At 69.7% G+C, this 53,772-nt stretch carries 50 protein-coding genes (1 of these 50 cut by a window edge); 32 read left to right on the plus strand and 18 right to left on the minus strand.

Translation table 11 applies throughout. The annotated features are described in order from the left end of the window. The 4 genes from ABGB08_RS30505 to ABGB08_RS30520 all read left to right on the plus strand — a co-directional run. Positions 1-209: the end of a hypothetical protein gene (locus tag ABGB08_RS30505; protein WP_347596918.1), read on the plus strand. The gene continues 1,453 nt to the left of window position 1, outside the view; only the last 209 of its 1,662 coding nucleotides appear in the window; its start codon lies off the left edge, out of view; the stop codon is at positions 207-209. A 204-nt stretch (positions 210-413) separates the two neighbouring features. Then, entirely contained in the window at positions 414-656 is a 243-nt protein-coding gene (locus tag ABGB08_RS30510) for a WhiB family transcriptional regulator (protein WP_155339096.1), read from the plus strand. A 229-nt stretch (positions 657-885) separates the two neighbouring features. Beyond that, the gene (locus tag ABGB08_RS30515; protein ID WP_347596921.1) at positions 886-3,678 is read left to right on the plus strand and encodes a glycosyltransferase family 2 protein; all 2,793 of its coding nucleotides are present in this window, start codon (positions 886-888) and stop codon (positions 3,676-3,678) included. Further along, positions 3,675-5,087: a DUF5719 family protein gene (locus tag ABGB08_RS30520; RefSeq protein ID WP_347596924.1), complete on the plus strand. Its 1,413-nt coding sequence runs from the start codon at positions 3,675-3,677 to the stop codon at positions 5,085-5,087. The genes ABGB08_RS30515 and ABGB08_RS30520 overlap by 4 nt, the downstream gene beginning before the upstream one ends. Here ABGB08_RS30520 and ABGB08_RS30525 read toward each other — a convergent pair whose 3' ends face one another. After that, complete coding sequence (locus tag ABGB08_RS30525; RefSeq protein ID WP_347596927.1) at positions 5,088-5,516, minus strand: metallopeptidase family protein; 429 nt, start codon at positions 5,514-5,516, stop codon at positions 5,088-5,090. Between the two features lie 127 nt (positions 5,517-5,643). Between ABGB08_RS30525 and ABGB08_RS30530 the strand changes: the two genes are divergently transcribed. Genes ABGB08_RS30530 through ABGB08_RS30550 form a run of 5 tightly spaced genes read left to right on the plus strand, consistent with a single transcriptional unit; the run spans position 5,644 to position 9,640 of the window. After that, entirely contained in the window at positions 5,644-6,009 is a 366-nt protein-coding gene (locus ABGB08_RS30530; protein WP_155339014.1) for a DUF3499 domain-containing protein, read from the plus strand. Between the two features lie 57 nt (positions 6,010-6,066). Continuing rightward, positions 6,067-7,419, plus strand: coding sequence for a phosphomannomutase/phosphoglucomutase (locus ABGB08_RS30535; protein ID WP_347596931.1), 1,353 nt, complete (start codon positions 6,067-6,069; stop codon positions 7,417-7,419). Then, complete coding sequence (locus ABGB08_RS30540) at positions 7,416-7,589, plus strand: Trm112 family protein (protein ID WP_155348309.1); 174 nt, start codon at positions 7,416-7,418, stop codon at positions 7,587-7,589. Before ABGB08_RS30535 ends, ABGB08_RS30540 begins: the two co-directional genes overlap by 4 nt. Next, entirely contained in the window at positions 7,586-8,671 is a 1,086-nt protein-coding gene (locus tag ABGB08_RS30545) for an SIS domain-containing protein (protein ID WP_347596935.1), read from the plus strand. Before ABGB08_RS30540 ends, ABGB08_RS30545 begins: the two co-directional genes overlap by 4 nt. Positions 8,672-8,704: 33 nt before the next feature. Continuing rightward, the gene (locus tag ABGB08_RS30550) at positions 8,705-9,640 is read left to right on the plus strand and encodes a cation diffusion facilitator family transporter (protein ID WP_347596938.1); all 936 of its coding nucleotides are present in this window, start codon (positions 8,705-8,707) and stop codon (positions 9,638-9,640) included. Here ABGB08_RS30550 and ABGB08_RS30555 read toward each other — a convergent pair. Beyond that, positions 9,623-9,955, minus strand: coding sequence for a MerR family transcriptional regulator (locus tag ABGB08_RS30555; protein WP_155348306.1), 333 nt, complete (start codon positions 9,953-9,955; stop codon positions 9,623-9,625). The two genes, ABGB08_RS30550 and ABGB08_RS30555, sit on opposite strands and share 18 nt — an antisense overlap. 105 nt (positions 9,956-10,060) lie before the next feature. On the opposite strand from ABGB08_RS30555, the gene ahcY reads away from it, so the two are divergent. Next, positions 10,061-11,488 (plus strand): adenosylhomocysteinase, encoded by a 1,428-nt coding sequence (gene ahcY / locus ABGB08_RS30560; protein ID WP_347596943.1) that lies wholly within the window; start codon positions 10,061-10,063, stop codon positions 11,486-11,488. 44 nt (positions 11,489-11,532) lie between these two features. Next, positions 11,533-12,765: an adenosylhomocysteinase gene (locus tag ABGB08_RS30565; RefSeq protein WP_347596946.1), complete on the plus strand. Its 1,233-nt coding sequence runs from the start codon at positions 11,533-11,535 to the stop codon at positions 12,763-12,765. Here the strand turns inward: ABGB08_RS30565 and ABGB08_RS30570 are convergent. After that, positions 12,762-13,412, minus strand: a complete 651-nt coding sequence (locus ABGB08_RS30570) for a response regulator transcription factor (RefSeq protein ID WP_155354855.1) — start codon at positions 13,410-13,412, stop codon at positions 12,762-12,764. The genes ABGB08_RS30565 and ABGB08_RS30570 overlap by 4 nt on opposite strands. Then, positions 13,409-14,383 (minus strand): histidine kinase, encoded by a 975-nt coding sequence (locus ABGB08_RS30575; protein WP_347596950.1) that lies wholly within the window; start codon positions 14,381-14,383, stop codon positions 13,409-13,411. Before ABGB08_RS30575 ends, ABGB08_RS30570 begins: the two co-directional genes overlap by 4 nt. A 196-nt stretch (positions 14,384-14,579) precedes the next feature. On the opposite strand from ABGB08_RS30575, the gene ABGB08_RS30580 reads away from it, so the two are divergent. Next, positions 14,580-15,092 (plus strand): CBS domain-containing protein, encoded by a 513-nt coding sequence (locus ABGB08_RS30580; protein ID WP_347596953.1) that lies wholly within the window; start codon positions 14,580-14,582, stop codon positions 15,090-15,092. A gap of 172 nt (positions 15,093-15,264) precedes the next feature. Further along, positions 15,265-16,551 (plus strand): ArsB/NhaD family transporter, encoded by a 1,287-nt coding sequence (locus ABGB08_RS30585; protein WP_347596956.1) that lies wholly within the window; start codon positions 15,265-15,267, stop codon positions 16,549-16,551. A 50-nt stretch (positions 16,552-16,601) separates the two neighbouring features. Here the strand turns inward: ABGB08_RS30585 and ABGB08_RS30590 are convergent, their stop codons facing one another. Beyond that, entirely contained in the window at positions 16,602-16,979 is a 378-nt protein-coding gene (locus ABGB08_RS30590) for a helix-turn-helix domain-containing protein (protein WP_347596959.1), read from the minus strand. 98 nt (positions 16,980-17,077) lie between these two features. Here ABGB08_RS30590 and ABGB08_RS30595 point away from each other — a divergent pair, with 98 nt between their 5' ends. Continuing rightward, positions 17,078-17,716: an NAD(P)-binding domain-containing protein gene (locus ABGB08_RS30595; RefSeq protein WP_347596962.1), complete on the plus strand. Its 639-nt coding sequence runs from the start codon at positions 17,078-17,080 to the stop codon at positions 17,714-17,716. Positions 17,717-17,729: 13 nt separating this feature from the next. Here the strand turns inward: ABGB08_RS30595 and ABGB08_RS30600 are convergent, their stop codons facing one another. Further along, positions 17,730-18,350 (minus strand): DUF305 domain-containing protein, encoded by a 621-nt coding sequence (locus tag ABGB08_RS30600; RefSeq protein ID WP_347596965.1) that lies wholly within the window; start codon positions 18,348-18,350, stop codon positions 17,730-17,732. A 276-nt stretch (positions 18,351-18,626) separates the two neighbouring features. Between ABGB08_RS30600 and ABGB08_RS30605 the strand changes: the two genes are divergently transcribed. Next, positions 18,627-20,039 (plus strand): hypothetical protein, encoded by a 1,413-nt coding sequence (locus tag ABGB08_RS30605; protein ID WP_347596968.1) that lies wholly within the window; start codon positions 18,627-18,629, stop codon positions 20,037-20,039. Between the two features lie 256 nt (positions 20,040-20,295). Here the strand turns inward: ABGB08_RS30605 and ABGB08_RS30610 are convergent, their stop codons facing one another. Next, the gene (locus tag ABGB08_RS30610; protein WP_347596971.1) at positions 20,296-21,288 is read right to left on the minus strand and encodes an RDD family protein; all 993 of its coding nucleotides are present in this window, start codon (positions 21,286-21,288) and stop codon (positions 20,296-20,298) included. Between the two features lie 27 nt (positions 21,289-21,315). Here ABGB08_RS30610 and ABGB08_RS30615 point away from each other — a divergent pair, with 27 nt between their 5' ends. Continuing rightward, complete coding sequence (locus tag ABGB08_RS30615; RefSeq protein WP_155354848.1) at positions 21,316-22,308, plus strand: stage II sporulation protein M; 993 nt, start codon at positions 21,316-21,318, stop codon at positions 22,306-22,308. A gap of 1 nt (position 22,309) precedes the next feature. Here ABGB08_RS30615 and ABGB08_RS30620 read toward each other — a convergent pair whose 3' ends face one another. From ABGB08_RS30620 to ABGB08_RS30640, 5 genes are read right to left on the minus strand one after another with little or no spacing between them, the layout of a single operon-like run. Further along, on the minus strand, positions 22,310-23,632 hold the full coding sequence (locus ABGB08_RS30620) for a DUF58 domain-containing protein (protein WP_347596974.1): 1,323 nt from the start codon (positions 23,630-23,632) through the stop codon (positions 22,310-22,312). Positions 23,633-23,639: 7 nt separating this feature from the next. Then, positions 23,640-24,593: a MoxR family ATPase gene (locus ABGB08_RS30625; RefSeq protein ID WP_347596977.1), complete on the minus strand. Its 954-nt coding sequence runs from the start codon at positions 24,591-24,593 to the stop codon at positions 23,640-23,642. Then, positions 24,590-25,714, minus strand: a complete 1,125-nt coding sequence (locus ABGB08_RS30630; RefSeq protein ID WP_347596980.1) for a DUF4350 domain-containing protein — start codon at positions 25,712-25,714, stop codon at positions 24,590-24,592. The genes ABGB08_RS30625 and ABGB08_RS30630 overlap by 4 nt, the downstream gene beginning before the upstream one ends. Continuing rightward, positions 25,711-26,331 carry a DUF4129 domain-containing protein gene (locus ABGB08_RS30635; protein WP_347596983.1) on the minus strand — a complete coding sequence of 207 codons (621 nt, stop codon included), beginning with the start codon at positions 26,329-26,331 and terminating at the stop codon, positions 25,711-25,713. The genes ABGB08_RS30630 and ABGB08_RS30635 overlap by 4 nt, the downstream gene beginning before the upstream one ends. Then, positions 26,328-27,548 (minus strand): hypothetical protein, encoded by a 1,221-nt coding sequence (locus tag ABGB08_RS30640; protein ID WP_347596986.1) that lies wholly within the window; start codon positions 27,546-27,548, stop codon positions 26,328-26,330. Before ABGB08_RS30640 ends, ABGB08_RS30635 begins: the two co-directional genes overlap by 4 nt. Positions 27,549-27,855: 307 nt before the next feature. On the opposite strand from ABGB08_RS30640, the gene mtrA reads away from it, so the two are divergent. The 6 genes from mtrA to ABGB08_RS30670 all read left to right on the plus strand — a co-directional run bounded on the left by mtrA (position 27,856) and on the right by ABGB08_RS30670 (position 34,974). Beyond that, a complete protein-coding gene (gene mtrA / locus ABGB08_RS30645; protein ID WP_061299380.1) occupies positions 27,856-28,533 on the plus strand; it encodes an MtrAB system response regulator MtrA in 678 nt (225 codons plus the stop codon). Between the two features lie 115 nt (positions 28,534-28,648). Beyond that, entirely contained in the window at positions 28,649-30,313 is a 1,665-nt protein-coding gene (mtrB, locus tag ABGB08_RS30650; RefSeq protein ID WP_347596991.1) for an MtrAB system histidine kinase MtrB, read from the plus strand. After that, complete coding sequence (locus ABGB08_RS30655; protein WP_347596995.1) at positions 30,303-32,063, plus strand: LpqB family beta-propeller domain-containing protein; 1,761 nt, start codon at positions 30,303-30,305, stop codon at positions 32,061-32,063. The genes mtrB and ABGB08_RS30655 overlap by 11 nt, the downstream gene beginning before the upstream one ends. Positions 32,064-32,096: 33 nt before the next feature. After that, a complete protein-coding gene (locus ABGB08_RS30660) occupies positions 32,097-32,807 on the plus strand; it encodes a ComF family protein (protein WP_347596998.1) in 711 nt (236 codons plus the stop codon). A 521-nt stretch (positions 32,808-33,328) separates the two neighbouring features. After that, on the plus strand, positions 33,329-33,997 hold the full coding sequence (gene raiA, locus ABGB08_RS30665) for a ribosome-associated translation inhibitor RaiA (RefSeq protein ID WP_155354839.1): 669 nt from the start codon (positions 33,329-33,331) through the stop codon (positions 33,995-33,997). Between the two features lie 263 nt (positions 33,998-34,260). Beyond that, on the plus strand, positions 34,261-34,974 hold the full coding sequence (locus tag ABGB08_RS30670) for a response regulator transcription factor (RefSeq protein WP_155348287.1): 714 nt from the start codon (positions 34,261-34,263) through the stop codon (positions 34,972-34,974). A 283-nt stretch (positions 34,975-35,257) separates the two neighbouring features. Here the strand turns inward: ABGB08_RS30670 and ABGB08_RS30675 are convergent, their stop codons facing one another. Further along, a complete protein-coding gene (locus tag ABGB08_RS30675; protein WP_347597002.1) occupies positions 35,258-36,439 on the minus strand; it encodes a crosslink repair DNA glycosylase YcaQ family protein in 1,182 nt (393 codons plus the stop codon). 238 nt (positions 36,440-36,677) lie between these two features. Then, the gene (locus ABGB08_RS30680; RefSeq protein ID WP_155354837.1) at positions 36,678-36,995 is read right to left on the minus strand and encodes a hypothetical protein; all 318 of its coding nucleotides are present in this window, start codon (positions 36,993-36,995) and stop codon (positions 36,678-36,680) included. Between the two features lie 250 nt (positions 36,996-37,245). Between ABGB08_RS30680 and secA the strand changes: the two genes are divergently transcribed. Continuing rightward, the gene (gene secA, locus ABGB08_RS30685; RefSeq protein ID WP_347597006.1) at positions 37,246-40,047 is read left to right on the plus strand and encodes a preprotein translocase subunit SecA; all 2,802 of its coding nucleotides are present in this window, start codon (positions 37,246-37,248) and stop codon (positions 40,045-40,047) included. 46 nt (positions 40,048-40,093) lie between these two features. Here secA and ABGB08_RS30690 read toward each other — a convergent pair whose 3' ends face one another. The 4 genes from ABGB08_RS30690 to ABGB08_RS30705 all read right to left on the minus strand — a co-directional run bounded on the left by ABGB08_RS30690 (position 40,094) and on the right by ABGB08_RS30705 (position 44,655). Beyond that, entirely contained in the window at positions 40,094-40,549 is a 456-nt protein-coding gene (locus ABGB08_RS30690) for an Rv3235 family protein (RefSeq protein ID WP_347597009.1), read from the minus strand. A 193-nt stretch (positions 40,550-40,742) separates the two neighbouring features. Beyond that, complete coding sequence (locus ABGB08_RS30695; RefSeq protein WP_347597012.1) at positions 40,743-42,536, minus strand: tetratricopeptide repeat protein; 1,794 nt, start codon at positions 42,534-42,536, stop codon at positions 40,743-40,745. Positions 42,537-42,571: 35 nt separating this feature from the next. After that, on the minus strand, positions 42,572-43,894 hold the full coding sequence (locus tag ABGB08_RS30700) for a PTS transporter subunit EIIC (RefSeq protein ID WP_347597015.1): 1,323 nt from the start codon (positions 43,892-43,894) through the stop codon (positions 42,572-42,574). Positions 43,895-43,920: 26 nt separating this feature from the next. Next, positions 43,921-44,655 (minus strand): GntR family transcriptional regulator, encoded by a 735-nt coding sequence (locus ABGB08_RS30705; RefSeq protein WP_347597018.1) that lies wholly within the window; start codon positions 44,653-44,655, stop codon positions 43,921-43,923. 109 nt (positions 44,656-44,764) lie between these two features. Here ABGB08_RS30705 and ABGB08_RS30710 point away from each other — a divergent pair, with 109 nt between their 5' ends. The 9 genes from ABGB08_RS30710 (at position 44,765) to ABGB08_RS30750 (ending at position 52,562) form a co-directional block, all read left to right on the plus strand. Beyond that, a complete protein-coding gene (locus ABGB08_RS30710; RefSeq protein ID WP_155354831.1) occupies positions 44,765-45,799 on the plus strand; it encodes an SIS domain-containing protein in 1,035 nt (344 codons plus the stop codon). Positions 45,800-45,922: 123 nt separating this feature from the next. Then, positions 45,923-46,159: a PTS glucose/sucrose transporter subunit IIB gene (locus ABGB08_RS30715; protein ID WP_155354830.1), complete on the plus strand. Its 237-nt coding sequence runs from the start codon at positions 45,923-45,925 to the stop codon at positions 46,157-46,159. An 11-nt stretch (positions 46,160-46,170) separates the two neighbouring features. Further along, the gene (locus ABGB08_RS30720; RefSeq protein ID WP_155354886.1) at positions 46,171-46,617 is read left to right on the plus strand and encodes a PTS glucose transporter subunit IIA; all 447 of its coding nucleotides are present in this window, start codon (positions 46,171-46,173) and stop codon (positions 46,615-46,617) included. Further along, positions 46,608-47,258 carry an HAD-IA family hydrolase gene (locus ABGB08_RS30725; protein WP_347597023.1) on the plus strand — a complete coding sequence of 217 codons (651 nt, stop codon included), beginning with the start codon at positions 46,608-46,610 and terminating at the stop codon, positions 47,256-47,258. Before ABGB08_RS30720 ends, ABGB08_RS30725 begins: the two co-directional genes overlap by 10 nt. Positions 47,259-47,271: 13 nt before the next feature. Further along, positions 47,272-47,535 (plus strand): HPr family phosphocarrier protein, encoded by a 264-nt coding sequence (locus ABGB08_RS30730; protein ID WP_155354829.1) that lies wholly within the window; start codon positions 47,272-47,274, stop codon positions 47,533-47,535. A gap of 1 nt (position 47,536) precedes the next feature. Beyond that, complete coding sequence (gene ptsP, locus ABGB08_RS30735) at positions 47,537-49,228, plus strand: phosphoenolpyruvate--protein phosphotransferase (protein WP_347597026.1); 1,692 nt, start codon at positions 47,537-47,539, stop codon at positions 49,226-49,228. Positions 49,229-49,507: 279 nt separating this feature from the next. Beyond that, positions 49,508-50,779, plus strand: coding sequence for a beta-N-acetylhexosaminidase (gene nagZ, locus ABGB08_RS30740; protein ID WP_347597029.1), 1,272 nt, complete (start codon positions 49,508-49,510; stop codon positions 50,777-50,779). Between the two features lie 207 nt (positions 50,780-50,986). Beyond that, positions 50,987-51,682: an HAD family phosphatase gene (locus ABGB08_RS30745; RefSeq protein WP_347597039.1), complete on the plus strand. Its 696-nt coding sequence runs from the start codon at positions 50,987-50,989 to the stop codon at positions 51,680-51,682. A gap of 373 nt (positions 51,683-52,055) precedes the next feature. Beyond that, positions 52,056-52,562, plus strand: a complete 507-nt coding sequence (locus ABGB08_RS30750) for a hypothetical protein (protein WP_347597032.1) — start codon at positions 52,056-52,058, stop codon at positions 52,560-52,562. Positions 52,563-53,772: the final 1,210 nt, after the last annotated feature.

Here is a 53,772-nt window from a genome sequence, read left to right on the forward strand (position 1 = left end):
GCGATCCGCTCAGCGGGCCCGAGCGAGCGCGTTACCAGGGCGATCCGCTGAACGATCCGCTGCCCGGCAACGAATTGCTGGACCCCACCGCGATCTACAAGCCGGAGCGCCAGCAGGCAAAGCCCGAGGAAGGTGTGAGTAGAGAACAAGCAGCTCAGGGGGCCGATGGCAACCCGCATTGGTACGGTTCCGACCGCCGAGACCACTGATCGAGACCGCCAGATACCGGGGCAAGCATGTCTTTCCCCGGGTATCGGTATGCCGCTTGACGCCACACCTGAGACACGCGTGTAATTACAGCTGTGTTGTTACGCCTTCCTCAAGGTGGGTATGAGGACGGCGTCCATAGGGGGGCACCAGGTGCTGTTGGTGACGGGCGGGCGACAGGGAGGTGTGCAGTGACCGAACCGGTCATGGCACAGGCGCTCGACGGTGAAGATCTGGGTTGGCAGGAGCGCGCGCTGTGCGCTCAGACCGATCCGGAGGCGTTCTTTCCAGAGAAGGGCGGCTCCACCCGAGAGGCTAAGAAGGTGTGCCGAGCGTGCGAAGTGCGCGCGGAGTGCCTTGAATACGCATTGGAACACGACGAGCGATTCGGTATCTGGGGCGGGCTGTCGGAGCGGGAGCGACGGCGCATCAAGCGTCAGGCCGTCTGATTGAACATGATCGAAGTCTGATCGAAGCACGAAGCGATGCACGACGCGGGGGTCACGAACCAGTGGCCCCCGCGGGCTTCCTGGACTCCACGGGTTCCAGGGCCTTTCGGGTTCTTCGGGCCACGGGCCGAACCAGGGTTGGCATAAGGTAGGCCCGCAAAGCAGGACAAACCCCCGAACATTTCCGGAAATTTCCGGATAAATCGCCCGAAAGATCCCAAGGACCCCCGTGCAAACCCCGGTGCATTCGGTCACCGCCATCGTCGTCGCGCATGACGGCGCACGCTGGCTCAGAGAGACGCTCTCGGCGGTGCTGGGCCAGACCTATCGACCGGACCGGGTGGTCGGCGTCGACAACGGCAGCCGCGACGACAGCGCCAAGCTTCTCACCCAGGCGTTCGGCCCCAACGCGGTCGTCAGCATGCCCCGCTCGACCGGCTTCGCCGAAGCCGTCCACGACGTCATGCGCCGCCTCCCGCCCGCCGTGCAGGGCACCGAGTGGATCTGGCTCATCCACGACGACTGCGCCCCCGACCCGCGCGCCCTGGAGACCCTGCTCTGGGCGGCCGACCAGGACCAGAAAGCCGTCATCCTCGGTCCGAAACTCCGCGACTGGCTGGACCGCAAGCTCCTCCTGGAGATCGGTGTCACGGTCGCCAGGTCGGGCCGCAGGGAGACCGGCCTCGAACCGCGCGAGTACGACCAGGGCCAGCACGACCACGACACCAGCGGCATCAGGGACGTGCTCTCGGTGTCCACCGCCGGGATGCTCATCCGCCGCGACGTCTGGGATGAACTGTCCGGCCTGGACCCGAAGCTGCCGCTGTTCCGCGACGACCTGGACTTCTGCTGGCGGGCCCGCGCGGCCGGGCACCGGGTGCTGGCGGTGACCAGCGCCATGGCGTACCACGCGGAGGCGTCCAGCCGCCGCCGTCGCCGGATCGCGGCCAGCGACGACCATCCGCGCCGCCTGGCCCGCCGCTACGCCCTGTTCGTGATCATGATCAACCTGCCGTTCCTGGCGATGCTCTGGTCGATGCTCAGGAACACCTTCGGCTCCCTGCTCAGAACCGTGCTGTTCCTGCTGGCCAAGCAGCCCGCGCACGCGCTGGACGAGATCGTCGCGCTCGGCTCGGTGCTCTTCCATCCCGGCAAGCTGCGGCGCGCCCGCAAGGCCCGCAAACGGAACCGCAAGCAGGGCTACGCCCTCGTCAAACCCCTGTTCACCCCGCCGAGCGCGGCCATTCGCCGGATCTTCGACATGATCCGCGGCCAGCTCGCGGGCGCGGGCCCGATGGACTCCGCCGGACGCCACCACGCGGTCTCCGCCTCCCCGGAGGAGGAGGGCGAGGAGCTGCTCAACGACGACGGCAGCGTGCTGCGCAGGGTGTTCGGCAATCCAGGGGTACGGCTCTGCCTGCTCCTGACCGCCGTCACGGTGGCCGCGCACTGGCGGATGGCCACCGGCGGCCTGCTCGGCGGGGGCGCCCTGGTTCCGGTGGTGGGCGGCGCGTCCGATCTGTGGGATCTCTACCTGGAAGGGGAGCAAGCTCCCTATGTGGCGGTCCTCGCGGCCCTGTCCACGCTGTTCTTCGGGAAGATCTGGCTGGCCGTCGCGGTGCTGCTGCTCGGCTGCGTCCCACTGGCGGGATTTTCCGCTTATGCGGCGACGCGTCGCATCATTCCGTACGTCCCGGCGAGAGTCTGGCTGGCCGCCACCTATGCGCTGCTCCCGGTGGCGACCGGAGTCGTGGCCGAAGGGCGGCTCGGCTCGGCCGTGGTGATCGTGCTGCTGCCCGCCTACGCGTCCCTGGCCACCCGGGTGCTGTCCGACGAGGGCCGCCCGGCCCGCAGAGCGGCCTGGGGGCTCGGCCTGCTGCTGGCGGTTGGAACAGCCTTCGTCCCGCTCTTGTATGGCTTTGTGTTCGTTCTGGGCGCGCTGGCGGCCCTCTCCTTCGGCGGCGTCCGGCGCGGCGTCGGCGTCTCGCTGGCGATCAGCCTGGCGGTCCCCATCCTGCTGCTGTTCCCGTGGCTGGCCACATTCGCCGCGAATCCGACCAGAATCCTCCAGGAAGCCGGGCTCCCCCTGCCAGCGGACCCCCGCCTGCCCCCGGAAGCCCTCCTCACCCTCAACCCGGGCGGGCCGGGCACTCCACCGCTGTGGACCACAGCCGGACTGCTCGCGGTCGCCCTGGGCGCGCTGCTGCTCCGCCGCCACCAGCTGATCGTCGCCGTCGGCTGGGGCGTGGCGATCTTCGGCGTGCTGGTGGCCACCGTGGTCAGCCGCTTGTCGGCGTGGCCGGGCGTGCCGCTGGCGTTCGCCGCCACCGGCCTGCTGGTGTGCACCGCGCTGGCCGCGCACCGGGTCGCCGAGTTCCGCAAGGCCGGCGGCTGGCGCAGGTTCGGCGCGCTGCTGATCTCGCTGGTGGCGTTCGCGACCCCGCTGGCCGCCGCCGGGCTGTGGATCTACGTGGGCGCGCGCGGCCCGCTGACCTGGAACATCCGGGACCCGCTGCCGTCCCTGGCCGCCGTCAAGTCCGCTGACGGCGAGGGCACGCTGGTGCTGCGATCCTCGGGCGGCGCGTTGTCGTACACGCTGCTGCGCGGCCGCAGCCTGCTCATCGGCGAATCCGACGCCGCGGCCGCCGACCGGGAGGTCACGGCCGCCGTCGCCGGGCTGGCCTCCGGCCGGGGCGGGCAGGACGCGACGGCGCTCGCCGCCCGGGGCGTGCTGTTCGTGACCGTTCCCGCGCCGATCGACCCGCTGCTGCGCCGCGCCCTCGACTCGGAACCGGCGCTGACCCGGGTCATCCTGTCCAAATCATTGGGACTGTGGCGGATGGTGATCCCGGTGGCGCCGCCTGCGCCGCCTCCGCCGCTGGACTCCTTCCAGCGCGGCTGGCTGTGGGCGCAGGGCGGTCTGGTGGTGCTGGTGCTCATCCTGGCCGCGCCGGGCGCCCGCCCCGCCGAGCCGGAGGTCCAGTTCGAGGAGCAGGTCGCCGGAGAGCGGGTGCTGGTGTGAGACGCCTGATCGAGAACCGCTTCGGCCTGCTGGCCCTGGTCCTGATCGCGCTGGCCGCCGTGTACGGCGGCGCGTTCGTCAGCCGCCCCGCCCCCGCCAGGATCGCGCCCGTCCAGCCGGTCAAGGCCGCGATCGAGTCGGTCTCCACCGTCTGCCCCGACCCGGGCGGCGCGACCATCAGCGCGGTGACCCCGCCGGGCCCGCGCGGCTCCGGCAAGGCCGAGGTCCTGGACGGCGACAAGCCCGTCACCCTCTCCGAGGCCGGGCGGCTCTGGCAGAAGACCGCCGCCAAGGACGCCGACCCGATCAGGGTGGTCGCCACCGGCGCGATGGCCTCGGGCCTGGAGGCGGCCCGGATCAGCAGGACGCTGACCGGCGACGCCCGCGGCCTGTCCGGCGTGCGCTGCGTCGAGCCGGGCGCCAGCGCCTGGTTCGTCGGCCCTGGCCCGGCCGCCGCTGACCTCACCCTGCACGTGTCCAACGTGGAGGCCGCCCCCGCCGACGTCTCCTTCGTCGTGTACGCGGGCGAGGGCCTGGTCGTCACCGAGCAGTCCACCGGCATGGTCCTGAAACCGGGCGAGCACCGGACGGTCAAGCTCCGCGACGTGACCACCTCACCCCTGGTCATGGGCCTGCACGTGATCGCGACCCGGGGCCGGGTGACCGCCGCCGTGGAAGTCCTGCTCGGCCGCGGCAAGGGCGCCGACTGGCTGCCCCTGGCCGGTGAGCCCGCGACCCGCGTGGTCGTCCCCGGCATGCCCGGCAGCGCGGGCCAGCGCAAGCTGTACCTCACCGCCCCCGGCGAGCAGGACACCGTCGTCCAGGTCAAGGCCGTGCTCAAGGACGGCTCGTACGCCCTGAAGAACCGCGAGGACGTCAGCGTCCCCGCCGGCTCGACCACCACCATGGACCTGTCCACGGGCATCGGCGGCCAGCCGGCCGCGCTCGTGCTCACCTCGCAGGTCCCGATCGTGGCCGGACTGGAGATCACCGGCACCGGCGACCTGCGAGACGTCGCGTTCACCGCCGGGGCGCCCGCCATCGACCTCGGCAGCGTCGTCGCCGACGGCAGGGCGGGCAAGACCCAGACCTCGCGCCTGATCCTGTCCGCGCCCTTCGAAGCCGCCAACGTCCAGGTCCAGCTCCTCCCGAAGGAGGGCGCGCCCCCGGCCCCCACCGAGGTCGCGATCCCGGCCGGGCGCACCCGCGAGATCAAACTGGCCGGCGACGAGAAGGGCTTCAGCGTCGTGATCACCCCGCAGCCGGGCTCGGGGCCGGTCTACGGCGGCCGGGTGATCGAGGAGAAGACCTCCTCAGGCCAGCTCGTCACCGCCCAGCCGCTCCAGATGGCCAGAACCTGGGCCTTGGTCCCGCCGACCACCGATTCACCGCGAACCGTGCTGCCGTGATCAGTTGTCGTCGTACCCCGGATCCACCACCTCCGGGGTGAGGCCCAGCAGGTCGGCGACCTGCTCCACGACCACCGAGTGCACCAGACCGGCCAGATGTTCGCGATCCCGGGCGCGCGCCTCCATCGGCCGCCGGTAGACCACGATCATGGCCGGTTCGCCGCGCGCCGCCGGTTCGGCCCGCCCGAACGGGATCGGATCCGAGGCCAGCCGCCCGGGGCCGTCGATCAGCTCGCTCGCCCGGGGCACCTCCTCCACCCCGAACTCCACCGCGGACAGCTCCCGGGACCAGCGCACCCGCAACCGGTCCACCGCGTCCAGCACGAGGTCGTCGAAACGCTCGCCGCGTGACTTGGCGATCGGCACGTGTGAGGGGGCCAGCGGGCCGCGCATGCCCCGGCCGTGGCGGTCGCGTCGTCGAGGACTCATCCGGCCAGCTTATTTGAGCCACGGAAAGGTCACGGACGGCCTCCTTAGGTGTCCGGATTGTGGCGACACGCTCGTTAAGAGGCGCGGGGTGGTGGCAATGTGCACGCGGACCGGATACGGTCCCTCCGTGAGCCCCGTCCGCAGCTGTTCCCGTACCGCCTGCAGGCAGCCTGCCGTCTTCACGCTCACGTACGTGTACGCCGACTCGACCGCAGTTCTGGGCCCGCTGGCGACGTACGTCGAGCCGCACTGCTATGACCTGTGCGCGGAACACGCCGAGCGGCTCACCGCGCCCCGAGGCTGGGAGGTGGTGCGGCTGCCGTACGAGCCGGGCGCCCCCAGTGGAGACGACCTGGAAGCCCTCGCCAACGCCGTGCGCGAGGCGGCGCGACCCGCGCCCGCCGCCGGGGAGCCGACCGGGCAGGCGGTCGAGGTGGGCCGCCGCGGTCACCTCCGCGTGCTCAAGTCCGCCCAACCTAACCGCGAACGCTGACCGGTTCGGCCCGATAGGCTCGAACCCGTAGTACTCGCGAATTTCTTAGGGGCTTGAGTGGGCGACCTCGCCACGATCTTCAAGGCGTACGATGTGCGCGGCGTGGTTCCCGGCGAACTGGACGAGGAGATCGCCGAAGCCGTGGGGGCCGCTTTCACCGAGATCACCGGGGCGACGTCGCTGGTGATCGCCCATGACATGCGGGATTCCTCCCGGCCGCTGGCCGCCGCCTTCGCGCGCGGCGCGACCGCCAGGGGCGCGGATGTGATCAACGCCGGGCTCGGCTCCACCGATCTGCTCTACTACGCCAGCGGCAGCCTGGATCTGCCCGGCGTGATGTTCACCGCCAGCCACAACCCGGCCCGCTACAACGGCATGAAGATGTGCCGCGCGGGCGCGGTGCCGATCGGCGGCGACACCGGCCTCACCGAGATCAGGGACCGGGCCGCCGAGCTGCTGGGCCGCCCGCTCGGCGACCCGACCGGCAGCGTCACGGAGAAGAACCTGCTGGCCGGTTACGCCGGCTATCTCAGATCCCTGGTGGACCTGGCCGGCATCCGGCCGCTCCGGGTGGTGGCGGACGCGGGCAACGGCATGGGCGGGCTGACCGTCCCCGAGGTGTTCGCCGGGCTGCCGATCGCGCTCAGCCCGCTCTACTTCGAGCTCGACGGCGACTTCCCCAACCACGAGGCCAACCCGCTGCAGCCGGAGAACCTGCGCGACCTGCAGCAGGCCGTGATCGACCAGGGCGCCGACATCGGGCTCGCCTTCGACGGCGACGCCGACCGCTGCTGGGTGATCGACGAGCGCGGCGAATCGGTCTCACCGTCCACGATCACCGCCCTGGTCGCCGCCCGCGAGCTGGCCAAGCACCCGGGTTCGGCGATCATCCACAACCTGATCACCTCGACCGGGGTGCCGGAGATCGTGCGCGAGCACGGCGGGATTCCGGTCCGCACCCGGGTCGGGCACTCCTTCATCAAGGCCGAGATGGCCAGGACCGGCGCGGTCTTCGGCGGCGAGCACTCGGCCCACTACTACTTCCGGGACTTCTGGTTCGCCGACTCGGGCCTGCTGGCCGCGCTGCACGTGCTGGCCGCGCTCGGCGAGCAGGACCGCCCGCTGTCGGAGGTGCTCGCCGGCTATGCCCGGTACGCGGCCTCCGGCGAGATCAACAGCACGGTGGCGGACCAGGCCGCCGCGATCGCCCAGGTGCGCGCGGTATTCCAGGTCCGCGACGGTGTTACGTTCGATGAGCTGGACGGTCTCACCGTGACCGGCCCCGACTGGTGGTTCAACTTGCGCGCGTCCAACACCGAGCCGCTGCTCCGGCTGAACGCCGAAGGCGCGGACGCGGCCTCGATGGCTGCGGTGCGCGACGAGGTTCTGAGAGAGGTACAAGGGATTTGAAGATCGACGACTGGCTGCTGGACATCCTGGCCTGCCCCTCGTGCAAGTCCCCGCTCCGGGCGTCCGCCGACAGCGACGAGCTGGCGTGCACCTCCGAATCCTGCGGGCTGGTCTATCCGGTGCGTGACGACATTCCGGTGCTCCTCGTGGACGAGGCCCGCAAGGCATGAACTGGCAGCCTGAGCAGCTCGACGACCAGGCATACCTGGCCGGAGGGGATAGCGCGGGCATGCTGGTCTCGGTCGCCTCCTCGGCCGCCCAGATCCGTACCGCGCACCGGGCCGCCGTGGAGTCCAATGTGGACACGATCGCGTCCGAGGGGCGGCCACGGGCGATCGTGGTGGCCGGGATGGGCGTCGCCGGGCTCGCCGGGGATGTGCTGGACGCGGTCTGCGGGTATGGCTCGTCGGTGCCGATCACGACCGTCCGGGGTTACCGGCTGCCCGGGTGGGTGGGCGCGGCCGACCTGGTGATGGCGGCCGGCGACGACGAGGAGACCCTGGCGGTCGCCGCCGAGGCCGCGCGGCGTGGTTGCCGCCTGCTGGCCGTCGGAAGTAAAGCCTCGTCCCTGCAGGCATTGGTTACCCGCCGGAACGCGCCTTTCGTGCCGACATCCCCCGGGCAGGGCCTGTGGGGTTATGCCGTCCCCCTGCTCACCGCCGCGGCCTCGCTCGGCCTGGTGGACGCGGGTGTCGATCTGTTCGAGTCGGTGGCCAAACGGCTGGAGGATGTGGCGCACCGGTGCCGCCCCTCCAGTGAGTCGTTCATCAACCCCGGCAAGACGCTCGCCGACGAGATCGCCGAGACGATTCCGATGATCTGGGGCTCGTCCCGGCTGATGGCCGTCGCCGCGCACCGGCTGGCCACCCGGCTCAACGAGACCGCGCGCTATCCCGCCCTCTGGGGGGAACTCCCCGAGGCCGGGCACAACCAGGTCGCCGCCTTCGACGGCCCGATCGCCCAGCGTGACATCTTCGCCGACGAGCCCTCTCGCTCGCTGCGCCTGCTCGTCCTCCGCGACGCGGAGGAGCATCCGCAGGCCGCCAAGGCCCGCCAGCTGGCCGTACGGCTCGCGCAGGACCGCGGCGTGCACGTCTCCGAAATCGCCGCGGAACCCGGCCATGCGCTGGAACGCCTGGCTACGGTGATCGCCCTGGGCGACTACGCCGCCGTCTATCTGTCGCTCGGTTACGGCATCGATCCGGCCCTTGTCTCGGCGATCGCCGAACTGAGGGCAAGAATTGGCCAATAGGATCGCCTTGGTCGAGTTCTTGAGGAGTGTTGCGTGAGCGCGGGTAGCGGTACCAAGGCGATCATCGCGGCGTTGGCCGCCAATCTGGCCATCGCGGTGGGGAAATTCGTGGCGTTCCTGTTCACGGGTTCGTCGTCCATGCTCGCGGAATCGGTGCACTCGGTCGCCGACTCGGGCAACCAGGCGCTGCTCCTGGTGGGCGGGAGGCGCGCGGCCCGTGACCGCACCCCGGCACACCCCTTCGGCTACGGCCGGGAGCGCTACTTCTACGCCTTCGTGGTCGCGGTGGTGCTGTTCACCATCGGCGCGGTCTTCTCGCTGTACGAGGGCTATCACAAGATCTCGCACCCGGAGGAGATCACCTCGCCGCAGTGGGCGTTCGGGGTGCTGATCTTCGCGATCATCGCGGAGACGTTCTCGTTCCGCACCGCCATCGTGGAGTCCAACCACGTGCGCGGCACGCAGTCGTGGGTGTCGTTCATCCGCAGGTCCAAGTCGCCCGAGCTGCCGGTGGTGCTGCTGGAGGACCTGGGCGCGCTGCTCGGCCTGATCTTCGCGCTGTTCGGCGTGGCGATGGCGGTCATCACCGGGGACGGGATCTGGGACGGCATCGGCACCCTCATGATCGGCGTGCTGCTGGCCATCATCGCGGTGATTCTGGCCCTGGAGACCAAATCGCTGCTGATCGGCGAGGGCGCAGGCCCCGAGATGGAGCAGCAGATCCGCACCGCGCTGGAGAGCGCGCCCGAGGTGACCAGGATCATCCACATGCGGACGCTGCACCTCGGCCCCGAGGAGCTACTGGTGGCCGCCAAGATCGCCGTGGATCACGACGACACGGCGGCCGAGGTGGCGCGCGGCATCGACGAGGCCGAGCAGCGCATCCGCGCCCAGGTCCCGATCGCCCGGGTGATCTACCTGGAGCCCGACCTCGACCGCGCCAACGGCAAGCTACCGGCCGCGGAGTAGCCGCAGCGCCTTCTCCTTCTCGAAGTCCAGGGCCCGGCGCGGCGCCTGGATCCGCCCGATCCGCAGGCCCAGGTCCCGTACGGCCTGGGCCACCGCCGGCTCCGACAGCGCCCGGAGCGCGAAGGCCAGCTCCGCGGGGGACACGTCGAAGCGCCGTTCCAGCTCGACCGCCTGGGTGACGGCCGCCAGCTCCTCCTCGCCGAACCGCCGGTGTGACCCCTTCTCGCGGACCGGCGGCAGCAGTCCGAGCGCTTCTCGGTAGCGGAGCATGCGCGGGGACATCCCCAGCCGCGCCGCCGCTTCGGTTATCCGCATCCGCCTATTCTTACATTCTTGTGTGAGGTTTGGCCCTCCGAGTAGGCGAGAGGGTCGATCGGCCCCTTAAACTCGCAGATGTCGTTACGAGAGGGGACACCCCAGATGGACTTCAAGGTCGCCGACCTTTCGCTTGCCGGCTTCGGCCGCAAGGAGATCCGACTCGCTGAGCACGAGATGCCGGGCCTGATGGCGACCCGCAGCGAGTTCGCCGCCAGCCAGCCCCTGCGCGGCGCGAAGATCATGGGCTCGCTGCACATGACCATCCAGACCGCCGTCCTGATCGAGACGCTGGTCGCGCTCGGCGCCGACGTGCGCTGGGTCTCGTGCAACATCTTCTCCACCCAGGACCACGCCGCCGCCGCCGTCGTGGTCGGCCCCGAGGGCACCCCCGAGGAGCCCAAGGGCGTGCCCGTCTTCGCCTGGAAGGGCGAGACGCTGGAAGAGTACTGGTGGTGCACCGAGCAGGCGCTCGCCTGGCCGGACGGCACCGGCCCCAACATGATCCTGGACGACGGCGGCGACGCCACCCTGCTCGTGCACAAGGGCGCCGAGTTCGAGAAGGCCGGCGCCGTGCCGACCGCGAGCGAGGACGATCCCGAGGAGTGGGGCATCATCCTCGACCTGCTCCGCCGCACCGTGACCGACGCCAAGCGCTGGACGGCCATCGCCGCCGAGATCAAGGGCGTCACCGAGGAGACCACCACCGGCGTGCACCGGCTGTACGAGATGTTCAACAACGGCCAGCTGCTCTTCCCGGCCATCAACGTCAACGACTCGGTGACCAAGTCCAAGTTCGACAACAAGTACGGCACCCGCCACTCGGTGCTGGACGGCCTCAACCGGGCCACGGACGTGCTCATCGGCGGCAAGGTGGCCGTGATCTGCGGTTACGGCGACGTCGGCAAGGGCTGCGCGGAGGCCCTGCACGGCCAGGGCGCCCGGGTCATCGTCACCGAGATCGACCCCATCTGCGCCCTCCAGGCGGCGATGGACGGCTACCAGGTCACCACCCTGGAGGACGTGGTCGGCAGCGCCGACATCTTCGTCACCACGACCGGCAACTTCGGCATCATCACCGCCGACCACATGGCCGAGATGAAGCACAACGCGATCGTCTCCAACATCGGCCACTTCGACAACGAGATCGACATGGCCGGTCTGGCCCGCATCCCGGGCATCGTGAAGGAGGAGGTCAAGCCCCAGGTGCACACCTGGACCTTCCCCGACGGCCACCAGATCATCGTGCTCGCCGAGGGCCGCCTGATGAACCTGGGCTGCGCGACCGGCCACCCGTCGTTCGTGATGTCCAACTCCTTCACCAACCAGGTGATCGCCCAGATCGAGCTGTTCACCAAGACCGAGCAGTACCCGATCGGGGTCTACGTGCTGCCCAAGCACCTGGACGAGAAGGTCGCCCGGCTGCACCTGGACGCGCTCGGGGTGAAGCTGACCACGCTCACCAAGAAGCAGGCCGAGTACATCGGGGTGGATGTCGAGGGTCCGTACAAGCCGGATCACTACCGGTACTAGAACGTTGAGGGGCCCCTTCGCGGGGCCCCTCGAACGGGGGAGTCGTGGACGGATCGCTGGCCGAGGCCGGGGAACGGCGGATCGGCTGGGCCTCGCGGTCGATGCCGGTGCTGACGGCGGTCGGGGCGCGGTTCGCCGGGGAGCGGCCTTTCGAGGGCGTACGGATCGCGGCCTGCCTGCACGTGACGGCGGAGACCGCGGTGCTGATGGGCGCGCTCCGGGCGGGGGGCGCGGAGATCGCGCTCGCCGCCTCCAACCCGCTGTCTACGCAGGATGACGTGGCGGTCGCGCTCGGCGACTACGGGATCGCCGTGCACGCCCGTGCCGGGGTGGATCGGGATACCTACTACCGGCATATCCATCGCGCGCTGGATATTTCGCCGGATCTGGTGCTCGATGACGGGTGCGATCTGGTCAATATCCTGCACACCGAGCGGACCGAGATCCCGGTGCTCGGCGGTTGCGAGGAGACCACGACGGGGATCATCCGGCTCCGCCAGATGGCCGCGGAGAACGCGCTGAAGTTCCCGATGGTGGCTGTCAACGACACCCGTACCAAGCGCATGTTCGACAACCGCTATGGCACCGGGCAGTCGACGTTCGACGGCATCATGCGGGCGACAAATGCGCTCTTGGCGGGGCGTACGGTGGTGGTCGCCGGGTTCGGCTACTGCGGTCGGGGTGTCGCGGAGCGCGCCAAGGGCCTGGGCGCCCGCGTGATCGTCACCGAGATCGACCCGGTGAAGGCCCTGGACGCCTCCATGCAGGGCTACGAGGTGCGATCCATGGCCGAGGCCGCCTCGATCGGCGACGTCTTCATCACCGTCACCGGCAATCGGGACGTGATTCGCGCCGAACACCTCGTCGAGATGAAGGACGGCACGATCCTGGCCAACGCCGGCCACTTCGACGTCGAGATCGACGTCCGCGCCCTCGCCGACCTCGCGTCGGAGGTGCACCCTGGAATCCGTCCCAACATGGACGAATACCTCCTGAACGGCCGCCGCCTCCTCCTGCTCGCCGAAGGCCGCCTCGTCAACCTGGCCGCCGCCGAAGGCCACCCCGCCGCCGTCATGGACATGTCGTTCTCCGCCCAGGCACTCGCCGTCGCCTGGCTGACGGGCGAACACTCCCGCCTCGCACCCGGCGTTTACGACGTCCCCACCGAGATCGACACCCAGGTGGCCGGCCTGAAACTCGCCGCCACCGGGATCACCATCGACACCCTCACCCCCGACCAGGAGTCCTACCTGCACTCCTGGCGACTCGGCAGCTAGGGCTCGACGAGGCCGGAGCGGATGGCGTAGCGGGTCAGTTCGAGCCGGTCCCGCATGCCGAGCTTCTGCAGGATGTTCGCGCGGTGCCGGTCGACCGTCTTGACGCTGATGACGAGGGTCTGGGCGATCTCCTTGGCCGAATTGCCTTCGGCGATCAGCTTGACGATCTCCTCTTCCCTGGGGGTCAGGATGCTCTCCGGCAGGCGGTCGCCCTGCCGGGCGCGCTGCAGGTAGTCGCGGATGAGCGCGGTGATCGCGCCGGGGTAGAGGAAGGGCTCGCCCCGGATCGCCGCCCGGCAGGCCTCCAGAAGGTCCCGGTCGGCGACCGACTTGAGCACGTAGCCCGAGGCTCCCGCCTTGAGCGACTCGAAGAAGTACTGCTCGTTGTCGTACATGGAAAGCATCAGGATGCGGATGCCGGGCGCGCGGCGGGAGATCTCGCGGGCCGCCTGGATGCCGGTCATGCGCGGCATGGCGATGTCCAGGATGGCCAGGTCGACCTGGTCGGGGGCGGCGGCTTCGACGGCTTCCGCGCCGTCGGCCGCCTCGGCGACCACCATCAGATCGGGTTCGGCGTCGATGATCAGCCGCAGCCCGTGGCGCACCAGGGCGTGGTCGTCGGCCAGCAGGATCCGTGTCTTGTTCACAGGCCTCGCTCCGCAGTGCAGGGGATGACCAGGCGCACCTCGGTGCCGCCGCCGGGTGGGGAGTCGATCGTCAGGCGGGCGTGGATGAGCAGGGCGCGTTCGCGCATGCCCCGGATCCCGGCGCCGTCCTGGCGTACGTTTCCGCGTCCGTTGTCGCGGATGCGCAGCGTCACCGCGCCGGGATCCGCGGTGAGCGACAGCTCGACCCGGGTGGCGTGGGCGTGTCTGGCCACATTCGTGAGGCTTTCCTGGGCGATTCGGTAGAGGACGAGTTCGGCGTCCGCCCCGAGATTGGGCAGGTCGCCATCCACTTCGCGGATGACCGAGATCCCGCTGACCTGTGAGAAGTCGCTGCTCAGGGAGCTCATCGCGCTGTGCAGTCCGAGGTCTTCCAGGACGCCGGGGCGGAGGCGGCGGGCGACCTGCCGCACCTCGTCGAGGCTGGCGCGGACCGTCTCCTGGGCGGCGTGCAGCTCCTCGCGGAGGCTGTCGGGCGCGCGGTCGACCGCTCGCTTCAGGCCCAGCAGCACCACGGTCAGGCTCTGGCCGATCTCGTCGTGCAGCTCGCGGGCGATGCGCTGCCGCTCCCCCTCCTGCGCGGCCAGGGCGTGCGCGCTGCTCGCGCTGCGTTCGGCCTCCAGCCGGTCGAGCATGGCGTTGAAGGTATGGATGAGGTGGTTCAGGTCGCTGTTGCCGCTGTCGGCCATCCTGTCCCCGGTTCGCAGCAGGTCCACCCGCTGCATCAGCGTGGCGAGCGCGTCCAGCGGGGCCAGGCTGGTACGCAGCAGCAGCGCGTTGGCGGCCAGGATCAGCGCCAGCCCGACCGTCAGGACCGGCACCTCGGTCAGCAGGATCGGCGAGGACACGGTGGCCGGGGACAGGGCGAGCACGAGCGTTCCCGCCGCGAACACCAGCCCGTTGATCACGAACAGCCGCCAGAACAGCGCTTGGGCAGGGGTCCGGTCGCTCATATCACCAGCCTTTCGCCGCGGCGGCCCGCTGTCCATGCGGGTTGCCTCCCATCTCCGCAGGTCCTCTGCATGTCATACCCCGCAGAGATGGGTGCTGGGACCGATGGTGGCGGGCCCCTGACGTCACGAAGACTGAAGACGGATCGGGGCCCTGATTCACCATCGCTTCAGGAACGGAGGCGTCCTCGACGTGGATATGACCTGTACGACCCTGCCCGGCGACGACGCCGCGACCGCACTGGATGATGCCATGCAAGCACGCGATATCGCGGTGAGCCTCCCGACGGTGACCGCCGGCGACCCGGTCGTGAAAGCCATCCGGGTGATGGCGCTGGGCCGGCTGCCGGGGCTGATCGTCGTGGATGACAAGGCCAGGCCCCGGGCCGTGCTGCCGGGGACCCAGGTGTTGCGCCTGGCGGTTCCCGTGCCGTACCAGGAGGATCCGGGGCTGGCCCGGACGATCGACGAGGCTCATGCCGACGAGTTCTGGCGGGAGCTGGCCGAGCTGACGGTGGGTGACTGCCTGCCGCGCCAGCCGGCCCGGCTGGTGATCGTGCCCGCGGACGCGAACCTGCTTGAGGTGGCCGCCCTCATGGCGCGGCTGCACAGCCCGCTGGTGGCGGTCGTCGACCGGGACGGCGCGCTGGCCGGGGCGATCACCTTGGAGCTGCTGCTCACCAACCTGGCGCTGTCCGGCCTCGAAGACTGACCGGCTCCCCCTTCCTGTTCTCCTCGGCCTTTGAGTTCTCCTCGGCCATTGACGCGACCGTATGCCCTCGACCGGAGGAGATTTCCGTGCACCGCTCCCGCATGCCCATTTCCCGCACGCCCAGGCCGCCGCTCTCGGGCACCGGACGGGCCGGACCGCCGGGGCGTGGCCGATGAGTGCCGTCATCGCCCTCGGGATCTTCTGTGTGGCGTTCTTCTTCATCGCCACCGAGAAGGCGGACAAGGTCAAGACAGCCCTTGTCGCCGCGGGCGCGATGGCCGTGCTGGGGCTGATCCCGGGGAAGGAGGTGTTCTTCTCCGAGCATGAGGGCATCGACTGGAACGTCATCTTTCTGCTGTTCGGCATGATGATCATTGTTGGGATCATCAAGCAGACGGGGGTGTTCGACTACCTCGCCATCTGGGCGGCCAAGAAGTCCAAGGGCAGGCCGTACCGGCTGATGGTCATGTTGATGGGGATCACGGCGATCGCTTCGCCGATTCTCGACAATGTCACCACGATCATGCTTGTCGCGCCGGTCACGGTGGTGGTCTGCAATCGGCTGCGCATTCCGGCTCAGCCGTACCTGATCGCTGAGGTTCTGGCCTCCAACATCGGTGGCGCGGCGACGCTCATCGGCGATCCGCCCAACATCATCATCGGCAGCCGGGCTGGGTTGACGTTCAACGACTTCCTCATCCACATGGCGCCCATCGTGGTCGTCGTGTTCGTGGTGTTCGTCCTGTTCACCCGGGTGCTGTTCCGCAACTCGTTCCAGTACAACCCCGAGCATGTGGCGTCGGTGATGGCACTGCAGGAACGCCGGGCCATCACCGACCCGCGCCTGCTGGCACGATGCCTGGTCGTGCTCGGCGGTGTCGTCGTCGGGTTCGGGCTGCACGCCGTCCTGCACCTGGAACCCTCGATCGTCGCCCTGGTGGGCGCCGGGGTGATGCTGCTGGTGTCCCGCGTGGACACCTCGGATGTCCTGAGCGAGGTCGAATGGCCCACCCTGGTCTTCTTCATGGGCCTGTTCGTGATGGTCGCGGCGCTGGTGCACACCGGCGTCATCGCCACGATCGGCACCTGGGCCATCGACGCGCTCGGCGACAACTACTTCGTCGCGGCCACGAGCCTGCTGTTCGGCTCCAGCGTGCTGGGCGCCTTCTTCGACAACATTCCGTACGTCGCGACGATGGCGCCCATCGTCGAAGGAATGGTCGCGCAAACCCCCGACCCGCAGACCGGCCAGGCCCTGTGGTGGGCCTTCGCCCTCGGCGCCGACTTCGGCGGCAACGGCACCGCGGTCGCGGCCAGCGCCAACGTCGTCGCCCTCGGCATCGCCGCCCGAGCCGGCCACCGCATCAGCTTCTGGCAATTCACCAAGTACGGCATCCTGGTGACCGTCCTGAGCACGCTGATGGCCTGGTTGTACGTCTGGTTGCGCTATTTCAGCTAGTCGTCGTCAGGTGCCGAGCGTCACGCCGCCGATCCGGCTGATCCAGATGGTCAGCCGTGAGCGGATCTCGTTCGTGCCGCGCTTTCCTGGGCGTCGAGGAGTTCGTCGCCGTGTTCGGTCGTCCAGCGTGCGAGTGCCCGCATCGGGCCGTCGACCAGGCTTTGGCCCAAGCTGGTCAGGGCGTACTCGACGCGAGGTGGGGCCTCGGCGTGGGCGTGGCGGTTGATCAGGCCGTTGGCGAGAAGGCGGTGCAGGGCCTCGGTCAGGACCTTGTCGCTGATGCCGCCGATCGCGGCGCGTAGCTCGCGGCGGCGGCGTGGTCCCGGGCGGAGAGCCGCGAGGACGACGGGGTCCCAGGTGTGGGCGAAGAGGTCGGTGGCCGCGCGCAGGCGGCAGTCGGCGACCAGTTCGTAGCAGTGATCACTCATCTTGTCGGCCATTGTCGCGCGGTTGACATGCACCGATTGGTGCGTAATGCCTTCTCTACCGTAGCGGCCAGGCGAGTGCCGCAACGAGAGGGAAGACCATGAGAATCGGGATCCTGGGCACGGGAACGCTGGCGGCGGGGCTGGGTGCGGGCTGGGTACGGGCGGGGCATGAGCTGGTGGTCGCCGGGCGGTCGCAGGCTAAGGCGCAGGAGCTCGCTGAGCGGCTGGGGGGAGGGGTGCGTGCTGTCCCGCCCCGTGAGGCGGTCACCGGGCGCGATGCGGTGCTGCTCGCCGTGTTGTGGGAAGGCGTCGAGGACATGCTGCGAAGCGCGGGCGCGGGCGAAGGCCTGCTGGCGGGGACGCCGTTGATCGATCCCACGAATGCCGTCGAGCATGGGGTCGGCGTGCTGGTCACCGGCCCCGGGGAGGCGATGGCGGAGCGGATCGCCAGGCTGTCTCCAGGAGCCCATGTCGTCAAGGCGTTCCACCTCTTTGCCGCGGAGCAGTGGACAAGATCTCCAGGCGAAGCCGTGACGGTGGCGATCTGCGGCGACGATCCGGCGGCGCTGGACGTCGTCAGCGGGCTCGTGCGTGATGTCGGCGGGGTGCCGGCCGTGCTGGGGTCGCTGGCTCGTGCCCGCCAGCTGGAGGAGGTCGCGGGTTTCGTGATCGGGCTGGCCTTCGGCGGCGCCGACCCCAACTCCGCCATCCCTCGCGTCCCGTCAGCGGTGTCGTGACTCACCAGCGGGGCTAGCCGAGTAGGCGTTGGAGGCGGGTGATTTCGGCGCTTTGTTCGGCGACGACGTCCTGGGCCCAGGTGAGGACGCGGTCGTGGGAGCCGTTGATCAATTGGGTTTCGGCCATGGTGATGGCGCCCTTGTGGTGGGCGATCATCAGGGTGACGAAGAGGGTGTCGAAGGATTCGCCCTTGGCGTTGCGGAGGTCGGTGAGCTGGGCGGGGGTGGCCATGCCGGGCATCGTGGAATGGTCGGCGTGGTGGTCGGGTTCGCGGAGGCCCTCTTCTTCGAGCCAGGTGGTCATGGTCTGGATTTCCGGGCCCTGGGCGTCGTAGATGCGGTCGGCCAGGGACTTCAGGCGGGGGGACTGGGCGCGGTCGGGGGCCAGCGCGGCCATCTCCAGGGCCTGGCGGTGGTGGACGATCATGTCTTGGACGTAGCGCACGTCGGTGGCGTTGATCGTGGGGGAGGGGACGGGGGCGAAGGTCTGGCCGGGGGTGAGGGTGGCCGCGACCTCGCCGGGCTTGCCGGGGACGATGACCGGGGCGTCGGTGATGACGTTGGGCGGGTCGGCCGGAGCCGAGCAGGCGGTGAGCAGGGCGGCCGCCAAGGTGATCAGTAGAGCTCTGGCCATGCGCACGGAGGGTACAGCGGTCGTGATGACGACGGGAGCTCTGCGCATTTCGGTCCTTACGGCTATGGTCGCGGAGCGAATGTGCCTGGTCATGACGAGGAGAGTTGTGCGCACTCGTCCCCCTCTCGCGTGTTTCCTGGAACCTATGGCCCGGGGGTTGTGACAGTAAAGGCGACAGATCGTCAGTTATTTGTGACATCCTGACGGCTTGCCTGACAGCTCCGGTAAAGAAACGATCAGGGGTGTTTGGCATCCTTTTACCCGGAGGTTCCCTCAATGTCCCCCCTCCGCAGGGCGGGGCGTCTGCTCGCCGTGCTTGGTGCCGCTGGAGCGTTAGTGCTCTCTACGACACCGGCCCAGGCCGCTGACATCCTGCCCCCCGGCGCTATCGCCATGAGCGATAACGTCGAACACGTCGCCAACCTGCCGCGACCCGACTCCCTGCTCACCACGATCAACTCCGACATCGCCTTCCAGGGTGACTACGCTTACGTCGGAAACTATGGCGGATTTACCATCTACGACATCAAGCACCCGAAGAAGCCGAAGCTGGTCAGTTCGGTGCTGTGTCCCGGGTCGCAGATGGACGTCTCCGTCTACGGCAACCTCCTGTTCGGTTCCGTCGACTCCTCCCGCAGCGACGACTCCTGCACCAGCGTGGCCCAGTCGGCCGCGATCAAGGAGTCGTGGGAGGGCATCCGGGTCTTCGACATCAGCGACAAGCGCAACCCGCGCTACGTCAAGTCGATCGAGACCAACTGCGGTTCGCACACCCACACGCTCGTTCCGGGCAAGGACCGGAGAAACGTCTACCTGTACATCTCCTCCTACAGCCCGTCGGCGTCGTTCCCGGACTGCCAGCCGCCGCATGACCTGATCTCGATCATCAAGGTCCCGCTGCGTGACCCGCGGAACGCGAGCGTCGTCGCCACGCCCAACCTGTTCCCCGACGGCGGTAACCCCGGCGAGACCCTGCCGTACCCGGAGCGGACCTCGGCGACCACCGGCTGTCACGACATCACCGCGTTCCCGGACAAGGGTCTCGCGGCGGGCGCGTGCATGGGTGAGGGCATCCTGATGGACATCCGCAACCCCGAAGCCCCGCGCGTCCTGGACGTCGTACGCGATGACGAGAACTTCGCGTTCTGGCACTCGGCGACGTTCAACAACCGGGGCGACAAGGTCATCTTCACCGACGAGCTCGGCGGTGGCGGCGCCGCGACCTGCAATGAGGCCATCGGGCCGAACCGTGGGGCGGACGCCATCTTCGATGTCTCCCGGGACAACAAGATGACCTTCAAGAGCTACTTCAAGATCTCGCGCTACCAGGCGGACACCGAGAACTGCGTGGCTCACAACGGCTCGCTCATCCCGGTCGACGGACGCGACATCATGGTCCAGGCCTGGTACCAGGGCGGCATCTCGATCTGGGACTTCAGCGACTCGAGCAACCCGCACGAGATCGGCTACTTCGAGCGCGGTCCCGGCGCCAACCTGGGCGACGGTTACTGGTCGGCCTACTACTACAACGGTTACATCTACGGATCCGAGTTCACCCGCGGCTTCGACGTTCTGAAGATCAACGACCGTCGTACCAAGGGTGCGAAGGACGTGAAGTTCGACATCTTCAACGTCCAGACGCAGGACACCTACAAGGAGCGCGGCGGCCACGGCCACGGGCACTGGTAGATCAGCTATGGGGACGGCCCTCGCCCGGAAGGGCGGGGGCCGTTCCGCGCGCGGGATCCGCGGGTACGACACGAGTCAAGGACTCGCGCCTCGCTCATTTTCGGCCAGTCACCTGGGCGCGGCGTGAAACGGGCGGGTACGGCCGGCGTGTCTCTCCCTCTCGCGCCAGCCGTACCCGCCCAACCCCACTGCAGGCGTGCCCCGTTGCCTGCAATCGTCACAGGTACCCAGTGATATGTGGCTAAACATCCTGTTCTCAGACAGGCGGCGCGAATCCCCCCGGGGTCGGTCCGGGCGTGACCTCGTCTGGTGGCCGTAGCGGAACCGGCGGTCCCGATGGAGGCGGAGGCATTCCGGGGGGCGGGGGCTGATAGCCCGGATAACCGGGATAGCCCTGGTGGGCCGGATAAGTCGGATAAGGGGCCTGGGAAGGCTCGGTGAACGGCGTCGGATATGGCGTCTGGTACATCGGGGGAGGCATCGGGGTGACCGCCTGTCTGGCCTGCGCGAGCCGTACCGACTCGCGGCGGCGGCGCTCGGCCAGGACGGCGGCCAGGTAGGCGTGCGGCGGCACGCCCGGCGGAGGCGGTGGTGAGACCACGGCCGCGACCTGGGCCGCGATGCGCATCCCCATGTCGTACTGCGCGAACGCGGTGAGCTGGTGCCACCGCGCCAGATACTGCCGCGCCATCGCCGCCGCCTCCTCGGTCAGCTGCGACAGCTCCAGCGTGGCCGCCCACCCGGCCAGCGGCGGCGGCATCTCCGGCGCGGGCCCGTCCCGCCGCGGCCCGCGTTCGGCGATCACGATGGTCCCGGCGAAGAGGTCGCCGAGCCGCTTCCCCCGGGGGTTCAGCAGCGAGCAGATCACCGCGGGCGCGGCGCCGAACGCGAAGATCTCCACCGTGCCGGACAGCGCCCGGAACAACCCCTGCCGGAACCGCTGCGGCCCGCCGTCGTCGGACACCACCCGCAAGCCCAGGGCCATCTTCCCCGGCGTGCGCCCCAGCGTCAGCGACTCGAAGATCAGCGGGTAGCCGACCAGCAGCAGCACCAGGAACAGGATGACGACCGCGTTCATGATCGAGTCGTCGAACCCGGTGTCGCCCCAGAGGAAGCCGAGCAGGACGGCGGCCCCCACCAACAGCACCCCCTGGATGGCCGCGTCGATGAGACGCGCCCCGGCCCGGATCGGCAGCTGGGCGATCTGAACGTCGACGACGACGGCATCGCCGGTCACAACTTCGGACACATCCCGAACCCTACTAGGCTCCACATTGTGGACATCGACGCATTCGTAACCGCGCACCAGCCCACCTGGAACCGGCTGGAGCGGCTGGTGCAGCGGCGGCGCGAGCTGGACGGCGCGGAGATCGACGAGCTGGTCGAGCTCTACCAGCGGGTCGCCACCCACCTGTCCATCGTGCGGTCGGCGTCCCGGGACCCGATGCTGATCGGGCGGCTGTCGGCGCTGGTGGCCCGGGCCCGCGCGGTGGTGACCGGCGCGCACGCGCCCGCGTGGCGGGAGTTCGTGAAGTTCTGGACGGTGTCGTTCCCCGTAGTGACGTACCGGACGTGGCGGTGGTGGCTGGCGACGGCGGTGGTGTTCACCGCGGTCGCGATGCTGTTCGCGGCCTGGGTGGCCGGCAACCCGGAGGTGCGCGCCGCCGTGGGCACCCCGGAGGAGATCAAGCAGCTGGTCGAGCACGATTTCGCGAACTACTACAGCGAGAACCCGGCCGGTTCGTTCGCCACCCACGTCTGGCTGAACAACGCCTGGGTGGCCGCGCAGTGCATCATCTCGGCCGCCGTGCTGGGCCTGCCCATCCCGCAGATCCTGTACTCCAACGCCGCCAACGTGGGCGTCACCGGCGGCCTGATGATCGACGCGGGGCGCGGCGACGTCTTCTTCGGCCTGATCACCCCGCACGGCCTGCTGGAGCTCACCGCCGTGCTGCTGGCGGCGGCGGCCGGCATGCGGGTCGGCTGGGCGGTGGTCTCGCCGGGGCCTCGCCCGCGCAGCCAGGTTCTGGCCGAGCAGGGCCGCGCGGTGATGACCCTGGTCGTCGGCCTGTTCGCGGTGCTGCTGGTGGCCGGTCTGATCGAGGCGCTGGTGACCCCGTCCCCGCTGCCCACCTGGGCCAGGATCGGCATCGGCGTGCTGGCCGAGGCCGCGTTCCTGAGCTACGTGATCGTCTACGGCCGCCGCGCCGCCCGCGCGGGCGAGACCGGCGACATCGACAACGCCCCCGACTACGCCCCCGCGAGCTGACCTACAACCGCCCGGCCGCCTTCAATGCCAGATAGGCGTCGGCGAGCGCGGGCGCCGCGTCCTCGGGCAGCGCGTCCACCACCTCCACGCCGTGGCGGCGCAGCAGCGCGGTGATCCGCCGCCGCTCGCCGCGCAGCTTCTCCGCCGCCGCGGCGTCGTAGACCTGCTCCGCGCCGTCCCGCCCGGCCGCCAGCTCGGCCACCCGGGGGTCGGCCACCGCCGCGACCAGCACCTGATGCCGCGCCGACAGCTGCGGCAGCACCGGCAGCAGCCCCTCCTCCAGCGCCGCCGCGTTCAGGTCGGTGAGCAGCACCACCAGGCAGCGCCGCCGGGCCCGGGTGAGCACCGCCGCGACCATGCCGGGCGCGTCCGCCTCGACCAGCTCCGCCTCCAGCGGTGCCATCGCGTTCACCAGCGCCGACAGCGTCTCGGTCCGGGACGCGCCGGACACCCAGGCCCGCACCGCCCGGTCGTGGGCCAGGAAGTCCACCCGGTCCCCGGCCTTGGCGGCCAGCGCGGCCAGCAGCAGCGCCGCGTCCATGGACCAGTCCAGCCGGGGCCACCCGGTCGGGTCGCCGGAGGTCGGATCGACGCCGACCCGGCCCGCCGAGGTGCGCCCGGTGTCCAGCACGATCAGCACCCGCCGGTCCCGCTCGGGCCGCCAGGTGCGCACCACCACGTCGTGGCGGCGCGCGGTGGCCCGCCAGTCGATCGAGCGCACGTCGTCGCCGGCCACGTACTCCCGGAGCGAGTCGAATTCGGTGCCCTGGCCGCGGACCAGCGCCGGGTGCCGCCCGTCCAGCTCGCGCAGCTTGGCCAGCCGGGACGGCAGGTGGCGGCGGCTCAGGAACGGCGGCAGCACCCGGACCGACCACGGCACCTGGTGCGAGCCCTGCCGGGCGGCGATGCCGAGCGGGCCGAACGCCCGCACGGTGACCGCCACCGCCCGGTGGTCGCCACGCCGCAACGGGCTCAGCCGGAACACGACCCTGCGCCGCTCGCCCGGCGGCACGTCCACCGGCTGCTCCCGGGGCATGGCCCGCACGCTCGGCGCCCAGGCGTCCCGCAGCCGCCCGCGCACCCGCCGGGTGCCCGGGTTCTCCACCAGCAGGGTGACCTCGGCCGAGTCGCCGAGCCGGAGCGCGTTGTCGCCCTGCCGCTGGAAGCGCAGCGCGTGCACGCTCCCGGCCAGCGCCAGGTCGACGCCGATCAGCACGGCCAGCAGCCCGAGCAGCAGCGCGAAGACCAGTCCCGGCCGGGGCGCGAGCACCACCAGGACCGCGCCCGCGAGCGCGATCAGCCCAGCCCTGCCGGTCAGTGCCACGCCGGGCTCACCTGGGCACGGGGACGGCGGCGAGCACGCCGTCCAGCAGGCCGTCCGGCGTGGCGCCCTCCAGCTCCGCCTCAGGACGCAGCTGGATCCGGTGCCGGAGCGCGGGCCTGGCCAGCGCCTTCACGTCGTCCGGCGTCACGTAGGTCCGGCCCGACAGCCAGCCCCAGGCCCGCGCGGCGGCCAGCAGCGCGGTCGCGCCACGCGGCGAGACGCCCAGCTGGAGCGACGGCGACTGCCGGGTGGCCCTGGCGATGTCCACGATGTAGCCGAGCACCTCGGGGGAGACGTGCACCTGGCTGACCGCCAGCCGCCCGGCCTCCAGGTCCGCGGCCGAGGCCACCGGCTTGATCTCGGTCAGGTCGCGGGGGTCGAAGCCGCGGGCGTGCCGGTCCAGGACCGCGATCTCCTGGTCCCGGGGCGGCACCGGCACGGTCAGCTTGAGCAGGAACCGGTCCAGCTGGGCCTCGGGCAGCTGGTATGTGCCCTCGTATTCGATCGGGTTCTGGGTGGCGGCCACGATGAACGGGTCGGGCAGCATGCGGGCCGAGCCCTCCACGCTCACCTGGCGCTCCTCCATCGCCTCCAGCAGCGCGGCCTGCGTCTTGGGCGGGGTCCTGTTGATCTCGTCGGCCAGCAGCAGGTGGGTGAAGACCGGGCCGTCGTGGAACTCGAACGCGGCCGTCTTGGCGTCGTAGACCAGCGATCCGGTGATGTCGCCCGGCATCAGGTCGGGGGTGAACTGCACCCGCTTGAAGTCGAGGGAGAGGGCTGCGGCCAGCGTACGCACCAGCAGGGTCTTGGCCACGCCGGGCACGCCCTCCAGGAGCACGTGCCCCCGGCAGAGCAGCGCGATCACCAGGCCGGTGACGACGGCGTCCTGGCCGACCACCGCCTTGGCGACCTCCGCGCGGAGCGCGGCCAGCGCCTCCCGGGAGGCGTCAGGTGTCGTCACGAGTCTCTTACCTGCCTTTCGATGATGTCCAGATGCCGGGCCAGCGCGACCAGCTGCGCGTCGTCGGCGGGCGCCGGGCCGTAGAGGATCGACCGGATCTGTCCGGCATCCTGCCCGATCCGTACGGCTATCGCCGAAACGATCGTGTCCGCCGCGCTGCCCGGCGCGAGACCCAGCCGGGGCACGATCCGGTCCAGGGTGGCGGCGCGGAGCGCATGCCCGGCCCGGTCGCGGGCCCGGCGCGCCCGGTAAAGGCGGCCCCGCCCCTCTGCCGTCTCCGCGGCGCGCACGATGACCGGCAGCTTCTCGGTCACCACCGGACCGAGCCTGCGGCCCTGCGCGATCGCGATCAGCCCGACCGCCACGATCAGGGTCCAGACCAGCCAGGTGAGCTGCTCGGGGAGCAGCTCCTCCAGGGTCGCGGGCGGCTCGTTGCCCAGCGGGATCCGGGGGGCGAACCAGGTGACCTGGGAACGGGCGCCGACCAGGTTCACGGCCAGGGCCGCGTTGCCGTCCTCGATCAGCCTGCCGTTGGTGAGGAACTCGCCGGAGCCGACGATCGTGGTGGTCCTGCCGTTCGGCCGGAACCGGATCAGGGTGCCGCCGTAGCAGCGGGCGTCCGGGCCGGTCACCTGGTAGTAGGAGCCGCCCATGCGGGCGTTTCCGGCCTGGACGGCCTCGCGCATTCCGCAGCCGGATTCCCGGCTGTATATCTCCTCGTACGATCCTTCGGTGACGCCGGGGGCCAGCTCGTCGAGGACCGTGGCGAACGGCGCGATGAGCAGCCGGTCGCCGGGCAGCTCGTCGATCCGGTCCAGCAGGTCGTCGTCCATCAGGTATTCGGGGCGGGCCAGCACCACCAGCGAGTCAGGCGTCGCGATGCTCCTGGCCTCCTCCAGGGTGCGCACCTGCTCAACCCGTACGCCCTGGTCGGCCAGGATCTCGGCGAGCGCGCGCGTCCCACCCGGCCCGGTGCCTTCCGCGTCCAGGTAACCGCCGGGCCGCGGCGTGGACACGCCGACCATCAGCACGGCGAAGGCCGTGATGAGCAGCAGCGTGCCGAGCACGCCGCGCCAGGTCCGCCACCGATCCCGGATCCGCGGCGTGGTGGGAACGCTCATCCGGCCACCAGCATCGGCCGGGCCAACCGCAGCCGCTCGTCCAGCGCGGCCAGCAGGGCGTATCCGCCCGGCGTGCCGGGCGCCTCGCCGTAGGTGACGTCGTCGAAGTGGCGCGCGGCCGCGGCCAGGTCGGCCCGGAACTCGGGCAGCGCGGCCCCGGCCTCGGCGGCGAACTCGTCGGCGGTGCGGCCGGGCTGCGGTGCCACGATCGTGCGTTCCTCCAGGTCACGGGCGATGGCGCGGAGCCGCTCCCGGACGGCGGCGGCCCACTCCTGCCGCTGCGCGTGCTGGTCGGCGGCGGCCCGGTGCTCGGCAGCCGACCTGATCCGCTCGTCGTAGAGCACGGCCGCGCCGGACGCCGCCCTGGTCGCCCGGGTCGCGGTGCGCAGCAGCAGGACGGCCAGGCCGACCACGATCAGGGCCAGCACGACCAGGGCGAGCCAGCCGCCCGGCACCTGTCCGGCCGCCCTGAGCAGGTTGTCGATCCACTCCGCGAACCAGCCCAGCAGCCGGTCCGTCCAGGACTCCTTCGGGTAGGCCGGGTCGGCCAGCTCGCGGATCGCCGCCTCCCTGGCGGCCTCCCGGCCGAGATCGACCGGGACGTCCCAGCCGGTCACGGCTGCCAGGGGCCCGGCGGACGGTAGCCGGAGCCGTACGACGGATGCCAGAGGTCCTGCGGCCCGGTGGGCATGCCGCCGCGCTGCCGTCCCAGCGCCTCGGTCTGCAGGACCAGGTCGAACGCCTCCGCCCGCATCCGGCGGTCGGCGTAGAGCAGGGTGTTGACGGCGGCCGAGAACGGGCTGGCGAGCACGCCGCCGATGATGGCCCCGACGGTGGCCAGCGCCATCGACAGGTAGAAGCCGGAGGTCACCTCCTGAAGGGTCTCCGCGTCCCCTCCGATTATGGTTCCGGCGATCTGGAACGGCGCGCCGATCGCGCCCTGGACGAGGCCGGCGACGATCGCGGTCAGCAGCAGGATGCCGAACACCCGCCAGAAGTCGCCCCGGACCAGCCGGAACGACCGGCCGATAGCGGTGAACACGCCGATCCGCTCCAGCACGATGGCCGCGCCGGCCAGGCTCATCTTGGTGTAGAGGAACACCGCGCCGATGACGCCGCCGATGATGACCAGGAAGCTCAGCAGCACCGCCGCCCCGGTCCCCAGCAAGGGGCCGAGCACCACGCTGATCAGCAGCATCGGGACCAGGATGATGCCGAACACCATGAGGGTCTGCAGCAGGCCGAGCCCCAGCAGCGGAAATATCCGCCCCGCCGTCTGCCGCCAGGCCTGGCCGATGGAGATCGACTCGCCGAACACCGACCGCCCGACCACACTGGTCAGGATCCCGGTCAGCACCACCATGGAGATCACGGACACGATCAGGGTGAGCATCGCCCCGCCGAGCAGCCCGGCCAGCGACCCCAAGATCGCGTCCGGGTCGTTCGTCACGGTGCTCTCGTCGAGGGTGAGCAGGTTGAGCATCGCATCGGCGGTGGCCGCCTGGATGGCGAACGCCACCAGCTGGGTCACGGTCACCACGACCGCGGCGAGCCCGAGCGTCGCCTTCGGGTTGGCACGAATGGCCGCCACCGCGCCGTTGTACATGTCGCCCAGGGTCAGCGGGCGCAGCGGGATGATCCCCGGCTTCGGCGCGGGCGGCGCACCATAAGGGTTGTACGGCATCTGCTGGTGCGGACCGTACCCCGGCGGCGGAGGCGGGAACGGGGGCTGCTGACCGGGGGCCGCCCAGGAACCCGGGCCGGGCGCGCCGTACGCGGGGGGCTGCTGAGCTGCCCACCCGGGCGGCGGGTTCTCAGGGGGACCGTCTGTCATGTCCCAATCCTGGCATGATGTACGGCTACCTGGAGTCCTCCGTATGGGGAAACCATGAACCTGGGATGGCAGAAACGCGCTGACGAAGCGCAGACTTGGAACGTGACCGCACTATGGAGTTCCCGCGACGCTGGCCTTATACAGGTCAGAATCGGGTCAGATCATCGCGCGTTCCACCACAAGCCCCTAAACTCCATCCTTTGTCATGGTCGTGTATCACCCATGGGGTGGTCGCGGGTAACCTTCCCAGAAACCCGAAACCCCACCCAATACCTCCCAAACCTGCGCTAAGAACGAATGAGGGGCCATGAAAGGACGCGTGCTGGTCGTCGACGACGACGCCGCTCTCGCCGAGATGCTCGGCATCGTGTTGCGCGGAGAAGGGTTTGAGCCGTCGTTCGTGTCCGACGGCGACAAGGCGCTCGACGCCTTCCGCGACACCCGCCCGGATCTGGTCCTGCTCGACCTGATGCTGCCCGGCGCCGACGGCATCGACGTCTGCCGCCGGATCAGGGCCGAGTCGGGCGTGCCCATCGTCATGCTCACCGCCAAGAGCGACACCATCGATGTGGTGCTCGGCCTGGAATCCGGCGCCGACGACTACATCGTCAAGCCGTTCAAGCCGAAGGAGCTGGTGGCGCGGGTGCGGGCGCGGCTGCGCCGTACCGACGAGCCGACGCCGGAGATCCTGCAGATCGGCGACATCACCATCGACGTCGCCGGGCACTCGGTGAAGCGGTTCGAGGAGACGATCAACCTGACCCCGCTGGAGTTCGACCTGCTGGTCGCGCTGGCGCGCAAGCCGCGGCAGGTCTTCACCCGGGAGGTCCTGCTCGAACAGGTCTGGGGTTACCGGCACGCGGCCGACACCCGCCTGGTCAACGTGCACGTGCAGCGGCTGCGGGCGAAGATCGAGAAGGATCCCGAGCATCCGGAGATCGTGGTGACGGTCCGGGGCGTGGGATACAAGGCCGGCCCCGCGTAGCCGAACCGCCATGCCTCCCCCCTCGGCGTCGGCGTCAGGGCGGAAACCCTCGGGTTCCGCCCTGAAAGCGCGTGGCAAGCGGCCGCGGCGCACCTTACGGCAGATCGCGCGCGGGGTGCGGCGGCGCGCCCGGCGGCTGGCCGGGCGGCTGCGCGGCGCCTACCGGCGCTCGCTCCAGCTGCGGGTGGTGACCAGCACGCTGGTCGTCTCGATGGTCGTGGTGGCCGTGCTGGGCGTGTTCCTGTTCCAGTCGATCACCGACGCGATGATCGCCGGCCGGACCCGGGCGGCGACCGCGGAGGCCAAGGCCAACGTGTCCAGCGTGGCCGGCTACTTCACCGTCTCGCAGAACGACGTGCCGCCCAAGGGCGGCGACCAGGACACCGCCGTCAGCACCCCGGTCGAGCTCGCCGCCCGGGCCCTGGCCGAGCGCGCCGGCTCCCGGTACGACGTGATCATCCTGAACAAGAGCCGGGTCGGGCAGGACCGCGCCACCGGCAACATCGACGTGGCCAGCGTGCCCGAACGGCTCCGCCGCGACCTGCAGAAGAGCGGCTCCACCACGCTCTCCTGGCGGCAGCCCGCCACGCTGCGCTACCTGGACCACGCCGAGCCCAACCAGATCGGCTTCGTGGTCGGCTCGCTGGTCTTCAGCCCGGACGGCACGTACGAGATCTACCACCTGTTCCCGCTGCAGGAAGAGGAGGAGACGCTCTCCTCGGTGCTCCAGCTGCTGATCATCGTGGGCGCCGGCCTGGTCCTGCTGCTCGCCGCGATCGCCTCGCTGGTCACCCGCCAGGTCGTCACCCCCGTACGGCTGGCCCGCCAGGCCGCAGAACGCCTGGCCTCCGGCCGCCTGGAGGAACGCCTCAAGGTCCGCGGCGAGGACGACCTGGCCCGGCTGGCCACCTCCTTCAACGAGATGGCCAGCAACCTGGCCCTCAAGATCCACCAGCTGGAGGAGCTCTCCCAGGTGCAGCGCCAGTTCGTGTCCGACGTCTCGCACGAGCTGCGCACCCCGCTGACCACCGTACGGATGGCCGCCGACCTGCTGTACGAAGCCCGCGAGGACTTCGACCCGATGGCGGCCCGCTCGGCCGAGCTGATGCAGGCCCAGCTGGAACGCTTCGAGTCGATGCTGGCCGACCTGCTGGAGATCAGCCGCTACGACGCCGGCGCGGCCACCCTCGACCTGGATCCGGTGGACATGCGCGACGTGGTGCTGCGCGCGGTCGGCGACTCCGAGGCGCTGGCCGAACGGCACGCCACCCGGTTCGAGCTGCGGCTGCCCAACGAGCCGTGCATGGCCGAGTGTGACAGCCGCCGGGTCGAGCGCATCCTGCGCAACCTGCTGTTCAACGCGATCGAGCACGGCGAGGGCAAGGACATCGTGGTCGCCCTCGGCGCCGACCGGGACGCGGTGGCGGTGGCCGTCCGCGACCACGGCGTGGGGTTGCGGCACGGCGAGGAGAACATGGTCTTCGACCGGTTCTGGCGGGCCGACCCGTCCCGGGCCAGGACCATCGGCGGCACCGGGCTCGGGCTCGCCATCTCCCGCGAGGACGCGCTCCTGCACGGCGGCTGGCTGCAGGCGTGGGGCTCGCCCGGGGAGGGCACCCAGTTCCGGCTGTCGCTGCCCCGGATCGCGGGCAGCGAGCTGAAAGGCTCGCCGCTGCCGCTGGTGCCGCCCGAGGTGGAGATGCGGCGCACCTGGCGAGGGCAGGCCACGCCCGTGCTGTCGGCCGCGGCGGGCGAGTCTGGGGTGTTCGATGTCGACTAGACGCTATCTGGCCGGTCTTGTCGCGCTGGGCGCGCTGTCGGCGTGCACGATCGTGCCGTCCAGCGGCAATCCCACCACGGTGGAGAAGGAGGACGGCGGCAGCGACCCGCTGAGCCAGCCCTACGTGCGGGTCATCGCCACCGAGCCCAAGCCCGACGCCACCCCGGTGGAGATCGTGCAAGGCTTCCAGGCGGCCATGGCCGGGTTCGACGACACCAGCCGGGTGATCGCCAGGACGTACCTTACCCCGGAGGCGCGGGCGAAATGGAATCCGGCGAAGGCCAACACGATCATCTGCGACTGCAAGTTCACCCCGGCCGAGGTGCCCGACCCGGACGCCAAGGAATACGCGGTGCCGATCACGGGCAAGCAGATCGCCACCATCGACCCGGAGGGGCGCTACCTGGCCTCGCCCGCCGACCAAGAGAACAACGCCTGGGACCCGATCTCGCTGGTGAAGCTGGACGGGCAGTGGCGGATCTCGGCGGCTCCGGCGGCGCTGCTGCTCCGGCCCGATGACCTGTCCCGGGCCTACCGCACGGTCACCCTCTACTACCCCGACCTCGCCGGCCAGGGCCTGGTCTCCGACCGGGTGCGGCTGCCCATCGACCCGGTCCGGGGCTTCCCCGAGTCGCTGATCGAGCGGCTGCTGCGCGGGCCGAGCAAGCCGCTCTCCGACGGCGTGCGGAACACCTTCCCGCCCGGCACCGAACTGCGCGACATCCGGGTCGAGGACAACGCGGTGGTGATGGACTTCAGCGCGCAGCTGGGCGAGCTGGCCTCAGCCCCCGAACGCCTGCGCGCGGTGAAGGCCCAGCTGGCCTGGACGTTCACCGCGGTCGCCCCGCAGATGCCGATCGTGGTGACGATCAACGGGGAGCCGTTCCCCGGCGGCTCGCTGCGCTTCCAGCGCGGCGACTTCGGCGAGTTCGATCCGTCCGTGCTGGCCAAGGAGCCGCCCGGCTACTACGTGCTGGACGGCACGCTGGTCAAGGAGACCAAGAACAACGAGCCGCCGGCGCCGGTGCTCGGCGCGGCCGGGGAGCCCAACCAGGCCTTCGACCATCCGGCCATGGCCGAGCTCCCCTACGGCCGGGTGGCCGCGCTGCGCCCGGAACCCGGGATCTGGGTGGCCGACCTGGCCGAGGGCAGCCAGTGGCAGCGCTGGATCAGCGGCGAGGGCAAGCTGACCCCGCCGTCCTGGGACCGGTACGGGGAGGTCTGGTCGGTCGAGAAGGTCGGCTCGCCGGAGGTCCTGGGCTCCAAGGTCTGGCGGGGCGTGAACGGGCAGGCCATCCCGGTCACCGCGCCCGGTCTGGAAACCGCGAACGTGAAGGCGTTCCGGGTGGCCAGGGACGGGGTCAGGGCCGCGGTCATCTCCGACCACGGCGCCGGCGAGCAGGTGGACATCGGGATCATCGTCCGGATGGGCGACTACCGGGTCGGCGGCCTGGAGACGCTGATCCCGCCGGAGCAGGGCCGGACCATCCTCGACATCGCCTGGCAGGACGACGGCACGGTGCTGGTCCTCACCGAGAAGGCCAAGCAGCAGTCGCTGTTGGTCTACTCGATCTCCGGCGGCGACGCCCCGGACACGCCCACGGTGGACAACCGGATCAACTCGATCACGGCCGCGCCGGGCGCCATCCTCGCGGCCGACGAGAACGGCGCGCTCCGCCGCTGGGACGGCACGAAGTGGAACGCCCCCGTCAAGTCGGGCGTGACCTACGTGCTGTATCCGCTGGGCTGAGGTTCTGTCGGTGCCGTCCGGCAGGGTGGGCGGGTGCTCGACCTGATCCTGCCGCCGCGCTGCGCCGGATGCGGCCGCGCGGGCTTCCTGGTCTGCCCGGTCTGTACGGCGCTGCTGCGCGGCGCGCCGTCGCCGCGGCCCCCCGAGAATCCGCCGCCCGGGCTGCCGGAGTGCTGGGCCGCGGCGGAGTACGCGGGGGCGGTGCGGCGGTTGCTGCTCGCTTTCAAGGAGCGCGGGAGGGTAGCGCTAGGGCCACAGTTAGGTGGCTGTTTGGCGGCGACCATCGCCGTCGCGCTGGGTGAGTCGCGGCGTGCGCTGGAGCTGGTGCCCGTGCCGAGTTCTCCGGCCGTGACCTGCCGCCGGGGGCATGATCCGGTGCGGGGGATGGCGGCGGTGGCCGTACGGGATCTGCGGGGGTCCGGGTGGCCGGTCACGCTCGCGCCGGTGCTGCGGCAGCGGCGGCGAGTGGCCGATCAGGCGGGGCTGAGCGCGCCCGAGCGGGCCGCGAACCTGGCCGGTGGGTACGTGGTCTCAGCAGGTCGGGTACGGCCGTCTGGGTGCCCGACGGCCGTGCTGGTCGATGATGTGGTGACGACGGGGGCGACGCTGGCGGCCGCCGCGGCGGCATTGCGCGCGGCGGGGGTGCAGGCGCCCATCGCGGTGACGGTCGCCGCCACGAGGAAGCGGGTGACCGCAACGCGACACGCCCGGGATGATCAAAATTTGGTCCGTGACCCTAGGTAAAGAAACAGTTAAATAACGGTCCGGCCCGATGGCCACACCTCCATGGCCTGACCACGGCAGCCCCCCAGGTCAGCCTGATCGACAGGCGTTCGCGTAGAGGAGGCAACCGCCACGAACACGGCAGCGCCCCACCCCGCCCGCCACCGGGGAAAATCACCGACCGTGATCTTCCGCGCGAGTGCACGGCTGACATTCGGCCCAGTAGCGACTAGCGTTCAGGACATGGCACCCGTTCGGGTCCGTGGTTGCGCCGGACCGACTCCCGTAAGGGTTTCGGCCTGGCTAGCCGATGCCAGCCGCAGGCAAAACGGTCCACGTAAGGCGACTCTTGGTCGACCGATCACGGTGCGGCTTAGAGGTAAGTCCTGCCTTCCCGGGGGTCCAGATGGCCCCCGCCAGGAGAGAAGGGCAGTAGTGGCACAGAGCCGCGAACCCCTCAGCAGGCGGATGTGGGGACGAAGACCAGGTCGGCCGGACGGGTGCTCCTTCATGTCAGTCGAGAGGCGAAGGGGGGCTTTTGCGTGGACATCATCGTCAAGGGACGGCACACCGGAGTGAGTGACCGTTTCCGTGATCATGTGACGACCAAGCTGGCCAGAATCGAGCGTCTGGACAACAAACTCATCCGCGTGGACGTGGAAGTGTCCAAGGAGCGGAATCCGCGGATGGCGGATCAGCGAGAGCGAGTGGAACTCACCATCCACTGCAAGGGCCCGGCGATCCGGGCCGAGGCGGCCGCGGACGACCGGTTCTCCGCCCTCGACATCGCTCTCGGCAAGCTCGAGTCACGGCTGCGCCGGATCAGCGACCGGCGCAAGATCCATCACGGGAAGAACTGCCCGCCCTCGGTGGCCGAGCTCACCGCGGCGCTGGCCGACGTCAACCAGGAATCCGACTCGACGCGGATTCGTGTACCCGAGCCAGAGCCCCAGTACGAGTACGTCCCACCGCAGAAGCGCAACGGCTATACCGAGCCGATCATCCCGATCGAACAGGACGGCGACGGCCCGCTTGTCGTCCGGGAGAAGTTCCACCAGGCCGACCCGATCACCATCGACCAGGCGCTCCTGGAGATGGAACTGGTCGGCCACGACTTCTTCCTCTTCCGCGACAAGGAGGGCGGGCAGCCCAGCGTCGTCTACCGGCGCCGTGGTTACGACTACGGCGTGCTGCGGCTCGTCGAAAGCTGACCCCGATCCCGTTGACGAGAAAGTCGTGATCTGGACAGCCGCGGCGGTGAGTCGCCGGGTCGGCGGCTATGCGGCTGGCATGGGACGGGTTTCTCGTCAAATACCCTTCAACAAGGAACTCGGCGCCCCACATCATCGTTGATGGTGCGGGGCGCCGGGCGCTCAGCGGTACCGACGAAGATCGATAATGAAGATCCTCGCCAGGGCTGGAAGCCGTGCCATGATGGCGATCCAGCGACCTTGGCCCCCCACGAGGAGGAGCTGTGAGTGAGCGCGGCGAGCGGGACGAGGTGGCCCGCTCTGCTGGTCGTAACGAACCGATCCGTGTCCTGATAGTCGACGATCACGCGTTGATCCGGCGCAGCCTGGAGCTGGCGCTGGCCGCGGAGGATGACATCGAGGTCGTCGGGGAGGCGAGCGACGGCCAGGAGGCGGCCGAACTCGCCGAACGCCTGCTGCCCGACGTGATCCTGATGGACGTGCGCATGCCCCGCAGGGACGGCATCCAGGCCGCCCGGGGCATCAAGGAGAGCATGCCGTCCGCCCGGATCATCATGCTCACCGCCAGCGACGAGGAGGAGGACCTCTTCGAGGCGTTCAAGGCCGGCGCCACCGGCTACCTGCTCAAGGACGTGCAGATCGACGAGGTCCCCGACGCGGTCCGCGGCGTGCACGGCGGCCAGTCCTTCATCAACCCCGCCATGGCGACCAAGCTCATCACCGAGTTCGCCAGCATCAGCCGCAAGGAAGCCGAACGCCCCCCGCAGCTCCCGGTCCCCCGCCTCACCGACCGCGAGATGGAAGTCCTCCGCCTGGTCGCCAAGGGCATGAACAACCGCGAAATCGCCAAGGACCTGTTCATCTCCGAGAACACCGTCAAGAACCACGTCCGCAACATCCTGGAGAAACTCCAGCTCCACTCCCGCATGGAAGCCGTCGTCTACGCGGTCCGCGAACGCCTCCTGGAGATCACCTGATGCCCGCCGCGCGCGTCGCGGAGCTTCGTGCGCGGGCGCGTCGTCTCGGACTGCTGGTGGAACTCCCGCCGCGTCCGAGGATGACCGACGCTGAACGGCAGCAGGCGCTTGATTCGACTCGGGGGATCGGCCCGATCGTGGATTCGCTGTTCGCACAGGGGCGATAACCGGTTCAACTCACCCGGTTGATGCGGATTTGAGCGCAGTTGACCCGGGTGGCTGCATCGGTCGGGGCCGTAAGCGTCCAGGGAATTGGTGCCAGGTTGCAGGGACGGTAGCGGGATCAGGTCACTCGGTCGATGCGGATTTGAGTGCAGTTGACCCAGCTGGCTGCTTCGGTCAGGGCCGCGTGGACGGCGTCCAGGGATCTGGTGCCGGGTTCGAGGGTGACCTGGCGGGCGATGAGGGTGTCGCCTTCGCGGGCGGGGTCGACGCGGGCGATGAGTTTGCCGGCGGAGAGGATCGGCATCGCGAAGTAGCCGTGGATGCGTTTGGGCTTGGGGACGTAGGCCTCCAGGCGGTGGGTCATGCCGAAGACGCGTTCGGTGCGGGCGCGGTCCCAGATGAGGGAGTCGAAGGGGGAGAGCGGGGTCGTGCGGTGGCGGCCCCGGGGGTCTCCCGCGGCGAGGGCGGCGGGGTCGGCCCAGGCGTTGGGGGTGCGGCTGCGGGCGGCGGGGAGGCCGGTCATGGTCACGGGGGCGCCGCGGGTGCGGGCGGGGGGCCAGCCGGAGACATGGACGGGGACCAGGCCGGAGGCGCCGCTCTGGAGGGCCTCGTCGAGGTGGGCGGCGTGTTCGCCCTTGACCCGGGTGTAGTCGACGAGGTCGGCGCGGGTGGCGACGGCCAGGGACTCGCCCGCGACGCGGGTCAGGCGGGTCACGGCTTCGGCGTCGGTGAGTTCGGTCTCGCGCAGGTGCGCGGGGACGACACGTTCGGCCAGGTCGTAGACGCGGCGCCAGCCGACACGCTGGACGCAGACGACCTCGCCGATGTCGAGCAGGAACTCGATGGAGATCTTCGAGTCGGACCAGTCCCACCAGGGGCCGCCGTTCTTGGCGCCGCCGATGTCGGTGGTGGTCACCGGGCCCTCGGCGCGGACCCTGTCGAGGACCTTGTCGATGGTGGCGGGGACCTCGTGCCAGCGCACGCCGCGGTCGCGGTAGGCGCGGCGGCGAAAGCCGTACAGCGGCCAGTGTTCGAGGGGGAGGACGCAGGCGGCGTGGCACCAGTATTCGAAGGCGTCGCCGCTCCAGTAGGCGCGTTCGACCGTGTCGCGGCCGATCGCGCCGAGGCGGGCATAGGCGACCAGTTCGTGCGAGCGGGCCAGCACCGAGATCGTGTCCAGCTGGACCGCGCCGAGGCGGCGCAACATCGCGGGGGCGCCGCCGCGGCGGCCTTCGGCGCCCAGGAAACCCTGGGCGCGAAGGATGACCCGCCGGGCCTCGTCGGCCGTCAGATCGTGCACCGTCTCGAGCCCGGTCGGATGTCCCGTCGCGGGAACTGTCGTGGGCCCTGCCTGATGGACCGGCTCAGGCCCAGACGAATGCCCCGCGTCGGGCGCCGTCTCGGGCACCATGCTGGGAACTGTCTCAGGCCCTGCCTTGTGCACCGTCGATTCCGTCACAGGCCCGATGGTAGAACCCGCCACCGACAAAACGGCTACACCGGTTTCGGCTCGCCCGACAAATCCGGATTTATCGGGATCAGTTGGCCTCGAGGGCCTTACGCTCAAGCTCGGCCTGCTCCAGCCTGGCCTCGTGCGGCGAGTGGTGTTCCTGCGCCGCCAGTGCCCGGGGCGCGTCCACGATGACGTCGGAGAAGATGTCGAAGATCAGCGCCAGCAGGCCGCCGACCGCGCAGATGCCCACGCCGACCCAGACGAACAGCCAGTTGGGGCCCGAGTTCCCGCCGAGCCCGGTCAGCGCCACCCCGCCGACGGTGAACCCGATCAGGATGACGGAGACGGCGAGCCACGATTTGGCGCTGCCCCCGTGACTGCCCTGGTGCGCAGTTTCTGCCATATCCGCTACCTACCTGACCCGCCCCGCCGGAACACGGAGCCTCGCTCGTACGTTTGTCAGGGTTGAGCCTAGCGACATGCCCCCTCGGTGCGCCCCTGGGACCTCCGCTCTTCCTCTACCCGGCGTCAGACGGCTGTGTCGGGTGGCTGTGTCCGGTGGTGGAACCGCCTACGATGGCTTCGGGGAAGTATGTCTTGTCCTCAACCCCGGTGGATGAGCCGGGGTAGACCTGCGAGGAGCTTTACTAACCGTGGCAGCCATTCTCGACAAGATTCTTCGCGCCGGCGAAGGCAAAACTCTGCGTAAGCTCAAGCGCCTCGCCGAGCAGGTCAATTCCATTGAAGAAGATTTCAAGAGCCTTACCGACGCCGAGCTGCGCGAGCTGACCGCGGACTACAAGCAGCGGCACGCGGCCGGCGAGTCTCTGGACGATCTGCTTCCCGAGGCGTTCGCCACCGTGCGCGAGGCCGCCCGCCGGGTGCTCGGCCAGCGGCACTTCGACGTGCAGCTCATGGGTGGCGCCAACCTCCATATGGGCAACATCTCCGAGATGCGCACCGGTGAGGGCAAGACCCTGACCTGTACGTTGCCGGCCTACCTCAACGCCATCGCCGGCAAGGGCGTGCACGTCGTCACGGTCAACGACTACCTGGCCAAGCGCGACGCCGAGACCATGGGCCGGGTGCACCGCTTCCTCGGCCTCGAGGTCGGCGTGATCCTGGCCAACATGCCCCCCGACGAGCGCCGCAAGCAGTATGGCGCGGACATCACGTATGGGACGAACAACGAGTTCGGCTTCGACTACCTGCGTGACAACATGGCCCAGTCCAGCGAGGAGTGCGTGCAGCGCGGGCACCACTACGCGATCGTCGACGAGGTCGACTCCATCCTCATCGACGAGGCGCGGACCCCGCTGATCATCTCCGGGCCCGGCGAGCAGTCTGGCAAGTGGTATGCCGAGTTCTCCAAGATCGTGCCGAGGCTGCGCCGGGGCACCGAGGGCAAGGACGGCCAGGACAGCACCGGCGACTACGTGGTCGACGAGAAGAAGCGCACCGTCGGCATCCTGGAGGCGGGCGTCGAGAAGGTCGAGGACATCCTCGGCATCGACAACCTCTACAAGCCCGAGCACACCCATCTGGTGCAGTTCCTCAATAACGCCCTCAAGGCCAAGGAACTGTTCAAGAAGGACAAGGACTACATCGTCGTCGACGGCGAGGTCCTGATCGTCGACGAGTTCACCGGCCGCGTGCTGCACGGCCGCCGCTACAACGAGGGCATGCACCAGGCCATCGAGGCCAAGGAAAGCGTCAAGGTCAAGGACGAGAACCAGACCCTGGCCACCATCACCCTCCAGAACTACTTCCGGTTGTACGGCAAGCTCGCCGGCATGACCGGCACCGCCGCCACCGAGGCGAACGAGTTCCACCAGACCTACAAGCTGGGCGTGGTCCCGGTCCCGACCAACATGCCGATGATCCGCAAGGACCAGGCCGACGTCGTCTACAAGAGCGAGGACGCCAAGTTCCAGGCCTGCGTGGACGACATCAAGACCCGGTTCGAGAAGGGTCAGCCGGTCCTGGTCGGCACCACCAGCGTGGAGAAGTCCGAGCGCCTGTCCCGGATGCTGAAGCGCCAGGGCGTGCGCCACGAGGTGCTGAACGCGAAGAACCACGCCCGCGAGGCCGCGATCATCGCCGAGGCGGGCCGCAAGGCCGCGGTCACGGTGGCCACCAACATGGCCGGTCGAGGCACCGACATCATGCTCGGCGGCAACCCCGAGTTCCGCGCCGACCTGGAGCTGCGCCAGCGCGGCCTGGACCCGGTGGAGACTCCGGAGGAGTACGAGAAGGCGTGGCCCGAGGCGCTGGAGAAGGCCAAGGAGGCCGTCAAGGCCGAACATGAGGAGGTCGTCTCCATCGGCGGCCTCTACGTGCTGGGCACCGAGCGGCACGAGTCGCGCCGCATCGACAACCAGCTCCGCGGCCGGTCCGGCCGGCAGGGCGACCCCGGCGAGTCCCGCTTCTACCTGTCCCTTGAGGACGACCTGATGCGGCTGTTCAACTCGGCCCGGGTCGAGATGATCATGACCAGGCTGAACATCCCCGAGGACCAGCCGATCGAGTCGGGCATCGTCTCCAAGGCCATCGCCTCCGCCCAGCACCAGGTCGAGCAGCAGAACTTCGAGATCCGCAAGAACGTCCTCAAGTATGACGAGGTCATGAACCGCCAGCGCAAGGTGATCTACGCCGAGCGCCAGCGCGTGCTGGAGGGCGCCGACCTGCACGAGCAGGTCCGCACCTTCATCGGCGAGGTGGTGGACGACTACGTCAAGGCCGCCACCTCCGAGGGCTTCGCCGAGGAGTGGGATCTCGACAAGCTGTGGAAGGCGTTCGGCGAGCTCTACCCGGTCAAGATCACGGCCGCCGAGCTGATCGAGGAGGCCGGGGGTTCCAAGGCCGACCTGGACGGCGCCTTCATCGCGGAGAAGATGAAGGCGGACGCGCTCGACGCCTACGACCGGCGCGAGGAGGAGTTCGGCACCAAGGTCATCCGCGAGGTGGAGCGCACGGTCATTCTCTCGGTCATCGACCGGAAGTGGCGCGAGCACCTCTACGAGATGGACTACCTCCAGGAGGGCATCGGCATGCGCGCCTATGCCCAGAAGGACCCGCTGATCGAGTATCAGCGCGAGGGCTACGAGATGTTCGCCGCGATGCTCGACGGCATCAAGGAGGAGTCGGTTCGCTGGCTGTTCAGCGTGCAGATCCAGGTTCAGGAGAACCCGATCAGCTACGAGGAGGGCGAGGGCGACGCGGCCGTCGCCGAGGCCAGCTCGATCATCTCCAGGGCGCTGCGCCGGCCCTCCCGCCCCGCGGAGATGATCTACTCCGCTCCCGGGGAGAGCGGCGAGGTCGAGGTCAACCGGGTGCGGTCGACGCCGGAGCAGCGGGCCGCCTACGGGAACGTGGAGCGTAACGCGCCGTGCCCGTGCGGATCCGGCAAGAAGTACAAGCGCTGCCACGGAGACCCGAAGCACGCGAACGCCTAAACGATTCTGACGAAGCCCGCGCCCTGGTGGCGCGGGCTTCGTCGTCTCAGGCGGTTTCGAAGTCGGTGATCAGCCACTGGGCGCCGAACTTCTCCAGGCGGATGGCGAGGGCGCGGCTGCGGGGGCCGCAGTGCACGAGCAGGCACATTTCCACCGCTCCGGGGCGGGGGGACTGCACGTGGGGGACGCCGACCATCGGCGCGCGCGGGGTTTCGATCATCTTTCCGGCTCGGATCAGTTCGGTGTAGGTGCGTTCGGACATGCGGTCCTGGATGGTCTCGGGGGGTCTCCGACCGGCGAGGATCTCGGCGAGCGCCTGGCCGAGGCCGCGCAGGCGTCGTTCGTCGGGGATGGAGCCGGATGCCCCGATCGCCAGCGGCCGCCGGTCCCGTACGGGCTGGGGCGCCAGGGCCAGGGATCCGGTGGTTCGCGGCTGCTCGTCGTACGGGGGGTCGGCTGGGGGGACGGGCACGAGCCGGGGGAGGGGAATCGGCTGGGGCATCGAGTCTCCGAGGGGGTCGGACAATCAGACCCCTACAAGAGATTCCGGCCCACCCTGCGAAATATGCCCGCGCCAACTTCTCCTGATCCCGGCAGCCGTCGGTACGGCGATTCGCCCGCAGTCGCCGCGAAGATCCACCAACGCTCCCTGCTTTCGGAGCGCCAGCTTCGGGGAACCGGCCGACCGCAATTGATCAGCGCAGCAGGTTCTCCAGCGCCGGATTGTCGATGCTCGCGCTCAGCAGCCGGGCGGTCCCCAGCGCGGCGCCGTCCCCGAGCCGCCACCGGTGCACGTGCGCGCGCACCACGAATTCCCGCATGTCACAGTGGGCGGCGAGGGTCGCCAGGGTGTCCAGCATCGGCGTCGCCCGCACCACGTCCTCGTGCTTCAGCGCGGTGGTGACCGCGGCGTCCAGCGCGTACGCGTGGACCCACTGGTAGCGGTCCGGCACCCGGATGCATCGGAACGCCGCCTCGTCCTGCCATTTCAGCGCCGTGGTGTAGTCGGCGCGGCTCGCGTTGAGCAGGCCGAGCCCGCGCGCGGCCACGCCCTCCCAGCACGGATCGCCGAGCTGGCACGCCAGCTCCCAGGCGTGTTCGAGCGTGTCCCCGGCCGCGTCCAGGTTCCCGGCGTCGAGATCGAGCTGGGCCCGGAATGTCTGCGGCCAGGGCAGGAACGCCATCCAGCGCTGCTGGAAGATCAGCTCCAGCGATCGCTGGAGCGCCGCGGCGGCCTCGTCCTTCTCCCCGCGCAGCAGGTGGGCGCGGCCAAGGATGGACAGCGACCAGGCTTCCTGCCGGTGGTCGGCGCAGCGGGCGGCCCGCTCGACCGACTCGATCAGATAGCCGAACGCCGCCGGGTAGTCGCCGAAGTCGGAGGCGTTCATCCCGCGCAGCCCGAGTAGCGCGGCGAACTCGGCGTCGGTCTCGGCCGTCGCCTGGGCCTTGGTCAGCCACTCCTCAGCGGTGTCCCGCCGCCCCGCCTGCACCTCCACGAAGCCGAGCTCCCGGTAGGCCCGCGCCGCCGTCGCCCGGTCGCCCGTTTGGGTGCTCAGCTGGATCGCCTCATGGAGCGCGATCGACCCTTCCTCGTCCCGGCCCCGCACCGCGTGGACCAGCGCGGCCCCGAGGGCGGCCAACGCCCGGCCCTGCAGGGCGGGGTCGCCGTAGCGGGACGCCTCGGTCACGGCCCGGCGCAGGCACTGCAGCCCCGCGTCCACGGCCCCGGCCACGATGGCGGCCCGGCCCGCGTCGAGCTGGCTCGATCCGGCCGCCCGGCCGCTCAACGGCGGGGCCACCGGGTTTCCCGTGCTCACGGTCGCCGCCTCGCGCAGCGCCGCGGAGCTCTCCAGGCCGAGTTCCCGCCGCAGGATGTCCTCGCAGACCACGACCTGCCGCAGCGCGGCGACCCGGTCTCCGGTGGCGGCCAGGCTCCGGACCAGCAGCTCGTGGTTGCCCTCTTCGAGCGGGTTGCGGGCCACCGCCCGGGCCGCGTACCCGATGGCGTCCCTGGCCTGGCCCGCGGCCAGCAGCGAGACGGCGACCTGGCGGCAGCGCGCCTCGATCCGGGCCGACACCCGGTGCCGTTCCACCAGCAGCCAGGACTCGAACGCCGAGCTGGAGGCCATGCTCATGTCTTCGAGCAGCTCGCCGCCCGCCTCCAGCAGCGGGGCGGGATCGGTGTCGTCGCGGGTGACGAGATCCACGTCCACGATCACGTCGTCGCCGAACGCCGTGATCACCGGGTCGCCGGTCAGCACGCCGGGAATGCTGAGGGTTCTGCGGAGTTCGGCCAGCGTCCAGCGGAGCGCGCCGAGCGGGTCGTCGGCGTCTGCGAACAGCAGTTCGGACAGGTGCCTGCGGCTCTGCGGGCGCTCGGTCAGGAGCAGGTAGGTGAGCAGGGCCCACGCTTTGCGCCCGCGCGGCGGCCGGATCGCCGCGTCCTCACGTTCGATGGCCGGGCGTCCGAGTAACCGGATCGTCAACATGGACCCACCCCCGCGGCTCACTGTATGCGAAGAAGCTAGGCCCGGGACTGTGTCGTTTCGGTGCTTTCGCCGGAATCCACGTCCGGTTCCGGCTCCCGGCCCGGGGTCATGATGTTCAGCCGCCTGATCAGGAAGCTGAAGACCACGTAGTAGACCGCCGCGTAGATCACGCCGACCAGCATGACCAGCCAGAAGTTGTGCGTGTTGCCCTTGCCGATGTTCAGCAGCGCGTCCGTGGCCCCGGCCGAGAAGCCGAAGCCGAGCCGCGCGTCCAGCGCCGCCAGCAGCGCCATGGACAGGCCTGTCAGCAGCGCGTGCACCACGAACAGCACCGGCGCGACGAAGATGAACGCGAACTCGATCGGCTCAGTGATGCCGGTGACGAACGAGACCAGCGCGGCGGAGATCATGATGCCGCCGACCGCCGTCCTGCGGTGCGGCGGTGCGGCCCGCCAGATGGCGATCGCGGCGGCCGGCAGGCCGAACATCATCACCGGGAAGAAGCCGGTCATGAAGGAGCCCGCGCCGTCCGCGCCCTGCAGGTAGCAGGTCAGGTCGCCGGTGAACTGGGTGCCGTTGACCGCGCAGCCCGGCACCTGGAACCAGACGATGGAGTTGATGATGTGGTGCAGGCCGAGCGGGATGAGCAGGCGGTTGGCGGTGCCGTACACCCCGGCGCCGACCTCGTTGTGGTCGGCCAGCCAGGAGCCGAAGTTGTTCATCACCTCGCCGATCGGCGGCCAGACCAGGCCGAACACGACGCCCAGCAGCACGCCCGCGAACGCGGTGACGATCGGGACGAACCGGCGCCCGCCGAAGAACGCCAGCCAGGCCGGCAGCTTGATCCGGTAGTACCGCTGCCAGAGCAGCGCCGCCACCAGGCCGATGACGATGCCGCCGAGCACTCCGGTCGGGTTCCCCGCCGCCCAGTTGATCACTTCGACCGGCTTGCCGTCCGCCCCCACGACCTGCTGCGCCACCCGCTGATGTACGACATCCGCCGCCGGCGCGTCGAAGAACAGGCCCTTGGAGACCCGATCGAAGATGAGGTATCCCACCAGCGCGGCCACCGCCGTGGAGCCGTCCGACTTGCGCGCGAAGCCGATCGCGACCCCGATCGCGAACAGCAGCGGCAGCGCGCCGAACAGCACGTCCCCGGCGTTGGCCAGCACCTTCGCCACGTTCGCCATCCAGCCGAACCCGGCCACGTCGGCTAAGCCGCCCGGTTCCGCGCCGTTGGAGCCCAGCATGTCGGGCTGGCCGAAGCGCAGCAGCAGCGCCGCGGCGGGCAGCACGGCGATCGGCAACATCAACGACCGGCCGAGGCGCTGGAGCACGCTCATCACGGTGGAACTCATCGGTGATCCTCCAGGGAGAGGGGAGGTTACGAGCGCCTCGGCTCCAGGAGGGTGCGGAGCTGGTAGCGGTCGGCACGATAGGTCGATACCCCGAGTTCCGCGCACGCCCCACCGGCATAGGAACGCCGGGCCAGGAGCAGCACGGCGCCGCCGCGGGGCAGCTTGAGCAGGTCGGCGTCGCTCGGATCGGCGATGCCGCCGTCGATGGTCAGCTCTCCGGCGTCCAGCACGAGTCCGTACCGCGATTCGAGCAGCGCGTAGAGGGAGCGTCCGGACAGGTCGTAGGCGTCCAGGTCGGGGGCGAGCGCCACCGGGATGTGCGCGCGTTCGACGCACAGCGGTTCCCCGTCCGCCGTGCGCAGGCGCTCGATGAAGTGCACCGCGTCGCCGGGCTGGATGCCGAGCTCGCGGGCCAGATGGGCGCTGGCCCTGACCACCCGGCGATCCAGGTCGCGGGAGCCGGGCTCCAGGCCCCGGGCGCGCATGTCGTCGCTGAAGGAGGTGAGCTGGAGCGCCAGCTCGATCTTCGGCCGGGCGACGAAGGTGCCCTTGCCGGGGACACGATGCAGGCGCCCCTCGGAGACCAGGTGATCGACCGCCTGGCGTACGGTCATTCGGGAGAGGCCGAAACGCTGGCACAGCTCACGTTCGGACGGGATCGCCGCGCCGATCGGGAGTTCGTTGCTCTCGATCAGGTCCAGCAGGATCTCGCGCAGCTGGAAGTACTTGGGCACCGGGCTGTCGGGATCGATCTGGGCCACTGTTGCCTCCCCTCTCGTATTAGGTAGGGTTCCTACTGGTCTAGTCCGGACTAGACCACAGGCCCGAATTCTCTGTCAACGTACGGACCTATAACGGGATGAGCACCAGATGACGACGAAAATGCGTAGCGAGATAGCCGAACAGCCCGCCGCGCTCCGAGCCACACTGGACGCCCTGCTGCCGCAGGTCGGGGAGGTACGGCGACTGGGGGAACAAACCCGTCAGCTGCTGTTCATCGCCCGGGGGACATCCGACAACGCCGCAGTCTACGGCCGATACCTCATCGAGGCGCACGCCGGGCGCCTGTCCGCCCTGGCGGCGCCGTCGATCGCCACCACCTACCGGCGGCGGCTGGACCTGGACGGGGTGCTCGCGGTGGCGGTCTCCCAGTCGGGGCGTACCGAGGAGATCGTGGAGACGCTGGAGTGGGCCAGGGACTGCGGGGCGCGGACGGTGGCGATCACCAACGGCGGGCCGGAGAGCCCGCTGGCGCTCGCCGCCGATCTGGCGCTGTGCACGGTCGCGGGGGAGGAGAAGGCGGTTCCGGCCACCAAGACCTACACCACCCAGCTGGCCGCGATGGCGGTGCTCGCGCTGGGCCTGGGGGCGGACGTGAACGCGGCCGACCTGGACCGGGTGCCGGACGCGGTGGACAAGCTCATCGACAATCCCGGCGATCTCGACGCGCTCGTGGAGGGCCTGGCGGACAAACCGGGTGTCGTGGTGTCGGGCCGGGGGCTCGCGTTCTCCACGGCGCTGGAACTGGCGCTGAAGCTCAAGGAGGCCTGCTACCTGCACGCCATGGGGCTCTCCTACGCCGATCTGCTGCACGGGCCGATCGCGGTGGTGGACGAGGACACGCCGGCCATTCTGGTCGCCGCCCAGGACGGGCCGACCTTGCCCGGGACGATCGCCTTGGCCGAGCGGGTGACCGGAGCGGGCGCGGCCTCGTTCGGGGTGGGGGGCGGGGCCCGGCTGGCGGCCGTCTCGACGGCGTCGCTGCACGGGCCCGACCTGCCGGAGTGGGTCGCGCCACTCGGCCTCATCGTCCCCGGGCAGCTGCTCACCGAGGCGCTGGCGCGCAGGCTCGGGATCGATCCGGACGCTCCGCGGGGCCTGAACAAGGTCACCCAGACCGATTAAGGTGAGTCACGGATCCATTAATGAGAAACCCGTTCCATAGCCAGCCGTATAGCCGCCGACCAGGTGATTCGCCGCTACGGCTGTCCAGATCACAAATTTCTCATTAAAACGAGGAGGCTGACCATGGCGGCAGACGCGCGGGCGATCATCGCCGGTCTCGGTGGGGTGGACAACATCATCGAGATCGACCCCTGCATCACCCGGTTGCGCACCGAGGTGCGGGACGCCGCCAAGGTCGATCAGGCCGCGCTCAAGGCCGCGGGCGCGCACGGGGTGATGTCGGCGGGCAACATCATCCAGGTCATCGTGGGTCCGGAGGCCGACACGATCGCCAGCGACATCGAGGACATCATCGGCTGAGGGGGATCTTGTTGACACCTGTGCTGGCCCCGATGGCGGGTGCGGCGATCAGCCTGTCCGCCGTGCCGGATCCGGTGTTCTCGCAGGCCATGATGGGTCCGGGGGCGGCCATCGACCCGGCGCGCGAGCCCGGTCTGGCGCTCGCTCCCATCTCGGGGACGATCGTGAAACTGCATCCGCACGCGTACGTGATCGTGGGCGCGGACGGGCGTGGCGTGCTGGTGCACCTGGGGATCGACACGGTCCAGCTGAAGGGGGCGGGCTTCGAGTTGCTGGCCGATGAAGGCGACCTGGTGCCGGCCGGGCAGCCGGTGGTGTCCTGGAATCCGGCGGCCATCGAAGCGGGTGGCCGCTCGCCGATCTGTCCCGTGGTGGCGCTGGACGCGCCCGCCTCGTCGGTCCTGCGGGTGGCCGCGGGTCCCGTACATGCCGGAGATGAGCTGTTCCAATGGGGATGAGGCCCGCGGCGCTGTTCGACCTGGACGGCACGCTGATCAACTCCGAGGCGCGCAGCCTCGTCGTCTGGGGCATGCTGCTGGACAGCCATGGCGTCGAGCACGACGAGAACGTGCTGCGCGGGTTCATGGGCCGCCGGGGGCCCGACGTGCTGGGCGAGATGTTGCCGGGTTACGACATGCACGCGCTGATGGTTGAGATCAACTCTTACCTGGCCCTGCCCGGCTTGCCCGAGGTTGAGGTCGTGCCCGGCGCGGCCGAGTTCGTCCACGCGGTCGCCGCCTCCGGCGCGCCCACCGCGCTGGTCACCTCCGCGCGCCGCTGGTGGGCCGAGGACCGGCTGCGCTGGCTCGGTGTGTACGACCTGGTCCAGACCATAGTCACCGCCGAGGATGTGACGGCCGGGAAACCGGACCCGGAGGCGTACCTGACGGCGGCCGCCCGGTTAGGTGTGGAACCCGCCGACTGCGTGGTTTTCGAGGACTCGCTCGCCGGGATTGCCGCGGCGAGGGCGGCGGGTATGACATGCGTGGGACTCGCGACCACCCATCATCCCGGCGAATTGGCGCATGCAGATCTGGTCGTGGCCGATCTCACTGGTGTGAAATGGCCAATAACCGGGTGGTCTGGACCGCCCGCGTAGTAGAGGAGTTTCCGTGGCCGAGCGCAAGGTAACCGTCGAATCCGAGGTGGGCCTGCACGCCCGCCCCGCCGCGACGTTCGTCCAGACCGCGACGAAAGCGCCGATGGACGTGACCGTCGTGAAAATGGGCAGCGGCGGGACCCCGGTCAACGCCAAGAGCATCCTGTCGGTGCTCGCGCTGGACGTCCGGCATGGCGACACCATCATCATCAGCGCCGACGGGGACGGGGCCGACTCGGTCCTCGACCAGCTCGCGGCCATAGCGTCGGCGACCTGACATGACGACCTCTGTGGTGTTGCGGGGCTCGGGGGTCAGTCCGGGGGCCGGGTATGGTCCCGTACACGTGCTGGTCGGGGCGATTCCGGAACCCGCGCCCGGTTCGCGGTATGACGGGGAGGCGGCGGCCGAGCGGAAGCGGGCCGCGGACGCGCTGGAGCGGGTCGCCGACGATCTTGAGGCGCGGGGGGCCAAGGCCGGGGGAGCGGCTCAGGACGTGCTGGGCGCGCAGGCCATGATGGCGCGCGATCCCGGGCTCGAAGTCGGGGTTGCCGAGCTCATCGACGAGGGCATAGCCGCACCGCGCGCGGTTTTCGAGGCGTTCGGGCGGTATCGGGAGCTGCTGGCCGCCGCTGGGGGGTATCTGGCGGAGCGGGTGGCCGATCTGGACGACATCCGGGATCGGACCATCGCGTTGCTGACCGGGTTGCCCATGCCGGGGGTGCCGGAATCGGCGGCGGAGCCGTACGTGCTGGTGGCCAAGGATCTCGCGCCCGCCGACACCGCGCTGCTCAACAAGGATCTGGTGGCCGCGTTCGTGACCGAGGAAGGCGGGCCGACCAGCCACACCGCCATCCTGGCCCGGGCCATGGGCGTGCCCGCCATCGTGGGCTGCGCGGGGGCGACCTCGCTGCCGCAGGGGATCTGGGCGCTCGTGGATGGAACTTCCGGTTCTGTACGGCTTTCGCCGGAGCGGGCCGATGTGGACTCGCTGCTCGGGGCGGCGGCGGCCCGGGAGGCCGTGCTGGCGGCGAGCATGGGTCCGGGAGTGACGTTGGACGGGCACGCGGTGCCGTTGCTGGCCAACGTCGGAGGGCCGCGGGATCTGGAGTCCGCGCTGGCGCAGGGGGCGGAGGGGGTCGGGCTTTTCCGGACCGAGTTCCTCTTCCTGGATCGTGCGGAGGCGCCGACGGAGGAGGAGCAGGAGGCGGCTTATCGTGCCGTTTTCGATGCTTTTCCTGGGGGGCGGGTTGTGGTGCGGACCTTGGACGCCGGGGCTGACAAGCCGCTGGCGTTCCTGCCGCCGTCGGGCGAGGAGCCCAATCCGGCGCTGGGCGAGCGCGGCCTACGGCTTTTCCGGAAATATCCGGAAATGATGGGAAGTCAGCTTCGGGCGCTCGCGCGGGCGGCCGCCGGCACGCGGGCGCAGGCCTACGTCATGGCGCCGATGGTCGCGACCGTCGAGGAAGCCTCCTGGTTCGTGTCCGCGTGCCACGACGCCGGCCTGCCCAACGCCGGAATCATGATCGAGATCCCCTCCGCCGCGCTCCGCGCCCACCACCTCGCCACCGCCGTCGACTTCTTCTCCATCGGCACCAACGACCTCACCCAGTACGCCCTCGCCGCCGACCGCCAGGTCAGCGGCGTCGCCGAACTCCAGGACCCCTGGCACCCCGCCGTCCTGGACCTGATCGCCCTCACCGCCACCGGTGCCGCCACCACCGGCAAATCCTGCGGCGTCTGCGGCGAAGCCGCCGCCGACCCCACCCTCGCCTGCGTCCTGGTCGGCCTCGGCGTCACCTCCCTGTCCATGGGCTCGCCCGCCCTTCCCTGGGTCCGCGCCGCCCTCAGCCGTCACACCCTCACCCAATGCCGTACCGCCGCCACCGCCGCCCGCACCGCCCTCTCCGCCGCCACCGCCAAATCCGCCGCCCGCAACGAACTCCCCGGCCTGGCCGACCTGGGTTTATGATCTGGGCTTCGTGACGTGGCCCGCTTTGTTGCCGGGTCGGGTCGTTGACTCGCGTGCGGCTCCTCCTCCGGGTGGAACAGGGCCTGGGGGAGGGGCCGCGCGCACCAGATCTCAGAGGCGGTTGTCGGTGGGTCCGGCTACGGTGAGAACATGCTTGGGCACAGTACGGTAGGGCGACCTGGTCGGCGCATGACCCTCGCACGCGCATGGATGGCGGCCTTGACCTCCATGCCCGTGCGTGCGACGTTCGCTCGTTTGCGCGTTTCCGCGGGGGTTTGTGTGACATTCGCGATGGTCGTCGCGTGTTCGTCACCGGGCGACTCCTCGGCCGGGCGCACCACGCGCCCATCCCCGTCGGCCGCGTTATCCAGCCCGTCCATCACCCCGACCGAATCCGAGGCCACCTCGCGCATCTCCGCCGCCATCCAGCGCATGACGGTCGAGGAAAAGGTCGGCCAGCTCTTCATGCCCGTGCTGTACGGCTCCCGCGCCGACGCTCCCCACCAGGAGAACCAGGCCCGTTTCGGTGTCGGAACCCCCGCCCAGGTGATCAAGAAATTCCACCTCGGCGGCATGATCCTTTTCCCCGGCACCGGCAACATCGTCGATGCGAAACAACTGGCCCAGCTCACCGCCGGCCTGCGCGCCGCCTCCCCCGACGTCCCCTTCCTCATCGGCGTCGACCAGGAGAACGGCCTGGTCTCCCGCCTGGGCGACCTCGTCACCAAACTCCCCGGCGCCCAGACCCTCGGCGAAACCGGCAACCCCGCCAATGCCCGCGCCGCCGCCAAGATCACCGGCACCGAACTCCGCGCCCTCGGCATCTCCATGGACTTCGCCCCCGTCGCCGACGTGAACGTCAACCCCAAGAACCCCGTAATCGGCCCCCGCGCCTACGGCTCCGACCCGGACCTGGTCGCCGACATGGTCAGCGCCGCCGTCAAGGGCTTCCACGACAGCGGCATCGCCGCCACCGCCAAACACTTCCCCGGCCACGGCGACACCGCCACCGACAGCCACACCGCCCTCCCCGTCATCCGCCACACCCGCGCCGAATGGGAACGCCTCGACGCCCCGCCTTTCCGCGCCGCCATCACCTCCGGCGTCGACGCCATCATGACCGCCCACATCCTCATGCCCCGCCTCGACTCCTCCGGCGACCCCGCCACCCTCTCCAAGAAGATCCTCACCGGCCTCCTCCGCAACGAACTCGGCTTCAAAGGCGTCATCTCCACCGACGCCCTCAATATGGAAGGCGTCCGCGCCAAATACGGCGACTCCGAAGTAGCCGTCCGCGCCATCCTCGCCGGCGCCGACATCCTCCTCATGCCCCCCGACCTCCCCACAGCCTACGAAGCCATTCTCACCGCCATAAACTCCGGCCGAATCTCCCAAACCCGCTTAAACCAATCAGTCCGCCGAATCCTCAAACTAAAGTCCGACCGCTCCCTCCACACCAAGAACTTCTTCCCCCCACCCGCCAAAGCCCCCTCCCTACTAAAAACCCCAGAACACCGCCGCACCGCCACCCGCCTCACCGCCGGAGGCTGATCTTCCAGGGCTGGCCTCAGAGGGTTGATCTTCCAGCGCTGACCTCCGAGGGCTGGCCTCAGAGAGCTGATCTTCCAGCACTGGCCTCAGAGGGCTGCCTTCCCAGCGTCATGGGGCAGGCTCGGGTGGAGGGGGCAGCTTGGCGGTCCGGCTTGGGTGACTTGTTTGTGGGGTGGGCGTGTGGGTGGGGAAGACGTGGTTGGGGAAATGGGTGGCCTACGCTGGAGCGAGTTTGGATTGGGAGGGTTTGTGGTTCAGGGTGTGTTGATCGACTGGGGTGGGGTTCTTACCACTGGGTTGGCTGAGGCGATCGATGAGTGGATCGCTGCTGATCGGATTGATGGGTCGCGCTATCGCGATGTCATGCGGGAGCTGATTCGGCATGCCTATGAAGGGGCGGTCGATGGAGAGAACACGGTTCACGCGCTTGAGCGTGGTGAGATCTCGGCGGCGGAATTCGAGCGGGATCTTGCTGCTCGCCTGCTTACCTTGGACGGTGTGCCGCCCATCGCCGAAGGGCTGCTGACCCGCATGTTCGCGGGTTTCCGCCCGGTGGAGTCGATGCACGAAATGCTCCGCCACGCGCGCGCCGCCGGCCTGAAGACCTGCCTTCTCTCTAACTCCTGGGCCAACGACTACCCCCGAGACACCTGGACCGACCTCTTCGACCAAGTCGTCATCTCCGGCGAAGTCGGCATGCGCAAACCCGAGCCCCGAATCTTCCACCACGCCCTGGACCTAATCGCCCTCCCCCCGGCCCAATGCGTCTTCATCGACGACATCGAGGCCAACATCACCGCCGCCCAATCCCTAGGCATCCACGGCCTTCACCACACGACCCCCACCACCACGATCACCCACCTGGAAACCCTCACCGGAGTCCCACTCCGCGCTGGTTCCTGAATTCGTGCAGGACGGCAGGTGCGGGCACTACGCGCCGCCGTGACTCCCGGACTTGGCGGATCTCCCGATGGTTGAAGTCGGGCAGGCGATGGTGAGAAGGGCAGAGCGGTCTGCGGGACGCGGCGTTGGGATGTTGGGGCGGGACGCGGCGTTGGGATGTCGGGGTGGGATGTCAGGGTGGATTGCGGCAGTGTTGATTGGCGCTTTGGGGTGGCTTGGGGCGGAAGGGTCCTCGCGGGAAGTGCTGTGTGCTGGCACACTCATGGGGTGATCGGCTGCGTCCGGGGTTTGGGGCGCCCCGGAATCCGTGCGGAGCTCTTCGTTATTCGGGCGGCCGTGGCATAGCTTCAGAGTCGAGCATCTTGGGGAACGCATGCGTGTCTATCTGCCGTGCACGCTTCCGGGGTTGGCCCGCGCGCTCGCGGTCGGGGAACTCGGGCCAGGGCCGATGGCGGGGTTCGCGGTGACGCCCGCGCTCGTCGAGTGGTACGTCTCGGGGGATACCGAGGAACTGGAGTATGTCGCGCTGATGGAGGCGGCCCGGGGGTCGTTGCGGATGCTGGCCGCTGACCAGGTCGACGGGTTCGAGGCCCCGCCTCGGCGGGTCGTGGTCGTGGCGGAAGTCCCGGACACGGCCGTTCTGGTGAGTCCCGACCTGGATGATCGTGGACGGGTTCGAGTACTGGAATCGGTGCCGATGGCAAAGCTGGCCGCCGTCCACATCGATGATCTGTCCGCCCAGCAAGACGTCTCCGCAGCCATCTCCGCCCTCTCTTCGGCCGACGACGGCGACGACGACGCCCAGTTCATCGTGGACGGCGCCGACGCCCACGAACTCCTCTGGTACGCCACCCAGGAAATCCCCGACATCCTCGCTTAACCCCGGCGCGAACGAGCCATCCGCTGACCTTCAAGAGAATGCCCCTGCACAGAACGCCGCTGCTGCTTCTTGGGATGGTGCGGCGAGGAGCACAACCAGCTTGAAGCGACGCTCGGAAGCGCCGTGACAAACGGTCGGGTCGGTATGACCGATGTGGGAGGGGCCTCGATGAAGGGCAGCGCGTGGAGGTGCCGCGACACGGGACCAACCGCCAGAGCGCGGTCCTGGAGATGCCTCGATGAAGGGTGGGGCCCGGAAGCGCCGCGACCCGACAACGTCGTGGAGGCGGAAGCCGTCCGCGAAGGGCCTCGATGAAGGGCAGCGCGCGGAGGCGCCCTGACAGGTGGGGTAAATCGTAAGCCTCTACCTGCGGGTTCGTGGCCGGTCGCGAAGGGTCGTCGCCAGAGTGCTAGCGGTCATCAGTTTCTCCTGGTCCACGGACGGCGGGGTCTGGGTGCATGGTCACGTGGCATGACGGCTGACGGCCATCTCACATCCCGGTACGTGGCCTCTCTCTACCGTGAGATGAGGGCCCACGACGACGATGGCGTGGGCCGACGAAGGAGGCACACGGCGCCGATCGCCCCAGCCATCACCGGTGCTTAACCACCGCATGCGATCGTCGCGGCCCTCTTCACCACGGCGCCGGGGTTTTGTCCCTCCAGGCGGGCGGCCATGAGAGTTGACCGCTGGCCCGGAATCTGGTGTCCGCCTGGCAGGACCCACGCGGCCGTGAGTCTGGGTTTCCTGATGACCGCTCTCAGCCAGAGGGGTCCACGAGCGGGTTGTAGATGGGCTGTGACAGCGTTCATAGTGTGTGATCTTGGGTGATGTGACGCGCAGGGTGATGGCGTGTCCCTGTCGGACTCGAGGATTCGCGGTGGAATCACACGATCATGGGGCCGTCAATGGTGAGTGGGTGACGGCGTCCGATGAACTGGATGAAGGGCTTGCTCTGGTCGTGGAGCGGGCCGAGGTCGCACGTGAGGATGGAGTCCTCGGAGGGTCGCTCATGGTGGTCAGCCGGGCTTGCAGTCTGATGAGGCGGGCAGATCGTGCGTCGATGATTAGGACGCTGAACTAAGCTTGCGATTTAAGCAGGTCCGGGCGTTGGTGCAGGTGGAGGCACGTTAAGCCCGATGTTGTGGCGTATCACTAGATAGCGGAACATACCGGAACGTAGCCGTTTCGATACGGCGTGTCGTGACGA

It is taken from the genome of Acrocarpospora sp. B8E8, from assembly GCF_039871605.1.
GTDB classification, from domain to species: Bacteria; Actinomycetota; Actinomycetes; order Streptosporangiales; family Streptosporangiaceae; genus Acrocarpospora; species Acrocarpospora macrocephala.

What these genes read in the sequence shown, in the direction of transcription:
- ABGB08_RS30510 (WP_155339096.1), top strand. Translation starts at nt 414, where the DNA reads ATGGCACAGGCGCTCGACGGTGAAGATCTGGGTTGGCAGGAGCGCGCG.
- ABGB08_RS30525 (WP_347596927.1), bottom strand. Translation starts at nt 5,516, where the DNA reads ATGAGTCCTCGACGACGCGACCGCCACGGCCGGGGCATGCGCGGCCCG.
- ABGB08_RS30545 (WP_347596935.1), top strand. Translation starts at nt 7,586, where the DNA reads ATGAACTGGCAGCCTGAGCAGCTCGACGACCAGGCATACCTGGCCGGA.
- ABGB08_RS30555 (WP_155348306.1), bottom strand. Translation starts at nt 9,955, where the DNA reads ATGCGGATAACCGAAGCGGCGGCGCGGCTGGGGATGTCCCCGCGCATG.
- ahcY (WP_347596943.1), top strand. Translation starts at nt 10,061, where the DNA reads ATGGACTTCAAGGTCGCCGACCTTTCGCTTGCCGGCTTCGGCCGCAAG.
- ABGB08_RS30575 (WP_347596950.1), bottom strand. Translation starts at nt 14,383, where the DNA reads ATGAGCGACCGGACCCCTGCCCAAGCGCTGTTCTGGCGGCTGTTCGTG.
- ABGB08_RS30580 (WP_347596953.1), top strand. Translation starts at nt 14,580, where the DNA reads ATGACCTGTACGACCCTGCCCGGCGACGACGCCGCGACCGCACTGGAT.
- ABGB08_RS30585 (WP_347596956.1), top strand. Translation starts at nt 15,265, where the DNA reads ATGAGTGCCGTCATCGCCCTCGGGATCTTCTGTGTGGCGTTCTTCTTC.
- ABGB08_RS30590 (WP_347596959.1), bottom strand. Translation starts at nt 16,979, where the DNA reads ATGAGTGATCACTGCTACGAACTGGTCGCCGACTGCCGCCTGCGCGCG.
- ABGB08_RS30595 (WP_347596962.1), top strand. Translation starts at nt 17,078, where the DNA reads ATGAGAATCGGGATCCTGGGCACGGGAACGCTGGCGGCGGGGCTGGGT.
- ABGB08_RS30600 (WP_347596965.1), bottom strand. Translation starts at nt 18,350, where the DNA reads ATGGCCAGAGCTCTACTGATCACCTTGGCGGCCGCCCTGCTCACCGCC.
- ABGB08_RS30605 (WP_347596968.1), top strand. Translation starts at nt 18,627, where the DNA reads ATGTCCCCCCTCCGCAGGGCGGGGCGTCTGCTCGCCGTGCTTGGTGCC.
- ABGB08_RS30630 (WP_347596980.1), bottom strand. Translation starts at nt 25,714, where the DNA reads ATGAGCGTTCCCACCACGCCGCGGATCCGGGATCGGTGGCGGACCTGG.
- ABGB08_RS30640 (WP_347596986.1), bottom strand. Translation starts at nt 27,548, where the DNA reads ATGACAGACGGTCCCCCTGAGAACCCGCCGCCCGGGTGGGCAGCTCAG.
- mtrA (WP_061299380.1), top strand. Translation starts at nt 27,856, where the DNA reads ATGAAAGGACGCGTGCTGGTCGTCGACGACGACGCCGCTCTCGCCGAG.
- ABGB08_RS30655 (WP_347596995.1), top strand. Translation starts at nt 30,303, where the DNA reads ATGTCGACTAGACGCTATCTGGCCGGTCTTGTCGCGCTGGGCGCGCTG.
- ABGB08_RS30680 (WP_155354837.1), bottom strand. Translation starts at nt 36,995, where the DNA reads ATGGCAGAAACTGCGCACCAGGGCAGTCACGGGGGCAGCGCCAAATCG.
- ABGB08_RS30690 (WP_347597009.1), bottom strand. Translation starts at nt 40,549, where the DNA reads ATGCCCCAGCCGATTCCCCTCCCCCGGCTCGTGCCCGTCCCCCCAGCC.
- ABGB08_RS30695 (WP_347597012.1), bottom strand. Translation starts at nt 42,536, where the DNA reads ATGTTGACGATCCGGTTACTCGGACGCCCGGCCATCGAACGTGAGGAC.
- ABGB08_RS30700 (WP_347597015.1), bottom strand. Translation starts at nt 43,894, where the DNA reads ATGAGTTCCACCGTGATGAGCGTGCTCCAGCGCCTCGGCCGGTCGTTG.
- ABGB08_RS30710 (WP_155354831.1), top strand. Translation starts at nt 44,765, where the DNA reads ATGACGACGAAAATGCGTAGCGAGATAGCCGAACAGCCCGCCGCGCTC.
- ABGB08_RS30715 (WP_155354830.1), top strand. Translation starts at nt 45,923, where the DNA reads ATGGCGGCAGACGCGCGGGCGATCATCGCCGGTCTCGGTGGGGTGGAC.
- ABGB08_RS30725 (WP_347597023.1), top strand. Translation starts at nt 46,608, where the DNA reads ATGGGGATGAGGCCCGCGGCGCTGTTCGACCTGGACGGCACGCTGATC.
- ptsP (WP_347597026.1), top strand. Translation starts at nt 47,537, where the DNA reads ATGACGACCTCTGTGGTGTTGCGGGGCTCGGGGGTCAGTCCGGGGGCC.
- ABGB08_RS30745 (WP_347597039.1), top strand. Translation starts at nt 50,987, where the DNA reads ATGGGTGGCCTACGCTGGAGCGAGTTTGGATTGGGAGGGTTTGTGGTT.
- ABGB08_RS30750 (WP_347597032.1), top strand. Translation starts at nt 52,056, where the DNA reads ATGCGTGTCTATCTGCCGTGCACGCTTCCGGGGTTGGCCCGCGCGCTC.